49 protein-coding genes, 1 tRNA gene and 1 pseudogene (2 of these 51 running past the window's edge) are annotated in these 56,225 nt (G+C 72.1%); 31 read left to right on the top strand and 20 right to left on the bottom strand.

The window, feature by feature from the left end; genetic code table 11:
- A protein-coding gene (locus ABT263_RS10300) for an ATP-dependent Clp protease ATP-binding subunit (RefSeq protein ID WP_502885782.1) crosses the window boundary here: on the bottom strand, positions 1-1,717 show its 5' portion. It extends 812 nt beyond the left edge of the window; the window shows 1,717 of its 2,529 coding nt (coding positions 1-1,717); it begins with the start codon at positions 1,715-1,717; its stop codon lies beyond the left edge, outside the window.
- Positions 1,718-1,810: 93 nt separating this feature from the next.
- Complete coding sequence (locus tag ABT263_RS10305; protein WP_329487463.1) at positions 1,811-2,557, bottom strand: VIT1/CCC1 transporter family protein; 747 nt, start codon at positions 2,555-2,557, stop codon at positions 1,811-1,813.
- A 367-nt stretch (positions 2,558-2,924) separates the two neighbouring features.
- On the opposite strand from ABT263_RS10305, the gene ABT263_RS10315 reads away from it, so the two are divergent.
- From ABT263_RS10315 to ABT263_RS10325, 3 genes are all read left to right on the top strand, one after another.
- A complete protein-coding gene (locus ABT263_RS10315) occupies positions 2,925-3,122 on the top strand; it encodes a helix-turn-helix domain-containing protein (RefSeq protein WP_352289657.1) in 198 nt (65 codons plus the stop codon).
- 585 nt (positions 3,123-3,707) lie between these two features.
- Entirely contained in the window at positions 3,708-5,207 is a 1,500-nt protein-coding gene (locus tag ABT263_RS10320; protein ID WP_352289660.1) for a P-loop ATPase, Sll1717 family, read from the top strand.
- Positions 5,208-5,830: 623 nt separating this feature from the next.
- Positions 5,831-6,403 carry a hypothetical protein gene (locus tag ABT263_RS10325; protein ID WP_352289663.1) on the top strand — a complete coding sequence of 191 codons (573 nt, stop codon included), beginning with the start codon at positions 5,831-5,833 and terminating at the stop codon, positions 6,401-6,403.
- 57 nt (positions 6,404-6,460) lie between these two features.
- Here the strand turns inward: ABT263_RS10325 and ABT263_RS10330 are convergent, their stop codons facing one another.
- Together ABT263_RS10330 and ABT263_RS10335 are read right to left on the bottom strand one after the other, a co-directional pair.
- Positions 6,461-7,219 (bottom strand): glycosyltransferase, encoded by a 759-nt coding sequence (locus ABT263_RS10330; RefSeq protein ID WP_352289666.1) that lies wholly within the window; start codon positions 7,217-7,219, stop codon positions 6,461-6,463.
- Between the two features lie 2 nt (positions 7,220-7,221).
- Positions 7,222-8,010, bottom strand: a complete 789-nt coding sequence (locus ABT263_RS10335; protein ID WP_352289845.1) for a GntR family transcriptional regulator — start codon at positions 8,008-8,010, stop codon at positions 7,222-7,224.
- Positions 8,011-8,229: 219 nt separating this feature from the next.
- Between ABT263_RS10335 and ABT263_RS10340 the strand changes: the two genes are divergently transcribed.
- From ABT263_RS10340 to ABT263_RS10365, 6 genes and pseudogenes are all read left to right on the top strand, one after another.
- Positions 8,230-8,586: an SCO3933 family regulatory protein gene (locus ABT263_RS10340; protein WP_352289669.1), complete on the top strand. Its 357-nt coding sequence runs from the start codon at positions 8,230-8,232 to the stop codon at positions 8,584-8,586.
- A gap of 5 nt (positions 8,587-8,591) precedes the next feature.
- A complete protein-coding gene (locus ABT263_RS10345) occupies positions 8,592-9,998 on the top strand; it encodes an FtsK/SpoIIIE domain-containing protein (RefSeq protein WP_352289672.1) in 1,407 nt (468 codons plus the stop codon).
- A 79-nt stretch (positions 9,999-10,077) separates the two neighbouring features.
- Complete coding sequence (locus ABT263_RS10350; protein WP_352289675.1) at positions 10,078-10,287, top strand: hypothetical protein; 210 nt, start codon at positions 10,078-10,080, stop codon at positions 10,285-10,287.
- A complete protein-coding gene (locus ABT263_RS10355) occupies positions 10,284-10,475 on the top strand; it encodes a hypothetical protein (RefSeq protein ID WP_352289678.1) in 192 nt (63 codons plus the stop codon). Before ABT263_RS10350 ends, ABT263_RS10355 begins: the two co-directional genes overlap by 4 nt.
- A gap of 94 nt (positions 10,476-10,569) precedes the next feature.
- Positions 10,570-11,232, top strand: a pseudogene (locus ABT263_RS10360) (tyrosine-type recombinase/integrase); the annotation flags it as partial.
- 159 nt (positions 11,233-11,391) lie between these two features.
- Complete coding sequence (locus tag ABT263_RS10365) at positions 11,392-12,645, top strand: restriction endonuclease (protein ID WP_352289683.1); 1,254 nt, start codon at positions 11,392-11,394, stop codon at positions 12,643-12,645.
- Between the two features lie 65 nt (positions 12,646-12,710).
- On the opposite strand, the gene ABT263_RS10370 is transcribed toward ABT263_RS10365, so the two are convergent.
- Positions 12,711-12,782 (bottom strand) — tRNA-Val (locus ABT263_RS10370).
- Positions 12,783-12,992: 210 nt separating this feature from the next.
- Here ABT263_RS10370 and ABT263_RS10375 point away from each other — a divergent pair.
- Positions 12,993-14,312: a coiled-coil domain-containing protein gene (locus tag ABT263_RS10375; protein WP_329487464.1), complete on the top strand. Its 1,320-nt coding sequence runs from the start codon at positions 12,993-12,995 to the stop codon at positions 14,310-14,312.
- Positions 14,313-14,436: 124 nt separating this feature from the next.
- Complete coding sequence (locus ABT263_RS10380; RefSeq protein ID WP_329487465.1) at positions 14,437-14,658, top strand: FmdB family zinc ribbon protein; 222 nt, start codon at positions 14,437-14,439, stop codon at positions 14,656-14,658.
- Positions 14,659-14,690: 32 nt separating this feature from the next.
- On the opposite strand, the gene ABT263_RS10385 is transcribed toward ABT263_RS10380, so the two are convergent.
- From ABT263_RS10385 to ABT263_RS10395, 3 genes are all read right to left on the bottom strand, one after another.
- A complete protein-coding gene (locus ABT263_RS10385; protein WP_352289685.1) occupies positions 14,691-15,662 on the bottom strand; it encodes an HAD family hydrolase in 972 nt (323 codons plus the stop codon).
- Between the two features lie 5 nt (positions 15,663-15,667).
- Positions 15,668-18,166, bottom strand: a complete 2,499-nt coding sequence (locus ABT263_RS10390; protein ID WP_352289688.1) for a phosphoribosyltransferase — start codon at positions 18,164-18,166, stop codon at positions 15,668-15,670.
- Positions 18,167-18,356: 190 nt separating this feature from the next.
- Positions 18,357-19,703 carry an HpcH/HpaI aldolase/citrate lyase family protein gene (locus ABT263_RS10395; RefSeq protein ID WP_352289691.1) on the bottom strand — a complete coding sequence of 449 codons (1,347 nt, stop codon included), beginning with the start codon at positions 19,701-19,703 and terminating at the stop codon, positions 18,357-18,359.
- 471 nt (positions 19,704-20,174) lie between these two features.
- On the opposite strand from ABT263_RS10395, the gene ABT263_RS10400 reads away from it, so the two are divergent.
- Positions 20,175-21,335, top strand: coding sequence for a TerD family protein (locus ABT263_RS10400; protein ID WP_352289694.1), 1,161 nt, complete (start codon positions 20,175-20,177; stop codon positions 21,333-21,335).
- A 16-nt stretch (positions 21,336-21,351) separates the two neighbouring features.
- Here ABT263_RS10400 and ABT263_RS10405 read toward each other — a convergent pair whose 3' ends face one another.
- Positions 21,352-22,092: a Tellurium resistance gene (locus ABT263_RS10405; RefSeq protein ID WP_329487470.1), complete on the bottom strand. Its 741-nt coding sequence runs from the start codon at positions 22,090-22,092 to the stop codon at positions 21,352-21,354.
- A gap of 397 nt (positions 22,093-22,489) precedes the next feature.
- Between ABT263_RS10405 and ABT263_RS10410 the strand changes: the two genes are divergently transcribed.
- Positions 22,490-23,629 carry a DUF2637 domain-containing protein gene (locus tag ABT263_RS10410; protein WP_329487471.1) on the top strand — a complete coding sequence of 380 codons (1,140 nt, stop codon included), beginning with the start codon at positions 22,490-22,492 and terminating at the stop codon, positions 23,627-23,629.
- Positions 23,630-23,746: 117 nt separating this feature from the next.
- Here ABT263_RS10410 and ABT263_RS10415 read toward each other — a convergent pair whose 3' ends face one another.
- From ABT263_RS10415 to ABT263_RS10435, 5 genes are all read right to left on the bottom strand, one after another.
- Positions 23,747-24,853: a DUF475 domain-containing protein gene (locus ABT263_RS10415; RefSeq protein WP_352289697.1), complete on the bottom strand. Its 1,107-nt coding sequence runs from the start codon at positions 24,851-24,853 to the stop codon at positions 23,747-23,749.
- A 72-nt stretch (positions 24,854-24,925) separates the two neighbouring features.
- Positions 24,926-25,501, bottom strand: coding sequence for a TerD family protein (locus tag ABT263_RS10420; protein WP_329487473.1), 576 nt, complete (start codon positions 25,499-25,501; stop codon positions 24,926-24,928).
- A 326-nt stretch (positions 25,502-25,827) separates the two neighbouring features.
- A complete protein-coding gene (locus ABT263_RS10425; protein ID WP_329487474.1) occupies positions 25,828-26,403 on the bottom strand; it encodes a TerD family protein in 576 nt (191 codons plus the stop codon).
- Between the two features lie 236 nt (positions 26,404-26,639).
- Complete coding sequence (locus tag ABT263_RS10430) at positions 26,640-27,098, bottom strand: peroxiredoxin (protein WP_329487475.1); 459 nt, start codon at positions 27,096-27,098, stop codon at positions 26,640-26,642.
- A 240-nt stretch (positions 27,099-27,338) separates the two neighbouring features.
- Entirely contained in the window at positions 27,339-27,773 is a 435-nt protein-coding gene (locus ABT263_RS10435; protein WP_329487476.1) for a DUF3052 domain-containing protein, read from the bottom strand.
- A 516-nt stretch (positions 27,774-28,289) separates the two neighbouring features.
- Here ABT263_RS10435 and aceE point away from each other — a divergent pair.
- A complete protein-coding gene (gene aceE / locus ABT263_RS10440; RefSeq protein WP_352289700.1) occupies positions 28,290-31,040 on the top strand; it encodes a pyruvate dehydrogenase (acetyl-transferring), homodimeric type in 2,751 nt (916 codons plus the stop codon).
- Between the two features lie 183 nt (positions 31,041-31,223).
- Complete coding sequence (locus ABT263_RS10445; protein WP_352289703.1) at positions 31,224-31,670, top strand: nitroreductase/quinone reductase family protein; 447 nt, start codon at positions 31,224-31,226, stop codon at positions 31,668-31,670.
- An 81-nt stretch (positions 31,671-31,751) separates the two neighbouring features.
- Here ABT263_RS10445 and ABT263_RS10450 read toward each other — a convergent pair whose 3' ends face one another.
- A complete protein-coding gene (locus tag ABT263_RS10450; RefSeq protein WP_352289706.1) occupies positions 31,752-33,356 on the bottom strand; it encodes an MFS transporter in 1,605 nt (534 codons plus the stop codon).
- Between the two features lie 221 nt (positions 33,357-33,577).
- Here ABT263_RS10450 and ABT263_RS10455 point away from each other — a divergent pair, with 221 nt between their 5' ends.
- From ABT263_RS10455 to ABT263_RS10495, 9 genes are all read left to right on the top strand, one after another.
- Complete coding sequence (locus ABT263_RS10455; protein ID WP_352289709.1) at positions 33,578-34,267, top strand: TetR/AcrR family transcriptional regulator; 690 nt, start codon at positions 33,578-33,580, stop codon at positions 34,265-34,267.
- A gap of 110 nt (positions 34,268-34,377) precedes the next feature.
- Positions 34,378-35,679, top strand: a complete 1,302-nt coding sequence (locus ABT263_RS10460; RefSeq protein WP_352289711.1) for a sensor histidine kinase — start codon at positions 34,378-34,380, stop codon at positions 35,677-35,679.
- Complete coding sequence (locus ABT263_RS10465; RefSeq protein WP_352289714.1) at positions 35,676-36,350, top strand: response regulator; 675 nt, start codon at positions 35,676-35,678, stop codon at positions 36,348-36,350. The genes ABT263_RS10460 and ABT263_RS10465 overlap by 4 nt, the downstream gene beginning before the upstream one ends.
- Before the next feature lie 143 nt (positions 36,351-36,493).
- On the top strand, positions 36,494-37,642 hold the full coding sequence (locus ABT263_RS10470) for an alpha/beta hydrolase (RefSeq protein WP_352289716.1): 1,149 nt from the start codon (positions 36,494-36,496) through the stop codon (positions 37,640-37,642).
- A 28-nt stretch (positions 37,643-37,670) separates the two neighbouring features.
- On the top strand, positions 37,671-38,897 hold the full coding sequence (locus ABT263_RS10475) for an acyltransferase family protein (RefSeq protein WP_352289719.1): 1,227 nt from the start codon (positions 37,671-37,673) through the stop codon (positions 38,895-38,897).
- Positions 38,898-39,117: 220 nt separating this feature from the next.
- Positions 39,118-41,067, top strand: coding sequence for a galactose oxidase early set domain-containing protein (locus ABT263_RS10480; RefSeq protein WP_352289722.1), 1,950 nt, complete (start codon positions 39,118-39,120; stop codon positions 41,065-41,067).
- A gap of 34 nt (positions 41,068-41,101) precedes the next feature.
- On the top strand, positions 41,102-43,393 hold the full coding sequence (locus ABT263_RS10485) for a Dyp-type peroxidase (protein ID WP_352289725.1): 2,292 nt from the start codon (positions 41,102-41,104) through the stop codon (positions 43,391-43,393).
- Positions 43,394-43,465: 72 nt separating this feature from the next.
- The gene (locus ABT263_RS10490; RefSeq protein ID WP_329487489.1) at positions 43,466-43,813 is read left to right on the top strand and encodes an MmcQ/YjbR family DNA-binding protein; all 348 of its coding nucleotides are present in this window, start codon (positions 43,466-43,468) and stop codon (positions 43,811-43,813) included.
- A gap of 157 nt (positions 43,814-43,970) precedes the next feature.
- Complete coding sequence (locus tag ABT263_RS10495) at positions 43,971-45,182, top strand: alpha/beta hydrolase (protein ID WP_352289728.1); 1,212 nt, start codon at positions 43,971-43,973, stop codon at positions 45,180-45,182.
- A 22-nt stretch (positions 45,183-45,204) separates the two neighbouring features.
- Here the strand turns inward: ABT263_RS10495 and ABT263_RS10500 are convergent, their stop codons facing one another.
- The gene (locus ABT263_RS10500) at positions 45,205-46,176 is read right to left on the bottom strand and encodes a helix-turn-helix transcriptional regulator (protein ID WP_352289731.1); all 972 of its coding nucleotides are present in this window, start codon (positions 46,174-46,176) and stop codon (positions 45,205-45,207) included.
- 104 nt (positions 46,177-46,280) lie between these two features.
- Between ABT263_RS10500 and ABT263_RS10505 the strand changes: the two genes are divergently transcribed.
- Positions 46,281-46,859 carry a TIGR03086 family metal-binding protein gene (locus ABT263_RS10505; RefSeq protein WP_352289733.1) on the top strand — a complete coding sequence of 193 codons (579 nt, stop codon included), beginning with the start codon at positions 46,281-46,283 and terminating at the stop codon, positions 46,857-46,859.
- Between the two features lie 50 nt (positions 46,860-46,909).
- Here the strand turns inward: ABT263_RS10505 and ABT263_RS10510 are convergent, their stop codons facing one another.
- A complete protein-coding gene (locus tag ABT263_RS10510; RefSeq protein ID WP_352289736.1) occupies positions 46,910-47,419 on the bottom strand; it encodes a MerR family transcriptional regulator in 510 nt (169 codons plus the stop codon).
- A 120-nt stretch (positions 47,420-47,539) separates the two neighbouring features.
- Between ABT263_RS10510 and ABT263_RS10515 the strand changes: the two genes are divergently transcribed.
- Positions 47,540-48,373 carry a serine hydrolase domain-containing protein gene (locus ABT263_RS10515; RefSeq protein WP_352289739.1) on the top strand — a complete coding sequence of 278 codons (834 nt, stop codon included), beginning with the start codon at positions 47,540-47,542 and terminating at the stop codon, positions 48,371-48,373.
- A gap of 41 nt (positions 48,374-48,414) precedes the next feature.
- Here ABT263_RS10515 and ABT263_RS10520 read toward each other — a convergent pair whose 3' ends face one another.
- Complete coding sequence (locus ABT263_RS10520) at positions 48,415-49,191, bottom strand: pirin family protein (RefSeq protein ID WP_352289742.1); 777 nt, start codon at positions 49,189-49,191, stop codon at positions 48,415-48,417.
- A gap of 297 nt (positions 49,192-49,488) precedes the next feature.
- Here ABT263_RS10520 and ABT263_RS10525 point away from each other — a divergent pair, with 297 nt between their 5' ends.
- The 5 genes from ABT263_RS10525 to fabF all read left to right on the top strand — a co-directional run bounded on the left by ABT263_RS10525 (position 49,489) and on the right by fabF (position 54,484).
- On the top strand, positions 49,489-50,685 hold the full coding sequence (locus ABT263_RS10525; RefSeq protein ID WP_329492090.1) for a PucR family transcriptional regulator: 1,197 nt from the start codon (positions 49,489-49,491) through the stop codon (positions 50,683-50,685).
- A 90-nt stretch (positions 50,686-50,775) separates the two neighbouring features.
- Positions 50,776-51,726, top strand: a complete 951-nt coding sequence (locus ABT263_RS10530) for an ACP S-malonyltransferase (RefSeq protein ID WP_329487498.1) — start codon at positions 50,776-50,778, stop codon at positions 51,724-51,726.
- Positions 51,723-52,754: a beta-ketoacyl-ACP synthase III gene (locus ABT263_RS10535; RefSeq protein WP_352289745.1), complete on the top strand. Its 1,032-nt coding sequence runs from the start codon at positions 51,723-51,725 to the stop codon at positions 52,752-52,754. The genes ABT263_RS10530 and ABT263_RS10535 overlap by 4 nt, the downstream gene beginning before the upstream one ends.
- 80 nt (positions 52,755-52,834) lie before the next feature.
- Positions 52,835-53,077, top strand: a complete 243-nt coding sequence (locus tag ABT263_RS10540) for an acyl carrier protein (protein WP_329487501.1) — start codon at positions 52,835-52,837, stop codon at positions 53,075-53,077.
- A 141-nt stretch (positions 53,078-53,218) separates the two neighbouring features.
- Complete coding sequence (gene fabF / locus ABT263_RS10545; protein WP_352289748.1) at positions 53,219-54,484, top strand: beta-ketoacyl-ACP synthase II; 1,266 nt, start codon at positions 53,219-53,221, stop codon at positions 54,482-54,484.
- Between the two features lie 101 nt (positions 54,485-54,585).
- Here the strand turns inward: fabF and ABT263_RS10550 are convergent, their stop codons facing one another.
- Together ABT263_RS10550 and ABT263_RS10555 are read right to left on the bottom strand one after the other, a co-directional pair.
- The gene (locus tag ABT263_RS10550) at positions 54,586-55,080 is read right to left on the bottom strand and encodes a DUF3145 domain-containing protein (protein WP_329487504.1); all 495 of its coding nucleotides are present in this window, start codon (positions 55,078-55,080) and stop codon (positions 54,586-54,588) included.
- Between the two features lie 355 nt (positions 55,081-55,435).
- Positions 55,436-56,225: the 3' portion of an NADP-dependent oxidoreductase gene (locus ABT263_RS10555; RefSeq protein WP_352289751.1), read on the bottom strand. The gene runs 236 nt beyond the window's last position; 790 of the gene's 1,026 nt are visible here — the last part of the coding sequence; the start codon falls outside the window, past its right edge; it ends in the stop codon at positions 55,436-55,438.

Below are 56,225 nucleotides of genomic sequence, written 5' to 3' on the forward strand. Positions count from 1 at the left end.
GCCCGAGGAACAGGAAGGACCCGGTCGGCCGTTCCGGGTCACCCATCCCGGCCCGGCCGCGCCGCACCGCCTGGGCGACCGCCGTGACGGCCTGGTCCTGCCCGATCACCTTCCGGTGCAGGTGTTCCTCCAGCTGGAGCAGCCGCTCGCGCTCGGTCGCGTTCAGCTCCGCGACCGGGATGCCCGTCCGGCCCGAGAGCACCTGCGCGATGTCCTCCGCGGTGACCGCGACGACCTCCTCGCGCGACTCCCTGACCGCGGCCAGCTCGTCCTCGGTCTGCCGCAGCTCGGTCTTGAGGTTGGCGGCCCGCACGAACTCCTCGTCCGCGACGGCCTCCTCCAGCTCCCGGCGCAGCTTGGTGATCCGGTCCTGCACCGGCATCGCCTCGGTGGAGCCGCTCAGACTGCGCAGCCGCACCCGCGCACCGGCCTGGTCCAGCAGGTCGATCGCCTTGTCGGGCAGGAAGCGGTCGCTCACGTAGCGGTCGGAGAGGCTCGCGGCGGCGTCCAGCGCCTCGTCGGTGAACCGCACCTGGTGGTGCGCCTCGTAGGCGTCACGCAGCCCGTGCAGGATCTCGACCGTCTCCTCGACGCTCGGCTCCGGCACCAGCACCGGCTGGAAGCGGCGCTCCAACGCGGCGTCCTTCTCCACATGCTTGCGGTACTCGTCGAGGGTGGTGGCGCCCACCACGCTCAGTTCGCCGCGGGCCAGCGCCGGCTTGAGGATGTTGCCCGCGTCCATCGAACCCTCGCCGCCACCGCCCGCGCCGACCACGGTGTGCAGCTCGTCCAGGAAGAGGATCACGCTCTTCTCGGCCGCCGTGACCTCGTCGATCACGCTCTTCAACCGTTCCTCGAACTCGCCCCGGTACTTGGAACCCGCCACCAGCCCGGTGAGGTCGAGGGCGACCACCCGCTTCTCGCGCAGGCTCTGCGGCACGTCCCCGGAGACGATCCGCTGCGCCAGACCCTCCACGATGGCGGTCTTGCCGACGCCGGGTTCGCCGATCAGCACCGGGTTGTTCTTGGTCCGGCGGGAGAGGATCTCGACGGTCTGCTCGATCTCCTCGGCCCGGCCGACCACCGGATCCAGCCTGCCCGCCCGCGCCTCCTCGGTCAGGTCCCGGCCGTACTCGTCCAGCGTGGGCGTCTGGCTCGGGCGCGTGCCGGTGCCGCTGCGCTCACCACCCGACCCGCGCCCTTCCATCACCGTGCGCAGCGCTTCCGGCGAGGGCGCCGCGTTGCGCAGCGCCGTGCCGGCGCCGGAGCGCTCCTCGTCCAGCAGCGCGCCGAGGATGTGCTCCGGCCCGATGTACGACGCGCCGGCCTCCTGGGAACGGGCGTGCGCGGCGAGCAGCGCGCGCTTGGCGGACGGCGTGAGCGCCGGGCGGCCGCCCGGCGTCTGCGCCCCGCCCCCGGAGGGCAGTTCCCTGCCCAGGTCCTCGGCGAGCTGCTCGGGGTCGATGCCGGCACGCTCCAGCATCCGCCGCGAGGCCTCCACCTTGGTGGCGGCCCAGACCAGATGAGCGGTGTCGAGGTCGCTGCTCCCGTCCTCGGTGGCGCGTTGCGCGGCGAGCGCCAGCAGCTCCTGCGAGGACTCGCTCAGCAGCCGCCCGATCGGCACCCGCTGCACGGCGGGCGGGGAGGCCGTCGGACTCATGCCGAAGAACCGGCTGAGCAGGTCGGAGAACGGATCGCTCGATCCGAACGGGGGCATGGTCACCGTGGTTCACCTCTCCCAAGCAGTCTGCGCTCACACAAACACAGCCTCCCTGGCCCCGCACCCGCTCGGACGCCGGTCAGGTGCCGGTCAGCCGCCCGTCACCCGGTCGAGCAGGACACCGCCGCTGTAGGTGACGACCATCGCCAGCGAGCCGCCCGCCACGTTCCGCAGCACCGCCCGCAGCGGCCCCGCGCCGCCCAGCCGGGCGCTCACCCAGCCCGACGCGGTGAGCGCCAGCAGGACGGCCGCCACCGTCACGCCCAGCCGCCAGGACTCCGGCGGCAACAGCACGGCGAGCAACGGCACCAGCGCCCCCAGCGTGAACGCGGCGGCGCTCGCGAACGCCGCCTGCCAGGGGTTGGTGAGCGCCTCCGGGTCGATCCCCAGCTCGGTGTGCGCGTGCGCCGCCAGCGCGTCCCGCTCGGTGAGCTCCACGGCCACCCGACGGGCCAGACCGTCATCGAGCCCGGCACCCCGGAAGAAGTCGGTCAACTCGTCCAGCTCCCCCTCCGGATCCTCCGCCAGCTCGCGCCGCTCCTTCGCCAACGCGGCCTGCTCGGTGTCCCGTTGCGTGCTGACCGAGACGTACTCCCCGGCCGCCATCGACATCGCCCCGGCCAGCAGACCCGCCACCCCCGCCACCACCAGAGCCGTCCGCGAACCCGACGCCCCGGCGACACCGGTCACGATTCCCGCCGTCGAGACCACACCGTCATTGGCCCCGAGCACGGCCGCCCGCAACCAGTTCAGCCGCGACGACAGCTCGGCCCGACTCTCACCCTGCGCCGGCCCGTCAGCCTCCCCGGCCACCTCGGCCGAAGTCTGTCCGCCCATCAGCGATCACCTCCGATCATGCCCCGGGGCTACCCGCTCCCCCGATGATCAATCCGCCCACCCGCCCCCTCCCCGCAAACGCCTGCGGCCCAGACCAGGACAACCGTCCCGACCTGGGCCGACGATCGTCCGGGCCCACCATGAGTCGTCCGGACTGGCCGCGAGAGCCGGACTCGGCCGCTCCCGGGGCGGGTTGAGCAGCAAGGTCCATGCCGCTGTCGACTCCGCGGGCCGGCCGGTGGGCGACATCTGCACCGGCGACCAGAAAGGCCCTCTGGCAGGGACTCTACGATGACGTCGCTTCCCTCTGAAGCCGCGCTGGTGGAGGAGTACTCCGTCGCCCGCACCACGGTGAAGCGCGCGCTCGATGTCCTGGCGCCGAGCCCAAGGTACCGGTGCTCGACCAACTCACCGCGATCGCTCAGACACTCGACTCGCCCAGAGGACTGGTGCCGCTCGGGAAACCGTCCGGCGCGCGCTCGCGCAGCTGGAAGGGGCCGGCGCTCTCGATGTACGCCATGGGAAGGGCGGGCGAGTCCGGACTCTTCCCGCCAACCTCACCTGATCACGTGGCCCAGGACACCCAGCGCGAGGCGCTCGGGAACATGGACCGACTGCTCAAGCGTCGTCACTGATGTCGGTCCGAGATGTCAAATGCCCCGGACCATGATCGGTCCGGGGCATTCGGGCTGGTGGGCGCGGACGGTTTCGAACCGCCGACATCTGCTTTGTAAGGCTTGGCGTGCGACCCTGGCGCTGACCTGCGGCCCACCCGCTCTGGCCGCCCGCCCTCCTCCGCACCGCTGGCGCCCGCGATTCACTGCCACGTACCGCCCGTTCTGGCACGCCTGTGGCACGGGGCCATTCCTCAAGCCAACCCGCCAGGGCGAGCGGGAGGCCTCCGATCCCGGCCTCCCAGGCGGTGGCGGCCAGCAGTCAGCTCTCGCCGCCATGGCCGCTGCACTCCGCTGCTCTACTGTTGCAGCCGCAACCATGGCGAAGCCCTACACGGCACACAACGCATTGCGAATGGCGACCACAGGCCGTGCGGCCACGACCAGCTGACACGCGGGCGCAACGCTCCTACGCTTGACTTATAGAAGGATAGCTGCACACTCCGCACAATCGCCACCTACAGAGAGTGGCGGAAATGATGAACACCTTACCATTTCACGATCTGAAGTTTGGGCTGGAGTCGGCAGAAAGGGAGGCTTCACGCTTTCCCGAGCTACTCCTGTCGGGATTCTATGACCCATTCAATATTTGCAGAGAAATAGAGAAGGGGAATATATGGATGATCCTCGGCCCCAAAGGAGCGGGCAAGTCTGCAATATTGGAGCACATTAGACTCAGGTCTCAGCAGAATCCCAATTGGTTCGTTCGTAAAATAAATCTCAATGAATTCCCGTTCATCGACCTAGCAGGCATCGATGTCGGTGGAGAAACAGCCCAATCTCGGGTGCCTGCAATTTGGAGCTACCTGCTACTCTTGGAGTTTATGGCGTCACTAGAGAAGGATCAAGGCGCCCCCGGCCATAGGGACAGAAACTTCAAGGTAACTGTTGACGCCCTAAAGGGTAGACACCTATTGCCTGTCGACAATATTCGCGACACCGTCTTCAAGCTGGCGCACGTCGATCTAAAGGCGCACCCTCCAGGGCTTGAAGCAGGAGTTTCATTCGAGCGCATCAGTAATTCATATCCTTTCTATGCGGTCACCGATGCAATCAAGCGACTAGTGGCAAACTTCGAGACAGACAGTCTTCACTTCCTTTTCGTGGATGGGCTGGATAGCCTCACCATAGGTGAAGATGACACCGCCCGCTGGCAAATATTGACCGGGCTGATGATTGCAGCAAACAGTCTCAGTAACATATTCCACGAATGTGGAAGTGCCGCAAGAATAGCCGTGTCATGTCGGAGCGATCTCTACTTCGGTCTCGATATTCCTGACGCACGAAAGCTGCTTGACGGTTCATCCGTCATACTTGACTGGTTCCCTAGTTCACGGCAACCACAGGATAGCCACCTGTTTGACCTTGCCGAGCACAAGGCCTCGGTGGGTGCCGGCCGGAAGGTTGCTAATCTGGTCGAGGAATACCTGCCAAGAGAGGTCTGGTATGGCCGCAAGGGGGAAGAGATAGATTCTTATCTGATGTCATACACCAGATACACCCCCCGCGATTACCTTAAGCTTCTGAGCTATATTGCCCACCATTCCCCCACCAGAGGATTGCCAGTCTCCAGAGGGGTCGTGGAAGGCGCAAAGGACTATGCAGCAGCATACTTCGTAGATGAGGTTCGCTCCGGGCTATTCCTTGCGCTCGGTCGAATATGGACACCAAAGTTTATGGACTTACTACACACCCTAAATGGGAACAGATTCTTTGCGTCCACCCTTCGGTCAGCAGCGTCTGCGGACAGGAGGTACCGAGATCTGGATCTAGTTGTCGCCTTGCATCAGATGCATCGAATCGGTGCGATCGCAAATTCCACGTCAACACACTCAAATCCGTACCTTAATTTCATTTACCAGAACCCCCGAGCGCGACTCGACTTGAATCAAGAAATAGTTTTGCATAATGCGCTTACTCGCGGGATGAACCGGCCTCGACAGCGGGCATCTAGTGGGGGTGGTCGCCAGAGGTAGTTTGAATCAATCACGTAGATCACGTTCAGCGGGGGAGCTGGATCAACCGGGCGTGGTCTCTAGTTTCACTAAATCCCAATCCTCCGAACTCGAGCCAAATGCCAGGAGATGGAATCTCAACGCGCACTGCCCAATGAGCAGGGTGGATAAGCGTACTCTCGCGGGCGGCGGAGCGGTTTTGGCCGGTGTCCTGGCTGGTCTGGGGTCGAGCATGATCGGGGGGCCGTAAGCTGTTGCGACTCGGTCAGGGCTTTTGGGCCTGACTGCAATTTGGCCGAGTGGCCCCCCGGTCTTGCTCGACGCGGGTCCCGGTCCTGGCAGGTGGGTAAAACCGTGGAGCCGCCCGTCACCAGCCACGGCCGGTAGTGACCTGTACCCATGTCCTCCCGCCTGGCGCGGCCGGCCGCCGCCGTCGCGGGGCGCAGACAGGAGCGGCGGCGAGCGGCAGGGCCGCGCGCTGGCGCGCTGTGCGCGCCCTTGAACCCGTAGAGAAGAGTTTTACGCATCCCTCCTCCCCTTCACCCACCCCCTCTCACCTCCCCCTCCCCTGCTCCTGGGCCCGCTGGCCGCCTATGATCGGCAAGCTCTGAACTGACGGTTCTTCACCATCCTGCGCGGGGGACATGGATACGATCACCCAGCTTGTGACCATCGCGGCCGTGGTTCTCGGTGGGCTCACGACATACCTGACGAACAGCCTGATGGAGCGAAGCAGGCGCAAGGACGCGCTGCGGCTCCGCTGGGACGAGAAGAAGCTGGACGCCTACGCCGACTACGTCGGGCAGGTCCGGACCACGATCCACATCTCGGTCCTCTTGTACGAAGTCCGGGAAGAGATCCGGCAGATGCCTCGTACTGAACACGAGCTGTCGATGGAGCTGACCGAGGCTGGCGGGGACCAGGCCAAGGCCTTCGAACGGGTCATGCTGCTCGCCGGCGACGAGGTGATCGAGGCAGCTCACGCGATCCAGGAGACCCTTGCAGCGATCGGCTGGCAGGCCCGCGGGATGGTCGACGGCACTCTTGCTGACTGGCGAGCCTTGCACACCGAAGCGTTCAAGGCGATCAACCGGTTCCATGAGGCCGCTCGCGCCGACCTTGGTGTCGGGGGCCGCTTCGAGGGTGACCGGCACACCGCTCGTGGGCTGCTGCTGCCTGGCGCCCGGGCCGCCGGCGAGTCGACCGACCGGGCCTGACTCGGGCAGCAAAAACGGCCCCAGCGATCTGCCGGGGCCGGTCTTGCCGCGTCACGCTCAACCGGCGTCGATCCGCCAGTTCTTCAGTGCCAAGAGCGCCTCCGCCCGGGCCTGGACGACCGCCATCCGGGCCGCCCGCTCCACCTCCTGGCTGTGCGCCGCCTGGTGGGTGCTCTGTCCGGGCCACTTCCGGTACAGGAGTCCGGTCTCCTCGATGAACCACCCGCGGCTGACGGCGTTGAGTGCCAGCAGTAGCCCAGTGTCCTCGGACGCCGGCAGTGCCATCCATCCCCCGAGCGCGAGCAGCAGGTCCCGTCGCACGCACAGCGTCGCCGGGTGCACCTGAGCACGGAAGTCATGGGCCTTCCAGTGCTCCAGCACCTCGCAGCGCTCGACCGGTCCGGCCGGCGGGTCCTGGTCGAAGCCCACCGTGCTGCCGTCCGGCAACAGGTCGAGCACGCGGGAAGTCGTCCACGCCACGTCCGGCCGGCTGGTGAGCACAGCAAGATCCCGGGCCAGCGTCCCCGGCGGAAGCATGTCGTCGGCGTCGAGCACCTTCACGAACTGCCCGGTGGCCCGGGACAGCCCCATCGTGCGCGCCATGCCCGCCCGCCCGTGCCGGCCCTGGCCGAAGCTGATCCGAGCGTCGTCCGGGACGTGCGGGGCGACGTCGTCCGTCTCGCTGTCTTCCTGGATCACCCACTGCCAGTCCCACCCTTCCGGCAGATCCTGCTCCAGCAAGGACTTGTAGGCATCCGCCAGATACTCGGCGCTCGGGCCGTGGACGGCCGTGATGACGGTAACGAGGTTGGTCATGCTCACCACCTGTTCAGCTTGGTTGTGTAGACCATTTCGGTACGGTCACCCGGGAGCACCACATCGGCGACCTCGACCACGCGGTCTGTCGTGTCGATGCAAGTCTTCCGGAGGAGGATCACGGACACACCCATCGGCAGGCCGAGTTCTTCGGTTTCCTCCGGCGTCGGGGGCCGAGCGCGGAAGGTCTCCACGACGCGGTCCAGCTCGATGCCGACGCTGAAGAGCTGGTTCTGCGTGCCACCCGGCCACGGCTCCCGGTCCTCGCGGAGCAGCTCCGGGTTCCCCTCGATCATGTCGAGTACGAGGTAGGACCGGGCGACGTTGAACGGTGCGCGCTCCTCGCTGTAGCGGGTGCGGTAGGTGCGCTGGAGCAGCATGGTCCCCTCGGGGACGCCGAACGCGGCGGCCAGGTCGGCATCCGCCGGCGTCTGTTCGTACTTGGCCGCGAACACGAGATCGTTCACGGTGAGCCCGGTGTCGTGCTCGGTGGCGCCGGTCTTCAGCCGCTCCGCCTCCGACTCGCGGGCGCGGTCCTTCTCCCACTGGTGCCGCAGGTTGTCGCGCGTGACCGGGGTCGGCTGCCGGCGGACGAACGTGCCCCGGCCGTGCTGCTTGTCCACCAGCCCTTGGCTCTGGAGGACGCCGACCGCCTGGCGCACGGTCGGGACGCTCACCTCGTAGATGTCGGCCAGCTCAGTCTCGGCGGGGAGCCGCTCGCCCGGAGGCAGGGTTCCGTCGTCGATCTGGGCCGTGAGCTTGGCCGCGATCTGCTCGTAGCGCTTCGCCATGGTGCTGGTCACCGTCCTGTCGAGGTCTCCCGCTCATCCTAGGTCCTAAAGAGGTGTTGACGACTAGCTGATGAGCCGTCATAGTCATGGGGACAGCAACTCCTAATGAGGACTTGAAGACAAGATCTCATGAGGTGCTGATGACACCCGGCATCTGCCGTGGTGAGGCTGCTCCGAGGGTCGATAGCTCCCCCCGGACCAGATGAAGGAGCCCAGCTCATGCGCTTCATCCCCGTCGACACGACCGCCGCGCTGGTGATGGTCGCCCAAGCGCCCCGCCCGAAGCTCAAGGACCGCCGCACCGGCGAGATGGCTATGGACACCGAGACCGGCGCGCCGCTGGTCACCCTGGACGTCACCTTCGTGGCCAACGGCGAGGCCGACATCCTGTCCCTGACCGTCCCACAGCCGGGCATCCCGGACGGTCTGGCGCCCGGCATGCTGGTCAGTGTCACCCGGCTGATCGCGCGGCCGTGGGAGAACGAGTTCAACGGTCAGAAGCGCTCGGGCATCGCGTTCCGCGCCGACGCCGTGACCGTCACTTCCGCTCCGGCCTTCGCCGGCGCGAGCGCCTGATCGCCATGGACGCCTTGACGACGGCGCTCCTGGAGCTGGGTGTCCCCGCTGCGGCTCTCGGCTCCGGCGCCCTCTACGCGAGGGCCAAGCTCCCGCGCACCTACTGGGCGACCGTCGGCCTGCCGCTGACCGTCCACCGCATCCGGCGCGACTACGAGAACGTGATGGAGGCGTGCGGCCTCACCGTCGAGCCCTCGTTCTGGCGGGCGATGGCCTCCTCGGCCACCAACCGGCCGGCGCGCCCCGCGATGCCCAAGATCCGTAGCATCACTGCCAGTTCGACCGGTTTGCGGATTCGGCTCCGGCTCGCCCGTGGCCAGGAGACGGCCGACATGCTGAACGCCACCGAGCGTCTGCGGCACGCCTGGGGTGTCCACGCGGTGTACGCCTCGGAGGTCAAGCCCGGCGTGGTGGACCTGCGGGTGGTCGGCTTCGACGTCCTGCGCAACGTCCGCATGCCGCGCCGGGTCACCGCCAAGTCCGCCGGCCTGCTGCGGGTACCGGTCGCAGTCCGGGCCGACGGCAGCGTCCACTACCGGGACTTCCGGCAGGTGCCCAACGGGCTCAATCTCGGCGCCAACCAGTCCGGCAAGTCGATGTTCACCCGGAACCTGGTCCATGGCCTGGCCGCTCAGCCGGTCGCCCTGGTGGGTATCGACTGCAAGCGCGGTGTGGAACAGCGCCCCTTCGCCCCGCGGCTGTCCGCCCTGGCCACCGATCCGGGCGAAGCGCTCGGACTGCTGCTGGCGCTGCTGGTCGAGATGGACGACCGGTACGACCTGATCCGCGCCCATCAGGGTGTCCCCGGCTCGGTAGCTGCTGAGGACGTGACCGCCGACATCTGGGGCCTGCCCGCCAAGGTCCGGCCGGTACCCATCGTGGTCCTGGTGGACGAGATCGCGGAACTCTTCCTCGCCGCTGGTAAGGCCGATGAGGAACGCCGGAACCAGATCGTCATCGCGCTCATCCGGCTCGCCCAACTCGCCCGCGCCGCCGGCATCTTCCTGGAGATCTCGGGTCAGCGCTTCGGCTCGGAGTTGGGCAAGGGCGCGACGCTGCTCCGTTCCCAGCTCACCGGCCGCACTGTCCACCGGGTCAACGACCTGGAGACCGCGCGCATGGGCCTCGGCGACATCTCCGAGACGGCCATGCTCGCCGCTACCCGGATCAGCCCCGACATGCCCGGGGTTGCTGTCGCCGGTGACACCTCGGGCCGCTGGTCCGAGATCCGCACGCCGTATCGCTCGCTCTCTGAAGTCGCTGACCGCTGCGCGAACTTCCGTCACCTGGTGCCGACGCTGCCGCGCCTCGCGGCCTTCCGCCCGCAGGTCGCATCGGCTGCCGCTGCGGTGAGCGTCCCGCCGATGCCCTCGGCACCGCCGATCTTCGCCCCGGTTCCGGCCTCCGAGTAGAGCCCCCGCCCACGGTCGGCGTGACCACCCCGCGCCAAGTCCCTACCCCCGCCATGCCCCGAACCGAAGGAGAACGCCCGTGTCCCACAAGCCCTCCATCGCCGAGATCGGCGCCTTCATCGGCCGGCTCAAGGCCAACGCCGAGAGGGGTGCCAACCCCGGTCCGCTGCTGGCTGATAAAGCCGACCTGTTGGAGCGCATCGCCAAGGCCAACCCGGGCGACCGCGACGCCGCCGAGGTCGCCCGCGACGCCCGTGCCGCCGCCCGCGCCCAGCGCGTGAACCGGTGACCGCCGTGGCCGCCCGCAAGCGCCCGTCGGCGCCCAAGCCCGCGCCCTGCCAGCCCTGCGAGGGCACCGGTCAGATCACCGAGGTCGTCTACACCGGCCGTGGTCCGCGCCGCCGCCAGCTCGCCGAGCAGGAAGCCACGTGCCTCGACTGCCTCGGCTCCGGAATCGCGCTGGAGGTGCACCAGTGATCCGGATCCGCGTGACCTGCGACATCGACTCCGTGGCCGTTGTGGTCGCCGACCTGTGCCGCCTCTGGACGGTGCACGACGTCAAGGAGTACCCCGCCCCAAAGGCGCCGACACGTGCGACGTCCCGGAGCGTCCTGTCCTCTCCGTCACCGAGGTGTTCGCCGTGGCTGAGGCGATCGGCCCTCGCTGGCGAGCCCTGGTCCTGCTGACCGCGATCACTACGCTGCGCTTCGGTGAGCTGGCCGCGCTCCGCCGTAGGCACGTCGATCTGGATGGCCGGTTCGTCCGGGTGCAGCGCAACCAGGCGGAGCTGAACACCGGACGGTTGTACGACAAGGCGCCGAAGAGCCGCGCCGGCTTCCGGCCGGTGGCCTTCCCCGCCGAGATCGTGGCCGACATGGCGAATCACCTCGACCACTTCGCCGGCGCCGGGCCGGATGGGCACCTCTTCATCGGCCCTCGCGGCGGCAAGCTCCGCCGGAGCAACTTCCGGGACGACTGGATCCGGGCCCGCACGGCCGCCGGGGTGAGTGAAGATGCCCACTTCCACGACCTCCGGCACACCGGGAACACCCTCGCCTCGCAGAACGGGGCCAGCACGCGGGAGCTCATGACCAGGATGGGCCACAGCAGCACCCGGGCCGCGATCTACCAGCACATGACCAGCGACCGGGACCGTGCCATCGCCGACCGCATGGGTGCAGCCGTCCGGAAGGCACTCCAGGGCGACGAACAGCCCCCGCAATCCAGTCAGTAGCCGCGCCAGGCAATGAGGCCGGTCCGATCTCCCGGGCCGGCCTCACTCGTGCCTCCTCTCCCGCGAGAACTGCCCCCGTGTCAGCGCTTGATCACGCACGCGAGAGACTCCCTGTTCGCACAGACGTACTGCCCGCCGAGCAGAAACGAGCCCGCGCACGTGCCCGCGCCCAGCACACCGTCACCGCAGATCGAGCAGCCCGCCGCAGCCTTCGAGGAACTGGGCGGCGTCGACCTCCAGCTCGACGCCTTCTATCCGGGAGGCACGAGAGGTAACAGCTCAGACGACCCCATCAACCGGCTGATCCCCGGCGTAGGCAACCAAGGCGGCTTCCGCATGGCTGGCTCACCGTGGAAGCAGACCGTACGCCTGGCCGTCCTCTACACGACCGGACGCCAGCCCGACTGGCCGGACACGCTCGACGCCCAGACCGGCGCCTTCACCTACTACGGGGACAACCGGACTCCCGGCCACGAGCTGCACGAAACCCCGCGGGGCGGGAACCACCTGCTGCGGGACACCTTCGAGGCCTCTCATGCAGGGCCCGCGGAGCGGCGCCTGATCCCGCCGTTCCTCCTCTTCGAGAAGGCTGGCTCCAGCGGCCGCGGCGTGCGGTTCCGCGGGCTGGTCGCACCGGGCGGCCCGGCGCTGACCTCTGATGACGAACTTGCCGCTATCTGGCGTACAACCAGCGGCCGACGCTTCCAGAACTACCGGTCCCGCTTCACCGTCCTGGACCAGGCCGTCATTCCCCGAGGCTGGATCCAGCATGTCCTCGGCGGCGGCGACCCGCTGGACGGCGGATGCCCCGATGTCTGGCGGACGTGGGTTGAGGCCCGCGCTTACGTACCGCTCACCGCCCCGGCGACAACGGTCATCCGCACGCAGGCCGAGCAGTTGCCGGGCGACCCCGCATCCCAGGCCGTCCTGAAGGCAGTCCGCGAGCACTTCCGAGGCCGCGAGCACGACTTCGAAGCGTGCGCGGTCGAGCTGTGGCGGCTGCTTGCGCCGGCAACCGGGCAGGTGGAGGTGACCCGCCGCACCAGCGACGGCGGGCGCGATGCAGTCGGCCAGTATCACCTGGGCCCGCCCACCGACCGAATAGCCATCGACTTCGCCCTCGAAGCCAAGTGCTACTCCCCCAGCCACTCCGTAGGCGTCAAGGAGGGCAGCCGGCTGATCTCACGCCTGCGCCACCGCAACTTCGGTGTGCTCGTCACCACGTCGTACTTCCACCGCCAGATGCAGGAGGAGATCCGGGACGACCAGCATCCCGTCGTGCTGATCAGCGGGCGGGACATCGTCGACCTGCTCCGGGAGCACGGCTACGTCTCAAAGGAGGCAGTCGAGGCCTGGCTGGCCCAGCGGTTCCCAGCACCGGGATCTGGCACGCCGGTGGCACAGTCCGACTGAGACCCCGCACAGGACTAAGGGCCAGTTCGTGAGGAAGACTCCTCCGAACTGGCCCTTCGTGGCTGTGGGCGCGGACGGTTTCGAACCGCCGACATCTGCTTTGTAAGAGCAGCGCTCTACCACTGAGCTACGCGCCCCCCGTCGCGGCCCGGTGGGGGCACGACGACTGCCTAGAGTACCTGGTCCCGGGGGGTGGTGTGGTGCGGGTGCTCGGGGAGTGGGATGGGTGGGGGTGCCGGTGTGGTGGGGCGATCGGGAACAATGGGCAGTGGATCAGCGGTCGGAACAGGGAGCGCGCAGTGAGGGTGGCCGACGGGAGTGGGTGGGGGCGGCGGCCGGGGAGTGCGGTGGCCGAGGCCCTGGTGTTGCCGCTGGTGATCGCGGGCGCGCTGGGCGCCGCCGGGGCGGCGTCGTTCGGTACGGGCGGGGGCTGGTGGGGCCGGCGCGGCGGCGAGGGGGTGCGGGCGGACGCGAAGGCGGCCCGGGACGCGGCGCAGCAGGCGTTCTACGAGTTGGACTCCACCCAGCGCGAGGTGCGGCTGGCGGTGGAGACGGTGCGCGCGGCGGAGGACGGCGCGACGGCGCAGCGGGCGGCGGCGGATTTCGAGGCGATCTCCGGCCGGGTGGACCAGGTGACGGTGAACTACCTGGCGGCGCTGGACGCGCACGATCTGGATGCCGAGGAGCTGGAGTCCGGTGCCGCGGCGCGGGCCCGGCACCAGTTGCAGGACGTGAAGGGGCAGCTCGGGTCGGCGCAGGCTGAGCTGGACGGCTTCCTGCAGCGGTTGCAGCCGGTGCTGCAGCACGCCGAGTCGCAGCTGATGCGGGTGACCCCGGCGGTGGAGGGGGCGAAGCGGTCGTTGCTGACCGCGACCACCACGCTGGAGGCGGTGCGCGGCGCGGGGCTGAAGGCGGACGACCTGGCGGCCCGGCTGGCGGAGCTGAGCCCGGAGTTGGGCCGGCTGAACGAGGGCGCGGGCCGGCACGGGGTGGCGGCGACGCTGCAGCGCGCGGAGCGGGTGAAGGAGCGGGCCGACGCGATCACGGCGGACGCGGAGCACCTGCCGGAGCGGGCCCGGGAGATCGACCGGCGGGTGGCGAGCCTGCGGACCCGGATCCAGGCGCTGGAGACCAAGGCCGGCACGGTGGAGCCGGCCCTGAGCGAGCTGCGGCGGCGGTTCGCCACGGCGTGCTGGCAGGACCTCCAGCGGGTGCCGGACCAGGTGGCGGAGGCGGGGCGGGCGGCGGAGCAGAAGCTCGCCGAGGCGGCGCGGGCGCGCGACGAGCAGCGCTGGCCGGACGCGACCGGTGCGCTCGGCACGGTGCGCGCGCTGCTGGACACCGCGGACGGCTCGGTGGTCGCCGTGAACGAGCGGCTGCGGCAGCTGAACGAGGTGCAGCACGATCCGAACCGGGAGATCGAGCGGACCCGCTTCGCGCTCCGGGACGCCCAGCGGCTCGCGATGGCGGGGCGGCAGGCGCCGGACCCGCGGCACGCGGCTCCGCTGGACGCGGCGGTCGGCCGGCTGGACCGGGCGGTCGAGGCGCTGGAGACGGCCGGCCGGCACCCTGACTACTGGCACTTCCTGACCGAGCTGGCGGCGGTGCGGGAGACGGCGGCGCAAGTGGTGGAGCTGATCCGCGAGGACCTGGGCGGCCACCGGTAGCGCGAGCCGCCCCTGGCCACCCCGCCGGCGGCCCGGCGACCTTGGCGGCCCCGGCAGCCCCGGTGCCCCCACGGATCGTGCGGGCCCCCTGCACCGCCGGCCCGCGCCGGGCTACCCTGCCGGTATGCCACGCTACGACTTCCGCTGCCGCTCCTGCGGGGCCACCTTCGAACTCCGCCGCACGATGGCGCAGGCCAACGACCCCGCGGTCTGCCCGCAGGGGCACGAGGACACCGTGAAGCTGCTGTCGGCCGTCGCCGTCACCGGCGGCGCGTCCGGCGGCGCCGCGCAGCAGGCCCCGTCCGGTGGCGGGGGCGGCTGCTGCGGCGGCGGTTGCTGCGGCTGACCTGAGCGGGGACCGGCCGGCGGCGCCTGGCCTCAGCCCTTGGCCACGGACTCCAGCGAGCCGGCCTCCGGCCCGCCGTCCGAGTCGGCGGTCCGCGGGCCCTCCGTACCGACGGCCCGCGAAACCTCCGGGCCCGCAGTCGCACCCGCAGTCGCACCCACACCCACGCCTGCCCCGCCCCGGACACGGGCCAGGAACTGACGGATGATCTCCTCCCCCGCCGCCACGCCCACCTGGTCGAGTGCGGTGACCCCGGGGGCCGTCCAGCCGCTGTCGGCGAGTTCGCCGTGCCCGGGGCGCCAGGCCGCGTCGGCGGCCAGCAGCAGGTCCGCGTCGAGCAGCGAGTCGCCGGCAGCCAGCACGGTGGCGCCGCCGACGCGCCGCTCCACCTCGGCCAGCGCCGCGCTCTTGCTCAGCGGCGCCGGGACGGCGTAGACCTTGCGGCCCTGCAGCGAGACGGTCCAGCCGCGCTCGGCGCACCAGCCGGTGAGTTCGTCGAGCCAGCCGGCCGGCAGCTCGGCGCGTTCGACGACCAGGTAGGCGAAGAGCTCGTCGGCGACCCGGCGCTTGTGGGTCCACTCCGGGTCCGCGCAGAGCGCCAGGTGTTCGACCACCTCGGCCAGCGGCACCGACGCGGTGGCCAGCCGGCCGGCCACCTCGGCCTGCCAGTCCTCGTCCGGGACGCCGTCGACGAGCAGCCGGCCGCCGTTGCTGCAGATCGCGTAGGCGGGGATCCAACCGGGCGTCGGGCCGGGCAGGTTGACCCGTTCGTACTGCGTCCTGGTCCGGGTGGTGGCGGGGACGAGCAGGGCTTCGCGGGCGAGTTCGACGAGCAGCCCGGCGGCCTGCTCGGTCATGAACGAGAGCGCCTTGCCGTCGTGCACCTCGACGGAGAGCAACCGCGGTGCGAGCCGGTCGGGCACGTCCAGGGCGAGGGCGCGGTTGCTGTAGATCAGGGTGCGGTCGAGGTCGCTCGCGACCAGGAAACCACTGGGGCTGCTCATCGGGTTCAGGACTCCTTCACCAGGACGGCCGTGCCGGAGGCGCCGGTCGCTCCCCGGCTGTAGCGGGGGTGGATCAGGCCGACGCACGAGTACGGCAGGTCGTCGACCTCCTCGACGGGGATGCCGCGCTGGGCGGCGAGCAGACGGACGTGGTCGAGGTCGGCGCCGGTGCCGCGGCGGGCCAGCACCCGCCAGGGGACGCGGCGCAGCATGACCCGGGTGGTCTCGCCGACGCCGGGCTTCACCAGGTTGACGTTGTCGATGCCGTACTCGGCGCTGATCCGCTCGACGGCGGCCCAGCCGGCCCAGTCGGGGGTGCGGTCCTCGGCGGCGAGCCGGTCGGCCGCCGTCCGCACCTCGTCCAGGACCTCGGCGAAGTGGTCGGCGACGGTGTCCAGGAAGGCGCCGGAGACGTCCCCGCCGGCCAGTTCGGTGTAGTGCTTGGCGCCGTGGAAGTCGTCCGGGCCGATCAGGTCGGTGCGCAGCACGGTGCGGGAGACCAGGCCGGAGACGGTCGAGTTGAGGCAGGCGGAGGGGATGAGGAAGTCGTCCCGGGTGCCGTAGGTGCGCACGCAGCGGCCGGGGTCGGCCAGGACGGCCAGTTCGGGGTCGAAGGCGGTGCCGGCCAGGGCCTCGGCGAGTTCGCGGGTGATCGCGCCCTTGCCGGTCCAGCCGTCCACAAACACGACGTCGGGGGCGTGGTGGTGGGCGTCCAGGTAGCGGACGGCGACCGGGTCCAGGCCGCGGCCGCGGATGATCGAGACGGCGTAGTGCGGGGTGTCCAGGCCGTGCGCGAAGGCCAGCCAGCGACGGATCAGGACGCCCACCGGGGTGCCGGCCCGGGCCAGCGAGGCGAGCACCAGGCCGCGGCCGCGCTCGCGGAGCAGCGTCTCCGCGACGGTGCCGACGGCGAGCGCGATCCGGCGGGCGGAGATCCGCAGGGCCTGGTGGAACAGTTCCTGGTACTCGGGGCTGGGCTGGTACTCCACCGGCAGGGACTCCGCGTAGTGGGCGCCGCCGTTCTGGACGGCCTCCTCGCGCTCCTCGGTCGGGGCCTCCAGCGGGACGTCGGAGAGGTCCTTGAGCAGCCAGGAGACCTCGTCGGCGCGGTAGGAGGAGAACTCCGGGCCGTGCAGCGGCGTAGGCAGCGCGCTCCGCTGCGGCCGGACGGCCGGGACCGGCCGGTGCGAGGGCAGCACGGCGAGCACCACCCGGTCGGTGACCTGCCGCAGCTGGGCGAGCAGGGAGCGTTCGCCGTCGTGCAGTTCGGGGGTGTCGGCCACGTCGTCGACCACCAGCACCACCGCGTCGAAGCGGCGGGCCGGGTCGGCGCCGGGGGCGACGTTGTAGACGAAGCGCTCGCGCGAACCGCCGTCCTGCGGACCGTCGTGGGCGGGGAAGGAGAGCCGGGTGCGGATGGCGTAGCCCGGGTCGTCCACCGCGAGGACGGGCGAGCGGGTGGTGGTGGAGTAGCGGACCCGCTCCTCGCCGTCGGGGAGGTGGTCCGCGAGGGCGCCGGCGAGGCGCAGCGGCGCGTACATCAGCTCCTCACAGCCGAGGACCAGCACCCGGCCGGAGCCGGCCGCGCCGGACTCCCGGCCCTCGCCCGCCGCCGGGCCGGTGTCGCCCGGCTCCAGCGCGGCGGCCAGCTGGGACGCCAACTGCGGTAGCGCCTCTTCGAGTTGCGCCCGGTGCGCGGCGCTGAAGCCGTGCCGTCCGCCGTCCGGCAGGCCCGCGGGCCAGTCGAGGGCGACCCGGACCAGCGGGGCGGGGGCGGCCGGGGGCGGCTCCGGCGCGGGGCCGACCTCGGCGATCAGCGCGGCGGCGCGGGCGAGGATGTCGGCCGGCAGCTCGACGCCGCCGCCGGCCGCGGCGACCAGGTCGAGCCGGGTGCCGAGTTCGGCGGCGGTGTCGACCAGTCGGCGGCGGTCGCTCTCGTCGCGCAGGTCGACCAGGGCGACCACGACGTAGTGGGCGCGCGGGTGGCGCGCGTGCAGCTCGCGGATGGTGTTGAGCACGGTGTTGCCGGTGGAGAACTCGTCGTCCACCAGGACCAGCGGGCCGTCACCGGCCAGCAGCGCGGGGTCGGCGGGCAGCAGCAGGTGGGAGGTGGCGTGCGAGTGCTCCTCCTCGAAGCCGCCGACCGGGGTCAGCCCGGCCACCGGGCGGCGCGTGGAGTGCAGGTAGGGGGCGTCCAGGCCGTCGGCGACGCTGTGGCCCAGGCCGGTGGCGGTCTCGGCGTAGCCGAGCACGACGGCACGGGCGGCCGCCTCCTCGCCCAGCAGCTCGCGCACCAGGCGGCCGAGGTCGAGACCGGCGCCGTGCACCACGGACGGGCGCTGCGGGACGTGCTTGCCGAGCACGGTGGAGACCAGCAGGTGGGCGCGCTTGGGGTTCTCGCGCAGGGCGAGGCCGACCAGGTCGGGGAGGCGGTCCGAGCCGGTCAGACCGACGCCCGCCCGGTCGGCCACCCAGCGACCGGTCCACTCTTGCTGTGCTGTCACTACTGGTCCTGCCTTCGATGGTGCGAGTCGTGCGGTCGGTCCGAGAGATACGAGAGGTACGAGAGGTACGAGAGGTACGAGAGGTACGAGAAGTACGAGAAGTACGGGTAGCGCGGCGGTGCGAGAAGCGGGATAGGTACGAGAAGCGGAGGCCCGAGACCCACGAGCCACGAGCCACGAGCCCCCGCGGTCAGCCGCAGAGGCAGGCCGAGAGCAGCTCCGCGAAGCTGACGTCCTCCCTCGCCACCCCGAACGCCTCGGCGCGCAGCATCACCCGCTCGGCCCAGGCCCGGTGCGGCTTGGCCTCGTTCATCTTGTTGGTGTACGCCGAACGCAGCACCCCGCCGCCGCCGCGTTCCTGGTCCAGGATGTCCCGCGCGTCGCTGTACTCCTCATGGGTGACCACGGAGAGCGCGTGCACGGCGGGGACGTGGCTGGGGTGGATGCAGGTCTTGCCGAGCAGTCCGTTGGCCCGGTCGAGCTCGATCTCGCGGATCAGGCCGTCCAGGTCGTGGTCGATGATCCGCTGGCGCACGGCCACCCCGGAGGGCTCCGCCTCGGCGAACGGGGTGCGGCGCAGCTGCGGCTTGAACATCCGCTCCTGGACGGGGAAGTACTCCCAGACCGGACCGGTCACGGTGAACCCGGTGCCGTCGGCCCGGCCGAGCACGTTGACCACGTCCCCGATCACCGCCGCGACCAGCGCGACGTCGTACGCGGTCAGGTCGGGCGAGCGGCGCAGCCCGTACGCGGAGCAGAGGTCGGTGACTCCGAGCCGGACGGCGAGGACGCGCGCCCGGTGCTTGTCGAGCAGCCGGGCGATGCCGAACAGCTGCTCGCGGCGGGTCTCCAGGTGGGCCAGTTCGGGGGACTCCAGGACGGGCATGGCGAACAGCCGGCGGCCGGTGGCCGCCTCGGCGCCGGCGAGCGCCTCCAGGAACTCGCCACCGCTCTCGTCGGTGAACTTCGGCAGGACGAAACCGGTGAGCAGCCCGATCGCCGGGCCGAGCCGGTCGGCGAGGTCGGTGATCTGGGAGGCGGCTCGGACCCTGATGAAGAGGAGGGGCAGATCCTGTGTGCGAGCGATGGAGGTTTCGGCGGCCTCGGCCGGCTCGGACGTCACTCCCCGCACCTCCCCGAGCCACCCGCCGGGCATCTCCGGGCGCACCTCGCCGCGCGCCCGCAGGTCGTCGCGGACCGCCGCCTCCCCGGCCGCGCCGGGCGCCCCGCCCCGCGATGGAAGCCCGCCGTGCGGCTCCGCGAAGAGCTCGCCGAGCTGCACCACCAGGTTGGCCTCGGCCGCGGTCACCTCGTGGTCGGCGATCGCGTCCTCCAGGCAGAGCACCATCGAGACCACGCCCCGACCCGCCTGCTTGCGGATGTCCTCACCCAGCGTGGGCCGGGTGGCGGGGCTGTAGAGGGTCGCGCCCAGCGCGGTGGCGAGGACGGCCGCGTCGCTCTCCGCCGAGAAGGCCCTGGGCTGTTCGAGGAAGAGCCGGCCGCGTACGTCGTCGGCGAGGTGGCCGAAATGGCGCATGGTGCTCTCCTCAGGGGTTGCGGCCGCCGGTCCCGGCGGGGTTCGTGCTCAGGGGCGTGCGGGGTTCGTGCTCAGGAAGGTGCGGGCGGTGCTCGGGGGTGCGGAAGGGGGCCTGGAGGGGGTGCGGAGGCGGCTCGGGGGGTGCCGCGATCAGGTGGGGAGTCGGGCTGCGGGAGGTCGGAGTGCGGGCCGTCGGGCACCGTTGCGGGGTGCGGGGCGTCACGATGGTTAACCGGTCCACCGGGCCCGGTGGTTCCCGGGCGCGCGCTGCTGATCCCCCTCGCCGAACCCCCCGGGGCCCTCTGGCCGCCTATCGTACGGACGACTTCCGGTCGAATGCGATTCGGAAACATCGAATTCTCGGAAGATTACCCTCCGCTTCACAAACCGCAAGCATTGGCAAAGTCCGATGGCCGCGCCCCCTCCGGTCACGTTGTCCGAAGGGGTGGCGAACAGGCAGGATGGTCCGCTATGACGCACGTGATGGCCAAGGGCGCCAACATCGCACTGCCGGTGGCGGCGGTCCGCGCCGTGCTGCGCTGGAGCGCCACGCCCGGTGCGCCGGACGTGGACGCCTCCGCGCTGCTCCTCGGCGCCGAGGGCAGGGTTCGTTCGGATGCCGACTTCGTCTTCTACAACCAGCCGAGGCACCCGTCGGGCCTGGTGCGCCACCTGCCCAAGCAGCAGACCGCCGCCGGCGCCGAGATCGCCGACACCGTGGAGGCGGAGCTCGCCAAGCTGCCGCCCGAGGTGGACCGGGTGGTGCTGGCCGGCTCCTCCGAGGGCGGATCGTTCCGCTCCGTGACCGGGCTACGCCTGCTGCTCTTCGACGCCGGCGCCGGAGAGGGCGCCGCCGCGCTCGCCGAGTTCGCGATGCCCGAGAACGACGACGTCACCGCGCTGGTCGCGGGCGAGCTCTACCGCCGGGCCGGGTCGTGGAAGTTCCGGGCCGTCGGCCAGGGCTACGCGTCCGGGCTGATCGGCCTGGCCACCGACTTCGGGATCACCGTCGAGGACGGCGCGGCGGACTCCCGCGGCGCCGGTCCGGCCGACCGGCCGGGCCCGCACGCGCCGGGGGCCGACCCGCGCGCCGCCGTGCCGGACCCGCGCCCCGTCGCCCGCCCCGAGCCGGGCACGTACACCCTGGCGCCCGCCGTCCCGCTCGGCGCCGCGCAGGCCGCCGCCCCGCAGCGGCCCGCGTCGGCCCCGGCCGTACCCGCGCACGCTCCCCCGCCGCCGCAGGCGCCGCCCGCGATGCCGACGACCGCGCCGACCGTCCCGCCCGCGCCCCCGGCCCGGCAACCGGGGTACGGGTACCCGCAGCCCGGCCCCCAGCAGGGCGGCTACGGCTACCCCCAGCAGGCCCCGCGCCCCGGGTACGGCTACCCGCAGCCGGCCCACCAGGCACCGCAGCAGCCCTACCCGCAGCAGCAGGGCACCTACGGGTACCCGCCGCAGCCCGCACCGCAGCAGCAGGGCGGCTACGGCTACCCCCAGTCGGCCACCGCGCCGCCGTCCCAGCAGCAGGCCCAGCAGCAGGCCCAGCAGCAGGCCCTGCCGGCCCCGCAGCCCCCGGCTGCCCCCGAGGAGTTCGCGCTGCCGCCGCAGGGCCCGCAGTTCCAGCCCCGCTGACCGCCGCGCGGGGCCGCTACTCCGGCCCGGACGGGCCCTTGTACCCGCGCTGCCACTGCATCCCGAAGCCGTACAGCCGGTCGATGTCCGCCTGGAAGCCGTTGACGTAGCGCACCTCGCGGCGCACCGTCAGCTGGTTGTCCCCGGAGTTCTCGATCAGCACCACCGCGCAGGAACGGGCGGCCGGGGCGCGTTCCTCCAGCTTGATCTCGATCCGCGGACCGGTCTGCGGCACGATCGTCACCACCGCGTTGGCCTGCTCGAACGCGGGTGTGCCGTCGTAGATGTAGACGAAGATGAGCAGCCGCTTGAACTGGTCCTTCTTCTCCAGGTTCACGTACATCGTCTCGCCGGACGGCGCCCCGTACTGGTCGTCGCCGCTGAGCTTGACGAAGGGCGCGCGCTGGAGGTCCCCGAAGTAGCCGCCGAGCGGTTGCACCACGCCCCGGCTGCCGTCGGACAGTTCGTACATGCAGGCCAGGTCGAGGTCGACGTTGAGCTGGGCGCCCTGCTGCGTGTCCGGCTCCACCGGGCTGAGGATGCGCGGGCTGAACCAGCGCTTGAGCGCGTCCCGGCCCGAGGAGCGCGGCGCTCCTATCCGGGTGGTCCAGTGCAGGTTGACGTAGAGGTAGCCGGTGGTGGCCGCGGCCCCGGTGATCGCGTGCTGCGGTGTCGACTTGGTGAGTGTGATCTTGTGCTGCCCGCCCGGGTCCAGGGTGTTCCGCTCCCCGCGCAGGTACTCCCAAATCGAGGCCATCCCAGTCCTCCCCCAGGGCCGCCGGCCGGTCCGGCGGTCCGTCGCCCAATGATCCGGCATCAGCCCGCCCGCCGGGTACCCGAACTGCTTACCCAGCCACGTGAACCGGACACCGACGGTGCACCGGCGGGACACCGGCCGACCACCGGCCGACCACCCGACGGCGGCCGGGAGCCGACGGCGGGTCGGCTGGCGGGACGAAGGTCCCCTCCCGTAACATGCCGCCCCTTCGGACGCGATATCGTCTAGCCGCACAGGTGTCCCGACCGCCCCTGCCCGGGCGCGGTGGGCGCCCGGCGGCAAGGACGCACCGTCAGGCCCTGTCCCGGCGACGGGATCTGATCGTCTGTGTCGCACTGTGACCTGTCCCCTGCGGAAACCCGAGGCCCGACCCGCAATGAACCTGACCTCCATACAGCTGGTCTGGACCGTCATCGGCGGCGCAGCCCTGCTGTTCACCGCCATCCTGGTGGCGACGCTGCGCTTCAAGAACACGACCAAGAACGAGGACTCGGGTGACTCCTGGGAGCGCACCGAGGAGCGCCGCCGGCGCAAGGAGATGATCTACGGAATCTCCTCCTACGTCCTGCTGTTCTGCTGCGCCGGCGTCGCCGCCGCGCTCTCGTTCCACGGCCTGGTGGGCTTCGGCAAGGAGAACCTGGGCCTGTCCAACGGCTGGGAGTACCTCGTCCCGTTCGGCCTGGACGGCGCCGCGATGTTCTGCTCCGTCCTCGCCGTGCGCGAGGCCAGCCACGGTGACGCGGCGCTCGGTTCGCGCCTGCTGGTCTGGGTGTTCGCGATCGCCTCGGCCTGGTTCAACTGGGTGCACGCCCCGCGCGGCGTGTCCCACGACGGCGCCCCGCAGTTCTTCTCCGGGATGTCCATCTCGGCCGCGATCCTGTTCGACCGGGCGCTGAAGCAGACCCGCAAGGCCGCGCTGCGCGAGCAGGGCCTCGTCCCGCGTCCGCTGCCGCAGATCCGGATCGTCCGCTGGCTGCGCGCCCCCCGCGAGACCTACGCCGCCTGGTCGCTGATGCTGCTGGAGAACGTCCGCAGCCTGGACGAGGCGGTCGAGGAGGTCCGCGAGGAGCGCCAGACGAAGGAGGCCGCCAAGCTGCGCGCCCGCAGCGCCGACCGCCGCGAGCGCGCCGAGCTCAAGGCCATCTCCCGCCAGAGCGGGATGCTGGCCCGGGCCCGCGGCGGCCGTCAGGTGCCCGCGCTCACCGCTGCCGGAGACGGCCCGAACGCTTCGGAGCCTGCCCTAGCCGCTGACGCCGACGCCACCTCCCAGACCGGCCGCTCCGTGCTGGAACCCGCTTCGCTGAGCGCCCTGGAGGCCGGCCGCCGCCCGCGGGCCGCCGTCGGGTCCTCCTCGACCGACCCGTTCGGCGACTCGTCCTACCTCGGCAGCGGCTCCTCGTCGTCCTCCTACCGCAGCTCGACCATCGACCTGACGGCCGACGACGACACCCTGTCGATGCCCAAGCTGGACTCGCTGGAGCGCAAGCTGCGCGCCATCGAGCAGCAGCTCGGCTGACCCTCCCGCAGCGGGGACAACCGAACCGAGCACCACGCACGCAGAACGGCCGCCCCCTCACCGGAGGGGGCGGCCGTTCTCGTCGGGCCCCGGGGCGACGGCCCCGGGTGCGGAGCGCTACTTGCCGGCGCTCGCCAGTTCGTGGTCGTCCCCGCCGCCGCCCGCGGCGGCCTCCTTGCGGTTGCGCAGGATCGACGAGCCGAGGGCGAGGCCGATGAAGGCGACACCGATCAGGCCGGTGACGATCTCCGGGATGTGGTACTCGATGCCGACCAGCAGGATCACCGAGAGCGCGCCGATCGCGTAGTGCGCGCCGTGCTCCAGGTAGACGTAGTCGTCGAGGGTGCCCTGGCGGACCAGGTAGACGGTCAGCGAGCGGATGTACATCGCGCCGATGCCGAGGCCCAGGGTGATCTGGAAGATGTCGCTGGAGATCGCGAACGCGCCGACCACGCCGTCGAAGGAGAACGACGCGTCCAGCACCTCCAGGTACATGAAGAGGAAGAACGCGGCCTTGCCGCCCACCTGGACGATGGACTTCCCGGACTTGCCGGACGTCTCCTCCTCCTCGGCCTCCTCCTCCAGGCCCGCCTCGAAGATCGAGGAGAGTCCGTTGACGGAGAGGTAGGTGACCAGGCCGAGCACACCGGCGAGCAGCACCGTCTCGGCGTGCTCCCCGGCGAAGAAGTTGGACGCCAGCAGCAGCGTGACCAGCGCGACGACCGTCGAGAAGGCCTCCAGCTTGCCGACCTTCTCCAGCGGACGCTCGATCCAGGCCAGCCAGTTGTAGTCCTTCTCCTCGAAGATGAAGTCGAGGAAGATCATCAGCAGGAAGACGCCACCGAACGCCGCGATGGCCGGGTTGGCGGCCTCCAGGTACTGGGCGTAGGTGGAACCCTCGTAGGTCTTGTCGGAGTTGAGCGCGAGGTCGATGACGGTCGCGGGGCTGAGGTGCGCGGTGAGGCCGACGACCAGCAGCGGGAAGATCAGCCGCATACCGAAGACGGCGATCAGCACGCCGACGGTGAGGAAGATCTTCTGCCAGTACGGGTTCATCCGCTTCAGCACCGTGGCGTTGACCACCGCGTTGTCGAACGACAGGGAGATCTCCAGGATGGAGAGGATCAGCACGATGCCGAATCCTTCAGCTCCCCAGAGCAGGCCGGCTGCGATCAGCCCGATGACGGTGATCGCGAATGACCAGCCGAAGGTGCGGAGGAACACGGGACTTGGTTACCTTTCGAGTTCATGGCGCCGAGGACGTCGACCGCGTCGGACGCGGGTCTCGGGCCGCCGTTACTGTACGTTCACGCCGAAATCAAGGGCAATGCCGCGCAGGCCCGAGGCGTACCCCTGGCCCACCGCGCGGAACTTCCACTCGCCCGCGTAGCGGTACAGCTCGCCGAAGATCATCGCGGTCTCGCTGGAGGCGTCCTCGGTCAGGTCGTACCGCGCGATCTCCTGCCCGTCCAGGGAGTTGACCACCCGGATGTAGGCGTTGCGCACCTGGCCGAAGTTCTGCAGGCGCGACTCGGCGTCGTAGATCGACACCGGGAAGGCCACCTTGTCCACCTGCGGGGGGACGAGGTCCAGGTTGACCAGCACGACCTCGTCGTCGCCGTCGCCGTCGCCGGTGAGGTTGTCACCGGTGTGCTCGACCGAGCCCTCGGGGCTCTTCAGGTTGTTGTAGAAGACGAAGTACTCGTCACCGAGCACCCGGCCTCCCGAGCAGAGCAGCGCGCTCGCATCGAGGTCGAACGGCGCACCGGTGGTCGAGCGGGCGTCCCAGCCGAGGCCGATCTGGACCTGCGTCAGATTCGGCGCGGCCTTGGTGAGCGAGACGTTTCCACCCTTGGCGAGCGTGACACTCATGGCTGTCCTTCCTCCCTTTCCTCCCGGGGCGCATCTCAAGGTCTATTCCCCCGTGGCCCCGCCCGGCCTCCTTCGGCCGGCTGAACTTCCTGAACTCCTATCCTTCCAGTGCGCCGGACCGGCTCGAAGCCGGGGCGCACGAACCGGTGGCCCCCCGGCCGGGCCCCACCCGCCGCCCGCCCCGGGCGCCACGAGGCCGCACAGCACGAAACCGAGCGACACGGCCCCGGACAGCACGAAGCCGGGGCGGCCGCCGACGCCCTCGCGTCCGCGGCCGGCCCCGGCCCGGTGGTACTCCGTCAGGCCCGGCGGGCCCGCCGCCCGGCTCAGACGTTGACGCCGAAGTCCTGGGCGATGCCGCGCAGGCCGGAGGCGTACCCCTGGCCGATGGCGCGGAACTTCCACTCGGCGCCGTTGCGGTACAGCTCGCCGAAGACCATCGCGGTCTCGGTCGAGGCGTCCTCGGAGAGGTCGTACCGGGCCAGCTCCTTGTTGTCGGCCTGGTTCACCACGCGGATGAACGCGTTGCGGACCTGGCCGAAGTTCTGGGTCCGGTTCTCGGCGTCGTAGATCGACACCGGGAAGACGATCTTCTGCACATCGGCCGGCACGGTCGCCAGGTCGACCTTGATGGCCTCGTCGTCGCCCTCGCCGGCACCGGTCAGGTTGTCGCCGGTGTGCTCGACCGAGCCCTCGGGGCTCTTCAGGTTGTTGAAGAAGACGAAGTTGCCGTCCTTGTCGACCTTGCCCTGGTCGTTGCAGAGCAGGGCGCTGGCATCCAGGTCGAAGTCCGTGCCGGTGGTGGTACGGACGTCCCAGCCAAGGCCGATGACCACGGCGGTCAGGCCGGGGGCTTCCTTGGTGAGCGAGACATTGCCGCCCTTGCTCAGGCTGACACCCACTTGTCCTCCAAGATTCGGGAGGCACGCACTGGTGCCCCCGTGGTGCGGTCGGAGGTGCGGCGACGATTGCGCCGAGCCTCTGACCAGCCAACGGACCGATCGTAGTGCCGGGTTCCCGTCCTGGGCGGAGAACGGGCCCGGCGTGGCTGTTCGAATCCGCGCGGGGGCCCGCCCCGCGGTCCGTCCGCAGCCCGCCGGGCCCGTCGGGCACCCCCGGGAAGGGGCGCGCGGGGGCCTCAGAGCGCGCCGAGGACCTTCAGGTACTCCTGCTCGTCACGGGCGTCCGGCAGGTCGTTGACGACGCTCCAGCGGACCACGCCGGCCTTGTCGATCACGAAGGTGCCGCGCACCGCGCAGCCCTTCTCCTCGTTGAAGACGCCGTAGGCGCGGGAGACCTCGCCGTGCGGCCAGAAGTCGGAGAGCAGCGGGTACTCCAGGCCCTCCTGCTCGGCGAAGACGCGCTGGGTGAACGGCGAGTCGTTGGAGACGCCGAGCACCTGGACCTCGTCGTTCTGCAGGCGCGGCAGCTCCTTCTGGATCGCGCAGACCTCGCCGGTGCAGACGCCGGTGAAGGAGAACGGGTAGAAGACCAGGACGACGTTCTTCTCGCCCCGGAAGTCGGAGAGCCTGACCAGCTCGCCGTGCTGGTTCTTCAGCTCGAAGTCCGGAGCCTCGGTGCCGACCTCGATGGCCATGGTGGGACCTTTCTGACGCGACAGGGCCGCGCGGCGGGCGCGGCGAGCGCCATCCTTGCATTCGCCGACCCCGATTCGGCCGAACGGGTGAGGCGGCCGGCGCTCGGGGCGGCCGCTTTCGCCCTCGGCGAACGCGACCCCCGGCAGGGGATCCAGCCCGGAACGCGAAACGGCCGGGCCCCGCTGGAGGAAGCTCCAACGGGGCCCGGCCCTGGATCGCGGCTCAGGCGCGAGGGGCGCTCAGCGCTTGCCCGCCTTGGCGGCCTTGGTCGCCAACCGGGTGGCGGCCCAGTCCTTGGCGATGGCGATCGAGCTGGTCTGCGAGAGGCCGGCGGTCCGGGCCGCGTCGGCGATGTCGGACGCCTCGATGTGGCCGTCCCGGCCGGTCTTGGGCGTCAGAAGCCAGATCAGGCCGCCCTCGGCCAGGTATTCCAGGGCGTCGACGAGGGAGTCGGTGAGATCTCCGTCGTCGTCGCGGTGCCACAGCAGGACGGCGTCGGCGACGTCGTCGTAGTCCTCGTCGACGAGATCTGTCCCGGTGATCTCCTCGATGCCCTCGCGGAGTTCCTGGTCACTGTCTTCGTCGTACCCCAGCTCCTGGATGATCTGGTCCTTCTCGAATCCGAGACGGTGGGCCGGGTTGGACTTGTCCGCGGGGTCCGCGGTCGCGCTCACGGGAATAACCTCCAGTATTCGGCTCGGCATCCATGCCGAGGCTGTGGCCGTAGTCCACACGGGCGCGGCGGTTCGCGCAAGTACCCGACCCCCGATCCCCTCCAAAGGTTGACGTGTCGCAGGGGGACACGCCGGTCGACGTGTCGTGAATCACACCGATTTGCCCTTCTCTGCATGGGACAAGGATGCTTCGGGTGACCCCGGTCCACAGGCCGTACGCGTGCCCGAGATGCGAACGGCATTCGGGTCCGCGCGTGCGCGGGCGTAGAGTCTCCTGTTGGCCCTCACCCCGACCGCCCGCCATCGGACGATCGGGCAACCAGGTCGGACCACCTCTGTTCGTAACACCCGGTGGTGCGGGGCGCAGGCAATAGCGCCTGCTCCGCGCGCCGCCAGACCGCTCCGCCTACCGGGCGCAGCGGTTACCGATCGGTAGAGATGACGGATCTCCGAGCGCGGTAGCACGATGGAGGCGGCGCGACACACCTCAGTTTCGACCGACAGTGAAGGAACAGCGTGGCTTCCGGATCCGATCGCAACCCGATCATCATTGGCGGCCTTCCGAGTCAGGTCCCGGACTTCGATCCCGAGGAGACCGCGGAATGGCTGGAGTCGCTTGACGCGGCCATCGACGAGCGGGGGCGCGAGCGTGCCCGCTACCTGATGCTCCGCCTGATCGAGCGCGCCCGCGAGAAGCGTGTCGCCGTGCCCGAGATGCGCAGCACGGACTACGTCAACACCATCGCCACCAAGGACGAGCCGTTCTTCCCCGGCAACGAGGAGATCGAGCGCAAGGTCCTCAACGCGACCCGCTGGAATGCGGCCGTCATGGTCTCCCGGGCGCAGCGTCCGGGCATCGGCGTCGGCGGCCACATCGCCACCTTCGCCTCCTCCGCGTCGCTCTACGACGTGGGCTTCAACTACTTCTTCCGCGGCAAGGACGCCGAGGGCGAGTCCGGCGACCAGATCTTCTTCCAGGGTCACGCCTCCCCCGGCATCTACGCCCGCGCCTTCCTCCTGGACCGACTGTCCGAGCAGCAGCTCGACGCCTTCCGCCAGGAGAAGTCGAAGGCCCCGTACGGCCTCTCCAGCTACCCCCACCCGCGGCTGATGCCGGACTTCTGGGAGTTCCCGACCGTCTCGATGGGCCTCGGCCCGCTCGGCGCGATCTACCAGGCCCGGATGAACCGCTACCTGGAGCACCGGGGCATCAAGGACACCTCCGCCTCGCACGTGTACGCCTTCCTCGGCGACGGCGAGATGGACGAGCCGGAGTCGCTGGGCCAGCTGTCGCTCGCCGCGCGTGAGGGCCTGGACAACCTGACCTTCGTGGTCAACTGCAACCTGCAGCGCCTGGACGGCCCGGTCCGCGGCAACGGCAAGATCATCCAGGAGCTGGAGTCCCAGTTCCGGGGCGCCGGCTGGAACGTCATCAAGCTGGTCTGGGACCGCAGCTGGGACCCGCTGCTCGCACAGGACCGCGACGGCGTCCTGGTGAACAAGCTGAACACCACGGTCGACGGCCAGTTCCAGACGTACGCCACCGAGACCGGCGCGTACATCCGCGAGAACTTCTTCGGCGGCGACCTGCGGCTGCGCAAGATGGTCGAGAGCATGACCGACCAGCAGATCCAGCACCTGGGCCGCGGCGGCCACGACCACGCCAAGGTCTACGCGGCGTTCAAGGCGGCCCGCGAGCACACGGGTCAGCCGACGGTCATCCTGGCCCAGACGGTCAAGGGCTGGACGCTCGGCCCCAACTTCGAGGGCCGCAACGCGACGCACCAGATGAAGAAGCTGACGGTCGAGGACCTGAAGCGCTTCCGCGACCGCCTGCACATCCCGATCACGGACAAGCAGCTGGAGGAGGGCTACCCGCCCTACTACCACCCGGGCCGTGACTCGGAGGAGATCCAGTACATGCACGACCGCCGCAAGGAGCTGGGCGGCTACGTGCCGACCCGCAAGGTGCGGCCGCGTCAGCTGGAGCTGCCGGGCGACGACGCGTACAAGGCGGTCAAGAAGGGTTCGGGCAACCAGACCATCGCCACCACCATGGCGTTCGTCCGGGTGCTCAAGGACCTGATGCGGGACAAGGGCATCGGCAACCGCTTCGTGCCGATCGCGCCCGACGAGTACCGCACCTTCGGCATGGACTCGCTCTTCCCGTCGGCGAAGATCTACAACCCGCTGGGCCAGACCTACGAGTCGGTCGACCGCGAGCTGCTGCTGGCGTACAAGGAGTCCCCGACCGGCCAGATGCTGCACGACGGCATCTCCGAGGCGGGCTGCACGGCCTCGCTGATCGCCGCGGGCTCCTCCTACGCCACCCACGGCGAGCCGCTGATCCCGGTCTACGTCTTCTACTCGATGTTCGGGTTCCAGCGCACCGGTGACCAGTTCTGGCAGATGGCCGACCAGCTGGCCCGCGGCTTCGTGATCGGCGCCACCGCCGGCCGGACCACGCTGACCGGCGAGGGCCTGCAGCACGCGGACGGCCACTCGCACCTGCTGGCCTCGACCAACCCGGGCGTCGTCGCGTACGACCCCGCGTACGGCTTCGAGATCGCGCACATCGTCCAGGACGGCCTGCGGCGGATGTACGGCTCGTCGGCGGAGTTCCCGCACGGCGAGGACGTCTTCTACTACATGACCGTCTACAACGAGCCGATCAAGATGCCGGCCGAGCCGGAGAACGTCGACGTCGAGGGCATCCTCAAGGGCCTGCACCGGTACGCCCCGGCGACCGCCGGCCAGATCCCGGCCCAGATCCTCGCCTCCGGCGTGGCGGTGCCGTGGGCCCTGGAGGCCCAGCGCGTCCTCGCCGAGGAGTGGAACGTCAAGGCCGACGTCTGGTCCGCGACCTCCTGGAACGAGCTGCGCCGCGACGCGGTGGAGGCCGAGGAGTTCAACCTCCTGCACCCGGAGGAGCAGCAGCGCGTCCCCTACGTGACGCAGAAGCTGCAGGGCGCCGAGGGCCCGTTCGTCGCCGTCTCCGACTGGATGCGCGCGGTGCCGGACCAGATCTCGCGCTGGGTGCCGGGGCAGTACCAGTCGCTGGGTGCCGACGGCTTCGGCTTCGCCGACACCCGTGGCGCGGCCCGTCGCTTCTTCCACATCGACGCGCAGTCGGTCGTCCTGGGCGTGCTCACCGAGCTCGCCAAGCAGGGCAAGATCGACCGCAGCGCCCTGAAGGACGCGATCGACCGCTACCAGCTGCTGGACGTGGCCGCGGCCGACCCGGGTGCCGCCGGCGGCGACGCCTGAGCGCTCGGTGAGCCGGTGAACCGGTGAACCCAGGGGCCGGACCTCCTCCGTGGAGGTCCGGCCCTTCGCCGTTCCCGCCGCCGGATCCCCGGTGTGACCTCCGTCACATCCCCTTGAACCTCACACAGGTGTGAGCTCCTAGGGTCGTTCCCAGACGAACCGGACCACCCCAGGAGGTCTCCCATGAACGCCGTCCACCCCGAGCCCGCCGCCGGCGGCAACGCGTACAACCGCGGTGTGATCACCGAGTTCCGGGCCTCGGCCGGCGCGGTCGGCGGCTCCTTCGCGGGCACCCCGCTGCTGCTGCTCACCACCTGGGGCCGGCGCAGCGGCGAGCCGCGCACCACCCCGCTGGTCCATCTGACGGAGGGCGGCCGACCCGTCGTCTTCGCCTCGAACGGCGGCGCCCCGGCCGATCCGGACTGGTACCGCAACCTGGCCGCCCGCCCCGAGGTCACCGTCGAGCTCGGCGCCGAGCGCTACCCGGCGCTGGCCGTCCCGGTGACCGGCGGCGAGCGGTACGAGGCCCTCTGGGCGGCCCAGATCGCCGCCCAGCCGGCGTTCGCCGCCTACCGGGCGCGGGCCGGGCGCGTGGTGCCGCTGGTGGAGCTGCGCCGCGCGGCGGGCTGACCCGGAAGGCCGACGCGCGAAGCCGGTGGCCCCGGACTCCCTCGGGAGTCCGGGGCCACCGGCTTCGCGGTGCGCGGGCGGTCAGATGTGGACGGCCGGGCCGGCCTCGCCCTTGCCCCGGCGGGCGAGCAGCCCGAGCAGGGCGGCGGCGAAGGCCACCACGGACGCCACCGCGAAGGCGAGCGACATCCCGCTGAGGAAGGACTGGTGGACGGCGCCGGCCATCGCGTCGACCACCTCGGCCGGGGTCCCCTCCGGGGCGGGCGGGGCGAAGCCGAGCTGGGCCGCCTGCTTGAGGCTCTCGGCCTCGGCGCCCTGGACCGGCGGCAGGCCGGCCTCGGCCCACTTGCCGGGCAGCACGTCGCCGACCTTGGCGGCCATCAGGGCGCCCAGCGCCGCGGTGCCGAGGCTGCCGCCGACCTGCATCGCGGCCTGCTGGAGGCCGCCGGCCACGCCGGAGAGCTCCATCGGCGCGTTGCCGACGATCACCTCGGTGGCGCCGACCATGACCGGGCTCATGCCCAGGCCCATCAGGACGAACCAGAGCGACATCACCCCGGCGCCGGAGCCCTCGTCCAGGGTGGACATCCCGAACATCGCCACGGTGGTGATCAGCATGCCGGCCACGATCGGGACCCGCGGGCCGAGCCGGCCGATGGCCAGCCCCGCCACCGGCGAGCCGATGATCATCATGCCGGTCATCGGGAGCAGGTGGACGCCGGCCTCGACCGGCGCCATCCCGTGGACGTTCTGCAGGTAGAAGGTCACGAAGAAGATCGCGCCGAAGAACGAGAAGGCCATCAGCACCATCAGCAGCGTGGCGGCCGACAGCGGGACGGAGCGGAACAGGCTGAGCGGGATCAGCGGCTCGCGGGCGACCCGCTGCCAGAGCGCGAAGGCCGTCATCAGGACCAGCGCGCCGCCCAGGAAGAGCAGGGTGCTGGTGTCGCCCCAGCCCCACTCGGGCGCCTTGATGATGCCGAAGACCAGCGCGAACATCGCCAGCGAGAGCAGCACGATGCCGGGGACGTCGAAGGATTTGGCCGCCTTCTCGGCCCGGACGTCCCGCAGGATCCAGATGCCGAGGGCCAGCGTGAGCAGGCCGACCGGGATGTTGATGAAGAACACCGACTGCCAGCTGACGTGCTCGACCAGCAGACCGCCGACGATCGGACCGGCCGCCGAGGACGCGCCGATCACCCCGCCCCAGATGCCGATCGCCATGTTGAGCTTCTCGACCGGGAAGGCCCCGCGCAGCAGGCCGAGCGCGGCCGGCTGGAGCAGCGCGCCGAACAGGCCCTGCAGGACGCGGCAGGCGATCACCGTCTCGATGTTGCCCGCGAAGGCGATCGCGGCCGAGGTGGCGGCGAATCCGGCCGCGCCGACCAGGAAGGTCCGCTTGTGGCCGAAGCGGTCGCCGATCTTGCCGGCGGTGATCAGGAAGACCGCGAGGGCGAGCAGGTAGCCGCTGGTCACCCACTGGATCTCGGACGGCGCGGCCTTGAGGTCGGCCTGGATGACGGGGTTCGCGATCGCGACGATCGTGCCGTCCAGCGCGACCATCATCACGCCGACGGCGACGGTCAGCAGGGTCAGCCAGGGATGCCCCTTCAGGCCGCCCCCGGAGGACGAGTCGGGCTGCGGCGGGTCGTCCGCCTTGGCGCTCTTGACGACGGACTGGCTCATCTGGGGCCCTCCGGGGGCATGGCAGCGAACAGACGTGGTCGTGGCGCCCCGGGCCCACCCGTCCCCACGAGTTACCCGGCCTGGGGGCGCCACGCTCCGGAGATTATGTCAGCAACTGACATTTGGCAAACTCTGCCTTGTTGCGGGGACTGACATTTGTCAGACCGCTACAGTTGTGCACCAGTACCCCCCTCCGCCTCGCCGTCCGGAAGGCCCCCGCCATGGCCGCTCAGCGCTCGCCCCTCGCCACCGGCCCGGCCGTTCGGCCGGCCGAGGGCGCCGGTCCCGGCCTGCGCGAGCGCAAGAAGCAGCGCACCCGGGACGCCCTGATCGAGGCCGCCCACCGGCTCTTCCTCAGCCAGGGGTTCGCCGGCACGACGGTGGACGAGATCGCCGCCGCCGTCGACGTCTCGCAGCGCACCTTCTTCCGCTACTTCGCCAACAAGGACGAGGTCGCCCTCGCCGTCATGGCCGACGCCGAGGACTACTTCATCGACCGGCTGCGGGCCCGCCCCGCCGAGGAGAACCCGCTGCAGGCCCTGCGGGCCGCGATCGTCGAGTCCTGGCACGACCTCGGCTCCCGGCACCGGACCGGCCCGGGCTCGGTGACCAGCGCGCTGGAACTGATGCAGATGATCGAGGACACCCCCACACTGCTCGCCGCCCATCTGCGCCGGGTCACCGAGCAGGAGCGGGTGGTGGTCCAGGTGCTGGCCGCCCGCGAGGGCCTCGACCCGGCCGAGGACCTGCGCCCCACCGTGATGGCCGCGGTCTTCGGCAGCGTGCTGCGCGCGGCCCACCTGTCCTGGAGCGCCGACCACGAGGCGTCCGGCCTGGAGGGCATGATCGCGCTGATCACCCGTCACTTCGACCAGCTCGGCCCCGCCCTGGCCGGCGACTGGCGGCCCTAGCACCCCGTCCGGGAGCGGCCCCGGCGGCCACCGGGTCATACCGGAGTACTACGGCGGAGTCCGGTCCCCGGTCCGACGCCCGTCGGCACGGGCCGCCCTAGGCTGACGGGATGATCGATCCGCCCACCGGGCCGGCCCGGGGCGGCCTGCTCCCCGGTCTGCTCGCCCCGCTCGCCCGCCCCTCCACCGACCACACCCCGCTGCTGGCCCACGCCGCCGCCCGCTGGGTCCGCTGGCTGCCGTACGTCCTCGCGCTGGCCGCGATCAGCTCCCTGCTGCCCAGCGCGACCAACGTCCTGGCCACCGACTACGGCCTCAACGTCGGCCTCGCGGCGGCCCTCTCGATCGCCCAGACCGTGCCGCTGCTGCTCGCCGTGAGCCGCCCGCTGCCCGCCTGGTGGATGATCGGCGCCGCCGACCTGCTGACCTCCCTGCTGATCCTCACCACCGGCCGGGACACCTCCTCCTCCTGGCCGTGGCCGGCCCCCGGCGTGGTCGGCTACCTGCTGCTGATGCTGCCGCTCGCGCTGCGCGAACGGCGCCGCACCCTGCTCTCCGTCTGGCTGGCCACCGCCGCCACGAGCCTCGCGCTGTCGCTGCTCGGCATCGGCGCGGACGTCGGCAGCGACAACAGCCTGCTCGCGGTGGCCCTGACCGGGGCCGTCCTGGTCCTGGGCGGCGCCCTGCGGGAACGGGCCGAGGCCCAGCGACTGCTCGCCGAGCAGGAGCACATCAGCGAGGCCGAGCGCGAGCGCCGCACCCTGCTGGAGGAGCGCGCCCGGATCGCCCGCGAGCTGCACGACGTGGTCGCCCACCACATGTCGGTGATCGCCGTCCAGGCCGCCAGCGCCCCGTACCGGATCGCCGGCGTGCCGGCCGAGGCGGCCGAGGAGTTCGGCGCCATCGCCGGCACCGCCCGCGACTCGCTGTCCGAGATGCGGCGGCTGCTCGGGGTGCTGCGCAGCGAGGAGTCCGGCACCGAGAAGGCGCCCCAGCCCGGGATCGCGCAACTGGCCCAGCTGGTCGAGACGGTCGGCCGGGCCGGGGTGCCGGCCGAGCTGGCGGTGCTCCCGGAGCTGGTCGACGCCCTGCCGCAGGCCGTCGACCTCTCCGTCTACCGGATCGTCCAGGAGGCGCTGGCCAACGTCGTCCGGCACGCGCCCGGCGCCGAGGCCTGGGTGTCGCTGGCCGTCGACGGCCCGGCCCTGCTGGTCACCGTGGTGAACGGGGCCCCGCCCGCGCGCGCCGAGTCGCTGGAGGCCGCCGCCGAGGGGACCGGTCACGGGCTGGTCGGCATGCGGGAACGCGTGCGGCTGCTGGATGGGAAGCTGGACACCGGCCCGCTGCCCGACGGCGGCTTCAAGGTGGCCGCCGTCCTGCCGATCGATACCCCCCGGGAGCCCGCCGCATGACCATCCGCGTGATCATCGTCGACGACCAGGCGATGGTGCGGGCGGGCTTCGCCGCCCTGCTCGGCGTCCAGAGCGACATCGACGTGGTGGGCGACGCGGCGGACGGCGCGCAGGCCCTGGAGGTCTGCGGCCGCACCCACCCCGACGTCGTGCTGATGGACGTCCGGATGCCCGTGATGGACGGCCTGGAGGCGGCCCGCCGGCTGCTCGACCCGGCCGTCCCCGGGGCCCACCGGCCGAAGGTGCTGATGCTGACCACCTTCGACGTGGACGACTACGTGTACGAGGCGCTGCGGGCCGGAGCCAGCGGCTTCCTGCTCAAGGACGCGCCCCCGGCCGACCTGATCGCCGCCGTGCGGGTGGTGGCGGCCGGCGACGCGCTGCTCGCCCCCTCGGTCACCCGCCGCCTGATCGAGGACTTCGCCCGGACCAGGCCGGCCCGGCGCCGCGACCCCAAGCTGCGGCTGAACGGCCTGACCCCCCGGGAGACCGAGGTGCTGGAGCTGATCGCCCGCGGCCTGTCCAACCAGGAGATCGCCGCCGGCCTGGTGCTCGCCGAACAGACCGTCAAGACCCACATCGGCCGGATCCTCGCCAAGCTCGACCTGCGCGACCGCGCCCAGGCGGTGGTCCTGGCCTACGAGTCCGGCCTGGTGACGCCGGGTCAGTGAGCGGCCCGGCCCCGGCCGGTCCCGTTCCCCTCCTGCTACCCGGGTAGTACCCGGGAGTTGGCCCCGCGGAGTGACGTCCGCGGGGCCGCCGCGTTTCTACCTTCCTCTCCGTCGACACCCGACGGACAAGGGAGAACACGCACATGCGGCAGCCTCGCACCGAGCACCGACCCCGGCCCCGGCGCTTCGCCCGCACGGTCGCCGCCGCCGCGGTCGCCCTGGCCGCCGTACTCGGCGCCGGCGGCTGGGCCTGCGACACCCAGCACCCGGTCACCGGCCCACCGCCCGGCACCGCCGGCTGGGTCGCCGACACCACCCTCGGCCTCCGGCTGCCCGACCCGGCCACCGCCTCCCCCGCCGCGGTGGCCGCCTTCTTCGCCGAACTGCCGACCGCCCGTCAGGACGCGCTGGCCGTCCGCCACCCGCTGGTGGTCGGCAACCTCGACGGCGCCCCCGTCGGCCTCCGCCACCGGGCCAACGCCCTGGCCCTGGCCGAGGAGCGCGGCCGCGAACTCGCCCGCGCCGCCGACCCGGCGCTCACCCCGCAGGACCGCACCACCGCCCGCGAACGCGCCGAGCGCTACCGCACCCTGCTGGACGGTGACCGGCGGATCCTCGCCTTCGACCCGCGCGGACGCGGCCAGGTCGCCGAAGTCCTCGGCGACCTGGCCACCGCACCCCGGACGGCCGTCGTCGTGCCCGGCTCGGACATCGACCTGCGGAGCTTCGACCGGCCCACCGACCCGTACGGCACCCCGGCCGGGATGGCCCGCGCCCTGTACGAGGCCACCGGCCGGCAGACCGCCGTGATCGCCTGGGCCGGCTACACCACCCCGGTCGGCCTCGGCCCGGACGCCGCCACCGAGACCCTCGCCCGGGCCGGCGCCCGGCGGCTCACCCGGCTGCTGGACGGGCTCGCCGTCACCACCCGGCCGGCCGCTCCCGCCACGGTGTTCTGCCACAGCTACGGCTCGGTGGTCTGCGGCCTGGCCCGCCCCGGACCGGAGCAGGCCGCCGCCCTGGTGGTGCTCGGCTCCCCCGGCATGGGCGTCGGCTCGGCCGCCGACCTCGACCCCCGGGTGCCGCTGTGGGCCACCCGGCGCAACGGCTCCGACTGGATCGGCGACGTGCCCAACGTCTCGCTCCTCGGCCTCGGCCACGGCGCCGATCCGACCGGTCGCGCGTTCGGCGCCCGCCCGCTGCCCGCCACCGGATCCCACGGCCACACCGGCTACTTCGCCCCGGGCACCGCCTCGCTCGCCGCCTACGCCGCCCTCGCGCTCGGCCGCTGAGCCCCACCACCTCCCGAGGAGGAACGCCATGCCCCACCCGCTGACCGCCCTGCGCCGCGCCGCGCACCAGGTCGACACCCGCACCCCCGAGAGCCGCGACCGCGCCCTGGACGGGCTGCGCGCCCTCGCCCTACTCGCCGTCCCCGTCGGCCACTGGCTGCTCGGCGGCTTCACCCGCTCCGCCGACGGCGCCCTGCACAACGCCAGCCCGCTCGGCTCGCTCGGCTTCCTCGCCCCGGCCAGCTGGGTGCTCCAGATGCTCGGGGTGTTCTTCCTGGTCGGCGGCCACTCCTCGGTCCGCTCGCTGGAGCGGGCCCGCGCCCGCGGGGTCGGCCACGCCGGCTGGCTGCGGGCCCGCTCGGTGCGGCTGCTGCGCCCGGTCCTCGGGGTGGCGGCGGTCTGGGCGCTGCTGATCCCGGCGCTGGGCCGGCTCGGCGTCCCCGGCGACACCGTCCGGACCGGCTCGGTGCTGGTGGTGCAGCCGCTCTGGTACATCGGCGTCTACCTGGGGCTCACCGCGCTGACCCCGCTCTGCGTGGCCGCCGCCCGGCGGCTGCGCGGCTGGTCGGCGGGCGTCCTGGCGGCCGTGGTCGCGGTGGTCGACCTGCTGCGCTACGGCCCGTGGGCGGACGCGGTGCCGTCCTGGGTCGGGCTGCTGAACATCCTGCCGGGCTGGCTCTTCGGCTATCAGCTGGGCGTGCTCTGGGCCCACGGGCGGCTCGGCCGTCCGGCCGCGCGCCTGCTGCTGCTCGGCGGCGGCGCGCTGTTCGCCACGCTGCTGCTGGTCTTCCACTACCCCGCCAGCATGGTCGGCGTGCCCGGCGCCGGGCGGACCAACTCGCACCCGCCGTCCCTGCTGGTCCTGGCACTGGCGGCGGTGCAGATCGGCGCCGCGGTGCTGCTGCGCGAGCGGCTCGGCCGGCTGCTGCGCCGCCCGCTGCTCTGGCTGCCGGTGGTGGCGGTCAACCTCTCGGCGATGACGATCTTCTGCTGGCACCAGAGCGCGATGCTGGCCGTCGCGGTACCGGGCGCGGCCGTCCTCGGCACCGTGCCCGGCCTGACCGGCGCCCCGGACTCGCTGGCCTGGGCGGCCGCCCGGGTGGCGCTGCTACCGCTGTTCGGCGCCGTCCTGGTCGCGATCGGGTGGTTCACCCGCCGCTTCGACGGCCCCTGGACGGCGTTCTCCCGCCCCTGGAAGACGGTGGCCGGCGCCGCCGCGGCGCTGTTCGCCGCGTACGCGCTGGGCGTGGTGTGAGCCGGTCGGCGCAGCCGGGGAACTGACGGGGCGTGAGCCGCACGGGCCCACGCCCCGTCCGTCAGCGACACGTACCCGGCCGGGGGATGGATCCGCATGCGAACCGACACGCACTGTGATGTCCTGTGACGGTCGGCGACGATCGGTCGCCCCCGCCCGCCCACGGCCGGGCCGTCCGCACCCGCCGGCTTTCCCCCCACACCCCCTTCCGAGGAGTCCCATGTCCCTGTCCCGACCACGGCCGAGATCCGGCCGCCGGCTCGCCGCCGTCGCCACCGCCGTCGTCTGCGCGCTGACCACCGGCACCGTCCTGACCGCCGCCACCCCCGCCGTCGCCCTGGTCCTCGCCCACGGCGGCGGCCACGACGGGGCCGCCGCCCCGGCCGACCCCGCCCCGCACATCACCGCGCCCCGGGTGCTGGCCGAGATGCGCGACGACGAGGTCGCCGCGCTCGGCCCGGAGCACGCCGAGGAGCACGCCCGGATGCGCGCGGCCGTCCGCGGCGTCGGCGACTACCCGCAGACCACCCGGACCAACCGGCTGAAGGCGCTGACGGACTCCCAGACCGCCGCCAACGCCGGCTTCGACCCGGCGACCTTCGGCGCGTTCAAGGCGTACTTCCCCTCCCCCGACTTCGGCGACCACATCGCCCTGCTGCCGACCGGCAAGGTGCTGCTGTTCTCCTTCGAACGGATCGAGACCAACCCGGAGAAGGAGCCGGCCCCCACCCAGACCATCGGCCGGGAGAACGCCGGCCGGGCCTTCCTCTGGGACCCGGCCAAGGGCACCGGCACCGCCGCCTTCAAGCAGGTCACGCCGCCGGTCGTCGACATGCCGGACGGCCTCGGCCAGGAGCGCCCGGCGCCGTTCTTCTGCGCCGGGCACTCCTACCTGCCCAACGGCATGCTGGGCGTCTTCGGCGGCAACCTGGGCGGCAACGGCGGCACCGGCGCCAAGCTCTCGCTGATCTTCGACCCGTGGACCGAGACCTGGACCCGCAACCCCGACATGTCGGTCGGCCGCTGGTACCCCTCGGTGGTCACCGGCGCCGACGGCCGGCAGCTGATCATGTCCGGCCAGTCCGAGCTCGGCTGGGGCACCCCGACCCCGGTCGTCGAGCGCTTCCCCGCCAAGGGCCACCCGGTGCCGCACCTGAAGACCGAGACGCCGAGGAACACCCCGGTGGACCGGTTCAAGGCGGACGCGCCGTTCACCCTGGACTACCCGCACCTGTTCTCGCTCAACGACGGCAACATCTACGGCTTCGGCCGCCAGGCCGCCGAGCAGTGGAAGTTCGACCCGGTCAACGAGACCCGCAGCGACCTGACCGCCCGCCCGGACGGCCGCAAGCGCAACTACGGCTCGGCCGTCATGCTGCCCGGCGGCGTCAACGGCCCGGACTCCGCCCTCGTCCTCGGCGGGGACCGCGACAACCCGAGCACCCTGCGCTTCTCCAACGGCAGTTGGACCGCCGAGAAGTCCCGCGCCTTCGGCCGCACCCAGGACGACACCATCCTGCTGCCCGACGGCAAGCTGATGACCGTCAACGGCGCCTACGACATCCGGGACTACGGCAACGGCCCCTACAACCCGAACGCCGACCTCAAGTACCGCCAGGTCGAACTCCGCGACGACCAGGGCAACTGGAAGCTCGGCCCGGTCCAGCGGCTGCCGCGCGGCTACCACTCCAACGCCGTCGTGCTGCCCGACGGACGGGTCATGGTGACCGGCGACGAGCTGCAGCAGATCGCCAACAACCCGGACATCGACGGCACGGTGAGCGGCATCCCGGGCACGACCGGGCCCGTCACCATGAACGGCACGATCGAGATCTACGAGCCCGCCTACCTGCACCAGGCCAACCGCCCCTCGCTCGACCGCGGGCCCACCTCCCCGGTCGGCTACGACAAGAAGTTCCTGGTCACCACCTCGACCCCGGAACGGGCCGCCAAGGCCGTCCTGCTGGCGCCGACCACCGCCACCCACTCGGTCAACACCAGCCAGCGCCAGATCGAACTGCGGCTCAGCAGCCGGGCCGGCAACCGGCTGGAGTTCCAGGCGCCGCCGGACGCCAAGGCCGCGCCCCCCGGCTGGTACATGCTCTTCCTGCTCGACGACAAGGGCGTGCCCAGCGTCGCGCAGTGGGTGCAGCTCGGCTCCCCGGCCTGATCCCGGCCTCCCACCCACCCCACGGAGGAACCCCATGGCAACGGATCTGAGACTGCGCCGGAGCGAGGAGATCCAGGGCGACATCGTCGCCGGCTTCAAGAAGGACAACGTCACCCTGCTGTTCCTGAAGTTCGAGGACGCCGCCAGGGCCCGCGACTGGCTGCGCGCGGTCGCCCCGCAGATCGCCACCACCCGGCAGGTCGCCGAGTTCAACGCGGCGTTCAGCGAGGCCCGCAAGAACTCGGGCGGCGACGACCCCAAGACCCTCAAGGCCACCTGGCTGGGCCTCAGCCTCACCTACGAGGGCATGCGCCAGCTCTCCGCCACCGACCCGTTCGAACAGGCCCCGCCGGTCGGCAGCGGCCTGGAGGCGTTCAAGGAGGGCTCGGCCAAGCGGGCCGGCGCGCTCGGTGACACCGGCGACAACTCCCCGGAGAACTGGCTCTTCGGCAACGGCAGGAACCAGCAGGTGCACGCCGTGCTGACGATCGCCTCGGACACCGAGCAGGACCTCGCCGCCACCGTCACCGCCCAGCGCGAGGCGGCCGCCGAGGCGAAGATCGTCACCATCTTCCAGCAGAACGCCAAGACCCTGCTCGGCAGCCGCCGCGGCAAGGAGCACTTCGGCTTCAAGGACGGCATCAGCGAGCCCGGCGTCCGCTTCTTCGACCCGCCGAACCCGGCGAACGAGGAGGAGGTCGAGGGCCACCCGGGCACCCGGATCATTCCGGCCGGCGAGTTCGTCGTCGGCGAGCAGCCCGCCCCCGGCAGCTTCACCGACTTCCCCGCGTGGGCCCGCGACGGCTCCTTCCAGGTCGTCCGCCGGCTCTCCCAGGACGTCCCCGGCTGGTGGTCGCAGGTCTCGGTCAAGCTGAAGGAGCTCAAGCAGGCCAAGGCCGTCCCGGACACCGCCACCGCCGAGTGGCTGGCCGCCCGGCTGGTCGGCCGCTGGCGCTCCGGGGCGCCGGTCTGCAAGCACCAGGACCGCGACGTCCCGAACGACCCGAAGGCGTCCTCGGACAACGACTTCGACTTCCGGGACGACCTGGAGGGCCTGGTCACCCCGCTCTTCTCGCACCTGCGCAAGTCCAGCCCGCGGGCCGGGCTGCAGGCCCCCGACCCGAGCCGGCCGCCGTTCGACGCCAAGGAGCTCGACGGACGGCGGATCATGCGGCGCGGCGCGCCCTACGGGTTCCCGTTCGACCCGGCCTCCGAGGGCCCCGGCGGGCCCGACGACCCGCGCGGCCTGCTCTTCGTCTGCTACCAGGCCGACATCGCCCGGCAGTTCGAGTTCATCCAGGCCGACTGGATCGACCAGCCGGACTTCCCGCCCGGCCGCAACCCCGTCCCCGGCAAGGACCCGGTGATCACCGAGGCCGACGACGTCGACTTCGAGAGCCGCGGCCCGGACGGCGCGATCAAGCACACCCCGCTGCACTTCCAGCAGTTCGTGCAGACCCAGGGCTCGGTGTACGCCTTCGCGCCGTCCATCAGCACCCTCAAGGCGCTCGCCGAGGGGCGGCTCACCGGGCAGTCGCAGGGCCATCAGGGCGGCCAGACCTCCGCGCGGCAGGACAGGGGCTACCCGTGCGACGACTTCGTCGCCGTCCCGGACCAGTGGCGCAAGGGCGGCCGGAGCCAGTTCTGGGCGTTCCACGGCCCGCAGTGCCGCCGGATCGCGGTCGAGGACGGCGCCGCGCACACCGACCACCCGGTCGAGCGCGACGCCGCGCTGACCACCTGGCCCTGCCTGCGGGGGGTCGAGCGGATCGACTGCGTCCTGCCGATGGCCGATCTGCAGAACCCGGCCGGCAAGAGCTGGTACTGGGTGTTCCACACCACCGGCGGCCGCCAGCAGTACCGGTCCGTCTCGATCACCTGCGGCGGCGGGACGTACACCGACGCCCTGGAGCGCCCGGACCGCGGCCTCTCCGCCTGGCCCTCGCTCGTCGGCGTCGAGCGGATGGACTGCTTCCTCCCGGTGCCCGACCAGCAGCGGGTCGGCGGCAAGAGCTGGTACTGGGCGTTCCACACCACCGGCGGCCGCCAGCGGTACCGGCTGATCTCGGTGGCGGACGGCGCCGCGCACACCGACGTCTGCGAGCGCACCGACCGTGAACTCTCGCGGTGGAGTTCGCTGGACGGCATCTCCGGGGTGGACTGCTTCCTGCCGGTGCCCGACGTCCAGCGGGTCGGCGGCCGCAGCGAGTACTGGGTGTTCCACGGCGAGAACTACCGCAAGATCTCGGTGGCCGACGGCAGCGGCCACCCGGACCGCAAGATCGCCGACGACCGCTCGTGCGACGGCTGGGCCTCCCTGGTCTGAGCCGGTCACCGCGCCCCCGCCCGTGACGCGTGCCGGGGGCGCGGTGTCGGTCCACTGCCCTACGCTGCCGCCATGGTGACGTTCGATGAGTTCCGCGCGATGGCGCTCGCCCTGCCGGAGGCCGTGCAGCAGCCGACCTGGGAGATCGAGACCCTGCGGGTCCGCACGAAGATCTTCGCGATGGGCTCGCCGGACGGCACCGGCGTCAGCGTCAAGGCCTCCCCGGAGGACCAGAGCGAGCTGCTCGCCGCCGCGCCCGAGGTGTTCTCCTACCCCCCGTACGTCGGGCGGCACGGCTGGGTCGGCGTCCGGCTCGACCTGGTCGACCCGGAAGAGCTGCGCGAGCTGCTCACCGAGGCCTGGCGCCGCACCGCTCCCAAGCGCATGGTCAGGGAGTTCGACGCGGCGCAGGACCGGTGACGCCGAAAGGACACCGCCGGTTCATGTGATCCATCCCACAGTTTGAGCGGGCCCGACACCGCGCCGCGCCCCCTACGCTTACCCAGGGAAGTTGGCAGTCGTACCACCTCCGGGCCCCGCCCGCAGAACGGTCACGGGCCCCTAGGGAGTTGACGCGATGCGCCGTCGGCGGTGGAAGCGTGTACTGATCGGTGCCTTCGCCGGATGCGCCGTGCTGGCCGACGCCGGCGCCGCCGCGGCCCAGGCCGCCGCGTCCACCGAGCAGTTGGCGATCTCCACCCCCCCGGCCGGCAGCGCCGCCTGGGTCGAGGACCACTCCTTCGACCGCACCCTGCCCGATCCGGCCCTCACCACGCCGGCCGCCGCCGCCGACTTCTTCGCCTCGCTGGCGCCCACCGAGCTGGACCGGCTGATCCAGGACTACCCGCTGGTCGTCGGCAACTTCGACGGCGCCCCGGTCGAGCTGCGCTACCGCGCCAACCGGATCGCCCTCACCGCCGAGCGGGACCGCGCCCGGGCCCGCGCCGCCGACCGGACCCTCGACTCCGACCTGCGCGCGCTCGCCGTCTCCCGCGCCAACGACGTCGAGCACCTGCTCGCCCCCGAGCGCCAGGTGCTCGCCTTCGACCCGCGCGGCCGCGGCCTGGTCAGCGAGGTCTGGGGCGACCTCACCGACGCCGACCGGATCTCCGTCCTCGTGCCCGGCTCCGACGCCGACCTCGGCCACTTCGACCAGGCCGCCGACCCGCTGCGCTCCCCCGCCGGGATGGCCCGCGCGCTGTACGCCGAGGAGCGGCGGCAGTCGCCCGGCACCCGGACCGCGGTGATCGCCTGGACCGGCTACGTCACGCCCTCCGGCCTCGGCCCGGACGCCGTCACCTCCCGGCTCGCCGATGTCGGCGCGCCCCGGCTGGAGCGGCTGCTCGCCGGCCTCAAGGAGACCACCCGGCCCGACGCGCCGCCGTCGCTGCTCTGCCACTCCTACGGCTCGGTGGTCTGCGGCACCGCCGCCCCCGAGATCCCCCGGGCGGCCGCCTCGCCGTCCGACACCTCCGGGATCACCGACCTGATGGTGTTCGGCAGCCCGGGCATGGGCGTGCAGAGCACCTCCGAACTGGGCGCCGGCGTACACGTCTGGGCCACCCGCAACGGCAGCGACTGGATCGGCAACGTGCCGTACCTGGAGGTCGGCGGGCTCGGCCACGGCGCCGACCCGACCTCGGCCGAGTTCGGCGCCGAGCAGATCTCCTCGGCCCGCTCCTCCGGCCACAACGGCTACTTCACCGAGGGCACCGACAGCCTGCACAACTTCGCGGCCATCTCGCTCGGCCACTACGAGGACGTGCTCCGGCCCGCTCCTGAGGCCTGACGGCCGCTCGGCCCCACCCCGGTCACTCCTGGTAGAGCCGGACCGCCTCGACGGCGGCCCGGGCCAGCTCCCGCCGGGCGGCCGGCGGCGCGAGCACCTCGGCGTCCGGCCCGAAGGAGAGCAGCGCGCGGACGGCGGGCAGCGCCGGGAAGCCCATCGCCAGCTCGACCCACTCGTCCGGGGCGCCCGCGCCCGACTCCGGCGGCGGCGCGGTGAGCCGGCTGCCGTGGATCCGGACGAACAGGTCCAGCCGCCCGCGCCGGACCCGGACCTTCACCAGCACCTCCTTCGGCAGCCGCTCCACCTGCTCGCGGAGCACCGCCCACACCTCGCCGAGCCCCAGCCCCGGGCGCCGGCGCACCGGCTCCTCGGTGGCCTCGGCCGCCAGCACCCGGTCGGCCCGGAACAGCCGGGGCTCACTTCGCAGATCGGCCACCAGGTACCAGACGGCGGCCTTGCTCACCAGGCCGTAGGGGTCGACGGTGTACTCGGCCGGGGCCGGCGCGCCGCTGTGCCGGTAGCGCAGCCGCAGCCGGCGGTCGGCGAAGACGGCGTACTGCAGCTCGCCGAGGTCGGGCCCGGCGGGTGCGCCGGCCTGGAGCCAGCGGGCCGGGTCCACCAGGATCCGCTCGCTGATCCGCTCGGCGGCCGGGCGGTGCGGGGCGGGCAGCGCGGCCATCACCTTGCGCAGCGCGGAGCCGAGCGCGCCGTCCAGCCCGAGATCGCTGTGCGCGCCCTGGGCGGAGAGCACGAACAGCGCCCGGGCCTCGTCGGCGGTCAGGCCGCTGACGTCGGTGCGGTACCCGGGCAGCAGGGCGATCCCGCCGTGCCGGCCCCGCTCGGTGTACACCGGGACGCCGGCCGACGAGAGCGCCTCGACGTCGCGGTAGATGGTGCGGACCGACACCTCCAGGCGCTCGGCCAGTTCGGTGGCGGACACCAGGCCGCGGGTCTGGAGCAACAGCAGGATCGAGAGCAGGCGGTCGGCCTTCATGGCACGAGGGTTCCAGAAACCCTGACGGCGGTTGTCAGGTTTTACCGGGAGATTGCCTCCCGAGAGCCGAAAACCCCTTCCCCACTCGACGGAGCCGATCACCGATGGACACCACCCAGGACCCCCGCCCGCAGTACCTGCTCGCGCTCGGCCAGCTGGAGAAGCTGATCGCCGAGGTGACCCCGGAGGCGCTGGACCGCCCCACCCCGTGCCCCGAGTACGACCTGCGACAGCTGCTCAGCCACGTGGTAGGCGGCGTGCACCGGCTCGCCTACATCGGCGAGGGCGGCCGGGCGGAGGACGTCGTGGCGGCCACCGGCGAGCTGGCCGACGACGCCTGGCCGGCCGCCCTCGACCGGGCCCGCGCCCGGGCCGTCGCCGCCTGGGCGGACGACGCGAAGCTGGACCGCCCCGCCGTCGCCCCCTGGGGCGAGGTGCCCGGCCGGGCCGCGCTGGGCGGCTACGTGATGGAGACGGTCACGCACTCCTGGGACATCGCCCAAGCGCTCGGCAGCCGGCTCGCCCTGGACGAGCGGTTGGCGCTGACCGCGTTGGCGGTCGCCGAGGCCGTGCTGTCGCCCGAGTACCGCGGCGGCCCGGTGCCGTTCGCCGCCGTGCAGCCCGTGCCGGACGGCGCCGACACCTACACCCGGCTGGCCGCGTGGACGGGCCGCGCGGTCTGAACCCCCGCACCGGGCGGGCGGTTCGCGGCCGGCCGGCGGGCCGGGGCGGGTCAGGCGCTCCGCTTCCTCCCCCGCGGGCCGTCCGCCGGGTCCGGGGCGTCCGCAGGGGCGCCGCGGTCGGCGATCATTCCGGCGTACAGGTCGATCTTGTAGTCGATGACGGCGAGGGTGGCGTGCAGGTCGGCGATCCGCTGCCGGACCTCCTCGCGGTGGGCGAGCAGCAGCCCGCGCCGGTCCTCCAGGGTCCGCTCGCCGCGGCGGGCCAGCTCCACGTACCGGAGCATGTCGGCGACCGTCATGCCGGTCAGCCGGAGCCGGCCGAGGAAGGCCAGCCGGTGCAGGTCGGCGTCGCAGTAGCGGCGCTGGCCGGAGGCGGAGCGGTCGACCGGGTCGAGCAGGCCGATCCGCTCGTACCAGCGCAGGGTGTGGGCGGTCAGTCCGCTGGCCGCCGCCACCTCGCTGATCGTGTGCCGAGGAGTCCGGTTCGGCTCGCCGGCCGGTGTGCGGAACACCTCGGAGCAGGTCCGCAGGTCGACGGCGACCGGTGCGAGTGTGGCCATGATCGGTACCCCCAGTGGTGAACGATGACGACGACGCTAGTGAGTTGGAGTGCACTCCAGGCAAGCCTGCCACCCGGGTGACCCGGCACCCGCCTTCGGCCGCCCGTTAGAGTCGGCGCCATGGAGAGCTTGCGGATGATCGAGACCTGGCCGGTGCCCAACGCCGCGGCGGCGGTGGTGCGGGGCGCGGACGGCGCGGTCCTGGGCGGGCACGGCCCGCGGCAGCACCTCTTCCCGCTCGCGTCGGTGACCAAGCTGCTCACCTCGTACGCGGTGCTGGTCGCGGTCGAGGAGGGCGTCTTCGAGCTGGACGACCCGGCCGGGCCGGCCGGCTCGACCGTCCGCCACCTGCTGGCGCACACCTCCGGGCTGGCCTTCGACGAGCACCGGGTGATGGCCGCACCGGGCAACCGCCGGCTCTACTCCAACGCCGGGTTCGACGTCCTGGCGCGGACCCTCCAGGAGGCCTCGGGCATCGAGTTCGGCCGCTACGCCGCCGAGGCCGTGTTCGAACCGCTCGGGATGCACTCCACGCTGATCAACACCGCGCACAAGTCCCCGGCCGGCGCCGGCGGCCTCTCCACGGTGGCGGACCTCTCGCTGTTCGCGGCCGAACTCCAGTCGCCCAAGCTGCTGGACCCGTCCACCCTGCGCGCGGCCACCCGCGAGGTCGCCTTCCCCGGGACGAGCGGCGTGCTGCCGGGCTTCGGCCACCGCCGGCCGAACGACTGGGGCCTCGGCTTCGAGATCCGGGACGGCAAGGCGCCGCACTGGACGGGCACCGCCAACTCCCCCGCCACCTTCGGCCACTTCGGCCAGTCCGGCACCTTCCTCTGGGTGGACCCGGACGCCGGCGTGGCCTGCGTCGCGCTCACCGACCGGGACTTCGGGCCGTGGGCCGCCGAGGTCTGGCCGGCGCTCGGCGACGCGGTGCTGGCCGAGCTGCGCGGCTGAGCCCGGCGGGCCCGGTCGGCGGCGCGCCGACCGGGCCGCCCTCAGCCGTACGAGACCGGCGAGTGCATCTCCCAGAGCAGCAGGACGGCGCCGTCCTGGCCCGCCGTCGGGTCGGCGAAGGCCTCGCCGGTGATCCGCACGCTGTCGCCGGGCACCATCGAGCGGCCGCCGCCCTGCGGTCCCGGTACCGTCCTGAAGCCCAGCGAGCCGGCCGTCAGATGGGCGTACCGCCAGGCGGCGGGCGGGAGCGCGGGCAAGGGCTGCCAGGGGTCGGCGGTCACCAGCCAGAGCGCGGCGTCGCCGCGGCGCAGCCGCAGGGCGTCCGTCCCGGCGTCCCGCGCCAGCCCGGAGGCGAGCAGCGTCAACCCGCCGTCCGCCGGTTCCACCCGGCGCAGTCCGTACGCCGGGGGCGCGTCGAAGACGTCCGGCTGGAGCCACATCTGGACGAAGCGGACCGGCCCGTCGGCGCCGCCGACGTTGCGCTCGGTGTGGCTGACGCCGGAGCCCGCGCCGAGGTACTGGAGCATCCCGGGGCGGACCACCCCGCTGTGGCCCCGGGAGTCCCGGTGGGCCAGCGCGCCCTCCAGGACCCAGGTGAGGATCTCGGTGTCCCGGTGCTTGTGCTCCTCGAACCCCGCCCCGGGGGCGATCAGTTCCTCGTTGCAGGCGAGCAGCGCGCCGAAGTGCGTGTTCTTCGGGTCGTAGTGGCCCGAGAAGGAGAACGCGTGTCTGGTCTCGATGCCCTCGGCCGGGGTGGAGCGGTAGCGCTCGGCGGTGCGGCGCAGGTCGGCGCGGGGGCGGGCGGGGGCGTCGGTCACGGGCTTCACCGTAGCGTGGTCCGCGGCCGGTCCGCGGGCACCGCGGCCCCGGCGGCGGCGCTCCCCGGCGGGCCCGGTGGCCGGGGCGGGGCCGGCGCGCCCGCGGCGCGCGACGCCCGCCGTCGTGCCGCTCCGCCGGGGGCTGTGCACGAGCAGTCACTCCGGTGAGGCAGTCTTGTCCTTGTGCCAGCCGCCTCCGCGAACTCCAAGAACGATCCGACCGCCAAGCCCGACAAGAACGGGAAGAGCCCGACGCCCGGCTCCGGGCGGGACCGGCCCGGGCGGGCGGCGCCACGCCTGACCGCGCAGGAGCGCAGACTCGCGGCCGACCGGGCCGAACGGCGGGTCGCGACGCTGAAGCGGCTGGAGAAGTCCTCGGGCAAGCTGGCCACCGCCGCGATCGCGCGGATGGACGACCAGCTCGGCTGGTACCGGCGGATGCCGCCGGAGCACCGCTCCTGGATCGGCCTGGTCGCCCAGGCGGGCATCGCCGCCTTCACCGAGTGGTACCGCCACCCCGACGCCCCGCAGGCGATCTCCACCGACGTCTTCGGCACCGCGCCGCGCGAGCTGACCCGGGCGATCACGCTGCGCCAGACCGTCGAGCTGATCCGCACCACCATCGAGGTGATGGAGGAGGCCATCGAGGAGGTGGCCTCGCCCGGCGACGAGGCGGACATGCGCGAGTCCGTCCTGGTCTACGCCCGGGAGATCGCCTTCGCGACCGCCCAGGTGTACGCCCAGGCCGCCGAGGCGCGCGGGGCCTGGGACGCCCGGCTGGAGGCGCTGGTCGTCAACTCGCTGCTGTCCGGCGACGCGGACGAGGGCGTGCTGTCGCGGGCCGCCGCGCTCGGCTGGGGCCAGCCGAGCCAGGTCCGGGTGGTCATGGGCAGCGCGCCGGACGGCGACAGCGAGCTGGTGGTCGAGGCGATCCGCCGGGCCGCCCGCTACGCCAAGCTGCACGTCCTGACCGGGGTGCTGGGCAAGCGCCTGGTGGTGGTGGTCGGTGGCGAGAAGGAGCCGGTGCACGCGGCCCGGGCGCTGATCGGCCAGTTCGCGCCGGGGCCGGTGGTGGTCGGTCCGACCGTGCCCGACCTCCTGTCGGCGACCCGCTCGGCGCACGCCGCCGCGGCGGGCCTGCGGGCCTGCGCCGCCTGGCCCGACGCCCCGCGCCCGGCCCTGGCCGACGACCTGCTGCCCGAACGGGCGCTCGCCGGCGACCAGGCGGCGCGCCGTCAGCTGGTGGAGGAGATCTACACACCGCTCGACGAGGCCGGTTCGGCACTGCTGGAGACCTTGAGTGTCTACCTGGAGCAGGCCTCCTCCCTGGAGGGAGCCGCCCGGATGCTCTTCGTTCACCCCAACACGGTGCGCTACCGGCTCCGACGTGTGACAGACGTCACGGGCTACGCTCCCTCCGACGTACGTTCGGCCTTCACGCTGCGTATCGCACTGGCGCTGGGCCGACTCGCCGCGGCCGGGGAGCAGAGTTGACCCCGATGTAGGGAACTGACAATCCCGGATGCTTTTCTTCGTTACCGTCGCCTACCCGCCCCCGGGCGCCTGGCGAGAGAGGGTTGAACCGTGCTCGTAATCGTCGCCCCTGGACAGGGTGCCCAGTCCCCCGGTTTCCTCAGCCCCTGGCTGGAGCTCGACGGCGTCGCCGACCGCCTGCGCGGCTGGTCGGAGGTCGCCGGGCTCGACCTGGTGCACGCCGGCACAGAGGCGTCCGCCGAGGAGATCAAGGACACCGCCGTCGCCCAGCCGCTGCTGGTCGCGGCCGGTCTGGTGACCGCCCGCGCGCTGTTCCCGGACGAGGACCGCGCCCGTGCGCTGGTCGGTGCCGTGGCCGGTCACAGCGTCGGTGAGATCACCGCCGCCGCCGGCGCCGGGGTGCTGTCCGCCCACGACGCGCTGACCTTCGTCCGCGAACGCAGCCTGGCGATGGCCGAGGCCGCCGCCGCCACCGAGACCGGCATGCTCGCCGTGCTCGGCGGCGACCCCGAGGTCGTCGCCGCCAAGCTGGCGGAGCACGGCCTGACCCCGGCCAACAACAACGGCGGGGGCCAGATCGTCGCGGCCGGCACGCTGGCCCAGCTGGAGGCCCTGAAGGCCGACCCGCCGCCGGTCTCCCGGCTGATCGGGCTCAAGGTCGCCGGCGCGTTCCACACCGAGCACATGGCGCCCGGTGTCGAGCGGCTGGCGAAGCTCGCCCCGACCCTGACGGTCGCGAACCCGGAGGTCACCTACGTGTCCAACCGGGACGGCGAGGTCGTGACGGACGGCACCGAGGTGCTGGACCGGCTGGTCTCGCAGGTCTCCAACCCGGTCCGCTGGGACCTCTGCATGGAGACCCTGCAGCGGCTGGGCGCGACCGCGGTCATCGAGCTCGCGCCTGCGGGTACCCTCACCGGACTGGTCAAGCGCAACCTCAAGGGTGTGGCGACGCTTGCCCTCAAGACCCCCGCCGATCTGGACAAGGCCCGTGACCTCGTCGCGGAGCACGGCGGTCAGGATCAGGAGAACAAGGCATGAGCCAGCCCCAGATCAAGCCCGTCACCGGTGCCCGCCACTCGCGCATCCACGGCGTCGGCGGCTACCGCCCGGTCCGGGTGATCCCCAACTCCGAGGTCCTGAACTGGATCGACTCCTCGGACGAGTGGATCCGCACCCGCAGCGGGATCGCCGAGCGGCGCTGGGCCGGCCCGGAGGAGACCGTCGCCGAGATGTCGGTGCAGGCCGCCGGCAAGGCCATCGCGCAGGCCGGGATCAGCCCCGAGCAGATCGGCGGCGTGATCGTCGCCACCGTCTCGCACCTCAAGCAGACCCCCGCGATCGCCACCGAGATCGCCGAGCGGCTGGGCTGCGGCACCGCCCCGGCCTTCGACATCTCGGCCGCCTGCGCCGGCTTCGGCTACGGCCTGGGCCTGGCCGACGGCATGATCCGCGGCGGCAGCGCCGGGTACGTGCTGGTGATCGGCGTGGAGCGGCTCAGCGACCTGACCGACCAGTCGGACCGCTCGACCGCCTTCATCTTCGGTGACGGCGCCGGTGCCGCGATCGTCGGCCCGTCCGACACGCCCGGAATCGGCAAGGTCATCTGGGGCTCGGACGGCTCCCAGAAGGACGTCATCTCGCAGACCCAGGCCTGGGACACCGCCTTCGCCAAGGAGGACGCCGTCAACGGCGCCGGCGAGGAGATCAAGTGGCCGGCCCTGCGCATGGAGGGCCAGTCGGTCTTCCGCTGGGCGGTCTGGGAGATGGCCAAGGTGGCCCAGCAGGCGCTCGACGCCGCCGGGATCACCGCCGACCAGCTGGGCGCGTTCATCCCCCACCAGGCCAACATGCGCATCACCGATGCCATGATCAAGGCGCTGAAGCTGCCCGAATCGGTGCCCGTCGCACGTGACATCACCGAGACCGGCAACACCTCCGCGGCCTCCATCCCGCTGGCGATGGAACGCATGCTGGAAAGCGGTGAGGCCCGCAGCGGGGACCTCGCGCTGATCATCGGGTTCGGGGCGGGTCTGGTCTACGCGGCAGCAGTCGTTACGCTCCCCTAGGCAACTTTCGCCCCAACCCATCCACAAGCCTGCGTCCGTCCGCCGGGCGGCGCATTCAACACCGAAGAGGAGCAGCCAGTATGGCTACCAAGGACGAGGTCCTGGAAGGTCTCGCTGAGATCGTCAACGAGATCGCCGGCATCCCGACCGAGGACGTCGAGGTCGACAAGTCCTTCACCGATGACCTGGACGTCGACTCGCTCTCCATGGTCGAGGTCGTCGTGGCCGCCGAGGAGCGCTTCGACGTGAAGATCCCGGACGACGAGGTCAAGAACCTGAAGACCGTCGGCGACGCGGTGGACTACATCCTCGCCAACGCCTGAGCGTTCGACTCGTTCGACGCCTGACGTCGGCCGCCTCCAGCAGGCGGCCGACACGCCGGCCGGGACGCCCCACCGGGCGCCCGGCCGGGCCATCCACGGCTCGCCGCCGCCCCCCGCACAAACGTGAGAGAAGAAGATCCAGTGACCGCTGAAAACCGTACCGTGGTCGTCACGGGTATCGGCGCCTTCACGCCGCTGGGCGGCGACGCCGCCACCACCTGGGAGAACCTGGTCGCCGGGCGCTCCGGAGTGGCTGCCCTGACCGAGGAGTGGGCCACCGAGCTGCCCGTCCGGATCGCCGCGCGCACCGCGGTCGAACCGGGCGAGATCCTCCCCCGTCCGCTGGCCCGCCGGCTGGACCGCTCGGCGCAGTTCGCGCTGATCGCGGCCCGCGAGGCGTGGGCCGACGCCGGCTACGAGACGCCGGCCACCGACGATTCCTCCAAGCTCGCGCCGGAGCGCCTGGGCGCCGTGATCGCCTCGGGCATCGGCGGTGTCACCACCCTGCTCGACCAGTACGACGTGCTGAAGGACAAGGGCGCCCGCAAGGTCTCCCCGCACACCGTGCCGATGCTGATGCCGAACTCCCCGGCGGCCAACGTCGGCCTGGAGGTCGGCGCCCGGGCCGGTGTGCACACCCCCGTCTCCGCCTGCGCCTCCGGCGCCGAGGCGATCGGCTACGCGATCGAGATGATCCGCAGCGGCCGCGCCGACGTCGTGGTGGCCGGTGGTACCGAGGCCGCGATCCACCCGCTGCCGATCGCCGCGTTCGCCAACATGATGGCGATGTCCAAGAACAACGACGACCCCGAGGGCGCCTCCCGCCCGTACGACAAGGGCCGCGACGGCTTCGTGCTCGGCGAGGGCGCGGGCGTGGTCGTGCTGGAGTCGGTCGAGCACGCCGAGGCCCGCGGCGCCCGGATCTACTGCGAGGCGGTGGGTCAGGGCCTCTCCTCGGACGCCCACCACATCGCCCAGCCCGAGCCCACCGGTGCCGGTGTGGCCCGTGCGCTGGCCGACCTGTTCGAGCGCAACCCGCTCGACAAGGCCGAGATCGTGCACGTCAACGCGCACGCCACCTCGACCCCGCAGGGCGACACGGCCGAGCTGAAGGCGCTGCGCAAGGAGCTCGGCGAGCACCTCGACCACATCGCCGTCTCGGCGACCAAGTCGATGACCGGCCACCTGCTGGGCGGCGCCGGCGGCATCGAGACCGTCGCCACCGTGCTGGCCCTGTACAACCGGATCGCCCCGCCGACCATCAACGTCGGCGAGCTGGACGACGACGTGGACGCGGACATCGTCCGGGACGAGCCGCGCAAGCTGCCCGAGGGCCGGATCGCCGCGCTGAACAACTCGTTCGGCTTCGGCGGCCACAACGTGGTGCTGGCCTTCCGCAGCGTCTGAGGCCCGCTCCGACGCCCGTGACGAAGGGGCCGGCGCTCGTGACGAGCGCCGGCCCCTTCGTCACGGTCCGGGCCGGACGGCTCCGGCCCGGACCACCTGGCTCAGACCACCTGGTGCAGCCAGCGCACCGGGGCGCCCTCGCCGGCGTAGCGGAAGGGCTCCAGTTCGTCGTCCCAGGGCTTGCCGAGCAGCCGGGCGATCTCCGCCTCCAGGTCGGCCCCCTCGCTGCGGGCCCGCAGCAGGACGGCGCGGAGCCGGTCCTCGGGGATCAGGATGTCGCCGTGGATGCCCGTGACGGCGTGGAAGATGCCGAGCGCGGGTGTGCTGCTGTACCGCTCGCCCTCCGCCGTGGCGCAGGGCTCACTGGTGACTTCGTACCGCATCAACTGCCAGCCGCGCAGCGCGGAGGCGAGCTTCGAGGCCGTACCGGTCTCTCCCTGCCAGGAGAGCTCGGCCCGCCAGTGCCCGGGCGCGGCCGGCTGGCGGATCCAGTCCAGACTCACCCGCACACCGAGCACCCCCGCGACGGCCCACTCGACGTGCGGGCACAGCGCGCGGGGCGCGGAGTGGACGTACAGGACTCCACGTGTCGTCACCGGGACCTCCAGGCTGTGGACGAGGGTCGCCTTCCCCAGCTGCCTCGCGTTCGCGCCTGTAGTTGATCCACAGTTACCCACGTTAGCCGACATTAAGCCACTAAATTGAGCAAAACGGACAGGCTTTCGCTCAATGCTAATCGAATCCCCAAGGAGGTCCACCCCTCGGTGGGATCTCTCCCCCGAACGGCCCCATCGTCGGGCGGGACCACCGTACCGCGCCGTCCCGCACCATGACTGACGCACTTTCGGATCGGGCCGGAATGCGGTAGTGCGGCCCGCTTCCCTGCGCCCGGTACGCAAACCGCCCCGCGCCCGGGGAGGGCGGCGGGGCGGTCGACGGGCCGATCCGGCGTCAGCCGTCCAGGCGGACCACCATCTTGCCGGTGTTGGCGCCGCGCAGCAGGTCCAGGAAGGCCTCCGCGGCGTTCTCGAAGCCGTCCACCACGGTCTGCTCCTCGCGCAGCTTCCCCTCCCGCAGCCAGCCGCCGACCTCGGCGACGAACTGCGGCTGGAGGGCCGCGTGGTCGCGCACCAGCATGCCCTCCAGGCGCAGCCGCTTGCCGATCGCCTGCGCCAGGTTGCGCGGGCCCGCCGGGGCGGTGGTGTCGTTGTACTGGGCGATCGCGCCGCAGAGCACCGCGCGGCCGTGCACGCCGAGCGCGCCGATCGCGGCCTCCAGGTGGTCGCCGCCGACGTTGTCGAAGTAGAGGTCGATGCCCTCCGGGGCGGCCTTGGCGAGCTGCTCGTGGACCGGGCCGTCCTTGTAGTTGAACGCGGCGTCGAAGCCGAAGTCCTCGACCAGCCGGGCGACCTTCTCCGCCGAGCCGGCCGAGCCGACCACCAGCGAGGCGCCCTTGAGCCGGGCGATCTGGCCGACGATCGAGCCCACCGCGCCGGCCGCGCCGGAGACGAAGACCCGGTCGCCCTCCTTGAGGCCGCCGACCGCGAGCAGGCCCGCGTAGGCGGTCAGACCGGTCATGCCGAGGACGCCGAGGTAGGCGGAGAGCGGTGCGGCGGCCGGGTCGACCTTCACCGCCTGCTCGGCGGGCAGGGTGGCGTACTCGCGCCAGCCCAGGCCGTGCAGCACGGCGTCGCCCGGGGCGAAGCCCTCGGCCGCGGAGGCGACCACGTAGCCGACCGCG

Source organism: Kitasatospora sp. NPDC001603 (genome assembly GCF_040298365.1).
In the GTDB taxonomy this organism is placed as follows: Bacteria; Actinomycetota; Actinomycetes; order Streptomycetales; family Streptomycetaceae; genus Kitasatospora.

Coding starts and splice junctions, on each gene's coding strand:
- ABT263_RS10305 (WP_329487463.1), bottom strand. CDS start 2,557: ATGGGCGGACAGACTTCGGCCGAGGTGGCCGGGGAGGCTGACGGGCCG.
- ABT263_RS10315 (WP_352289657.1), top strand. CDS start 2,925: ATGTCCTGGCGCCGAGCCCAAGGTACCGGTGCTCGACCAACTCACCGC.
- ABT263_RS10320 (WP_352289660.1), top strand. CDS start 3,708: ATGATGAACACCTTACCATTTCACGATCTGAAGTTTGGGCTGGAGTCG.
- ABT263_RS10325 (WP_352289663.1), top strand. CDS start 5,831: ATGGATACGATCACCCAGCTTGTGACCATCGCGGCCGTGGTTCTCGGT.
- ABT263_RS10330 (WP_352289666.1), bottom strand. CDS start 7,219: ATGACCAACCTCGTTACCGTCATCACGGCCGTCCACGGCCCGAGCGCC.
- ABT263_RS10335 (WP_352289845.1), bottom strand. CDS start 8,010: ATGGCGAAGCGCTACGAGCAGATCGCGGCCAAGCTCACGGCCCAGATC.
- ABT263_RS10340 (WP_352289669.1), top strand. CDS start 8,230: ATGCGCTTCATCCCCGTCGACACGACCGCCGCGCTGGTGATGGTCGCC.
- ABT263_RS10345 (WP_352289672.1), top strand. CDS start 8,592: ATGGACGCCTTGACGACGGCGCTCCTGGAGCTGGGTGTCCCCGCTGCG.
- ABT263_RS10380 (WP_329487465.1), top strand. CDS start 14,437: ATGCCACGCTACGACTTCCGCTGCCGCTCCTGCGGGGCCACCTTCGAA.
- ABT263_RS10385 (WP_352289685.1), bottom strand. CDS start 15,662: ATGAGCAGCCCCAGTGGTTTCCTGGTCGCGAGCGACCTCGACCGCACC.
- ABT263_RS10395 (WP_352289691.1), bottom strand. CDS start 19,703: ATGCGCCATTTCGGCCACCTCGCCGACGACGTACGCGGCCGGCTCTTC.
- ABT263_RS10400 (WP_352289694.1), top strand. CDS start 20,175: ATGACGCACGTGATGGCCAAGGGCGCCAACATCGCACTGCCGGTGGCG.
- ABT263_RS10405 (WP_329487470.1), bottom strand. CDS start 22,092: ATGGCCTCGATTTGGGAGTACCTGCGCGGGGAGCGGAACACCCTGGAC.
- ABT263_RS10410 (WP_329487471.1), top strand. CDS start 22,490: ATGAACCTGACCTCCATACAGCTGGTCTGGACCGTCATCGGCGGCGCA.
- ABT263_RS10420 (WP_329487473.1), bottom strand. CDS start 25,501: ATGAGTGTCACGCTCGCCAAGGGTGGAAACGTCTCGCTCACCAAGGCC.
- ABT263_RS10430 (WP_329487475.1), bottom strand. CDS start 27,098: ATGGCCATCGAGGTCGGCACCGAGGCTCCGGACTTCGAGCTGAAGAAC.
- ABT263_RS10445 (WP_352289703.1), top strand. CDS start 31,224: ATGAACGCCGTCCACCCCGAGCCCGCCGCCGGCGGCAACGCGTACAAC.
- ABT263_RS10450 (WP_352289706.1), bottom strand. CDS start 33,356: ATGAGCCAGTCCGTCGTCAAGAGCGCCAAGGCGGACGACCCGCCGCAG.
- ABT263_RS10455 (WP_352289709.1), top strand. CDS start 33,578: ATGGCCGCTCAGCGCTCGCCCCTCGCCACCGGCCCGGCCGTTCGGCCG.
- ABT263_RS10460 (WP_352289711.1), top strand. CDS start 34,378: ATGATCGATCCGCCCACCGGGCCGGCCCGGGGCGGCCTGCTCCCCGGT.
- ABT263_RS10465 (WP_352289714.1), top strand. CDS start 35,676: ATGACCATCCGCGTGATCATCGTCGACGACCAGGCGATGGTGCGGGCG.
- ABT263_RS10470 (WP_352289716.1), top strand. CDS start 36,494: ATGCGGCAGCCTCGCACCGAGCACCGACCCCGGCCCCGGCGCTTCGCC.
- ABT263_RS10475 (WP_352289719.1), top strand. CDS start 37,671: ATGCCCCACCCGCTGACCGCCCTGCGCCGCGCCGCGCACCAGGTCGAC.
- ABT263_RS10480 (WP_352289722.1), top strand. CDS start 39,118: ATGTCCCTGTCCCGACCACGGCCGAGATCCGGCCGCCGGCTCGCCGCC.
- ABT263_RS10485 (WP_352289725.1), top strand. CDS start 41,102: ATGGCAACGGATCTGAGACTGCGCCGGAGCGAGGAGATCCAGGGCGAC.
- ABT263_RS10490 (WP_329487489.1), top strand. CDS start 43,466: ATGGTGACGTTCGATGAGTTCCGCGCGATGGCGCTCGCCCTGCCGGAG.
- ABT263_RS10495 (WP_352289728.1), top strand. CDS start 43,971: ATGCGCCGTCGGCGGTGGAAGCGTGTACTGATCGGTGCCTTCGCCGGA.
- ABT263_RS10500 (WP_352289731.1), bottom strand. CDS start 46,176: ATGAAGGCCGACCGCCTGCTCTCGATCCTGCTGTTGCTCCAGACCCGC.
- ABT263_RS10505 (WP_352289733.1), top strand. CDS start 46,281: ATGGACACCACCCAGGACCCCCGCCCGCAGTACCTGCTCGCGCTCGGC.
- ABT263_RS10510 (WP_352289736.1), bottom strand. CDS start 47,419: ATGGCCACACTCGCACCGGTCGCCGTCGACCTGCGGACCTGCTCCGAG.
- ABT263_RS10515 (WP_352289739.1), top strand. CDS start 47,540: ATGGAGAGCTTGCGGATGATCGAGACCTGGCCGGTGCCCAACGCCGCG.
- ABT263_RS10535 (WP_352289745.1), top strand. CDS start 51,723: ATGAGCCAGCCCCAGATCAAGCCCGTCACCGGTGCCCGCCACTCGCGC.
- ABT263_RS10540 (WP_329487501.1), top strand. CDS start 52,835: ATGGCTACCAAGGACGAGGTCCTGGAAGGTCTCGCTGAGATCGTCAAC.